We start from the raw sequence: 57,671 nt of genomic DNA, 5'->3' as shown, positions 1-57,671 counted from the left end.
ACGACCGCGCTGTCGGTCAATCTCGGCATGATCTCGCTGTCTGAGAACGAGACAACCAAGCGCTTGGGTTCATTTGCGGCGCTCTTCGCCGTGCCCACGATGATCGCGGGAATCTACGGCATGAACTTCGCCGATATCCCCGAACTGAAGTTCCAGTACGGCTACCCCCTGTGCATTGCCGTGATGATCGCCATCGATGCGCTGCTGTTCGTCAAGTTCCGCAAGGCCGGCTGGCTGTGACGACGGGGCCGCGAGCGGGCGCCGATATGAGCGTTTCCTGTACGTCCCCATGCACGGCGTCTATGTCAGACGCATGTTGCGATGTCCCCTTCGGCAGCCCTGTTGCCCGGTGGCAACGCGCCTCGTGGATGCCGCATTTTCTGCCGTGACCGGCGTGGAATATTTGCTCTAGAATGCGTGAACGCCGCGTCAGACGGTTGCCAAGGGTTGAGAACAACAAGAAACGCCAGGCAAATAGGGGTCAGATATTGAACGCACCACTCTCGGGGATCCGCGTCATCGAATTCAGTCGTGGCGCGGCCGCTGCTTACTGCGGCTTGTTGCTGGCCGACATGGGCGCAGACGTTATCTTGGTCGACGATCCGGTCGACGACAATGCCAACGACAACTCGAGTCCGCTCGGCGCATCGGCCCAGGTCGGCCTGCGGCGCAACAAGCGCTCCGTCGCACTCGATTTGCTCACGCTCGACGGCCGCAACCTTGCCCATTCCCTGGTGCGCGGCGCGGACGTTGTCGTCGAATGTTTGCCACCGGGAACGCTCGCGCGCGCCGGGCTCGGTTACGACGCGTTGTCGGCCGTACAGCCGCACCTGGTCTACGTGTCGATCTCCGCGTTTGGTCAGGATGGCCCGCGCGCGGCGCCGCAGCCCGGCGTGCCAGCGCTCGACGCGTTGCGAGGCATGCTGGGGGCGTCGCCGGGGGGGCTGGAGCCGCCCCGCGACTTGCCGGTCGCCGATCTGGCCGCGGGACTCTATGCCGCGTTCTCCGTGTCTTCGGCGCTGGTCGCTGCCAAACAGCAAGGCCGCGGTGTTCACATCGACGTGCCGATGCTCGGCACAACGCTTGCCATCGCGTCACTTCACGCGGGTGAGCAGGGCGCGCTAGCCGCGCAGCGCGCCGGGTTGGTGCCCGGGGAGGCGTCGGCCGCCGCCTCCGATGTTGCGCAGGGTACGGAGCGGCATCGATACGGCGGGACGGTGGCCGCCACACGAAGCAAGTTGTCGCCGCTGGCAATTGACGACGAGGAGGCCGCGCGCTTCGGTGGGCCGTCGGCACCGTGGCCCACGTTTCGGGCCAGAGATGGCTATTTCGGCATGGATCTCGATGGACAAGCGCATTGGCAGGCGATTTGCGCGCTGATGCATCGCGTCGATCTGCTCGACGATTCGCGTTTCGTCAACGCGCGCGAGCGAGCGCGCCATCAAGCTGCGCTGCGCGACGTGCTGGAAACCGTGTTTGTGCAGGAGGATCGCAGTGAGTGGCTCGCCCGGCTGGTTGCCGTGGGCGTGCCATGTACGGAGATCAGCACCTATTCGCGTGTTCTGGCCGATCCGCAGGTGGCCCATATGGGCTGGGTGCGGCCGGTGGTGTTGCCCAGCGGCGAGACGACTCACGCCATCGTTTCGCCCGTCCGGCTTAATGGCCAGCGCCCGGTCACGTATCAGGATCCGCCTGCGCCAGGGGCCCATACGTGCGATATCCTCGCCGAACTCGATGCCGCGGATGGGCCTTCGACCCGGCGCGATGAACCGCCACAAGGCGGGTAACCTTTCCATCGTTGTTTGCGGCTTGCCGCTTCCCGGTACGGCGACGTCTGAACGACGTTGCCTGCTTTGCCCTGCCTGCTTGACGCATCAGGCCTCGCGATTCCCCCACCGATTGGGACTTTTCCGTTGTTTCCGGACTCTATATAATCCACAGTCATAAGCATATGACTAATAGTGATTTGGGCCGCCAAGTCGCTTTCCGCTGGATTCCTTGCCATGTCCCTAGATTTTTTGAGTGCTTCCCCGATGGCTGCTTTGCTCGGGGCCGCGGTCGGCCTCGTGCTGGGTTTGACCGGTGCGGGAGGCGGCATTTTTGCTGTGCCGGCGCTGGTCTTCGGGCTGGGGTGGGGCGTGCCGCAGGCCGGCCCGGTGGCCCTGCTCGCCGTAGGCGCAAGTGCCGCAGTGGGGAGCGCCCATGGACTGCGTGTCGGCCTCGTGCGCTATCGCGCGGCAATGCTGATGGCCGGGATCGGGGTCGCCGTGGCGCCGCTTGGCACGTGGATGGCTCACCGACTGCCGGAACGTTGGCTCGTCGGACTCTTCGCCATCGCAATGATGGTCGTGGCGGTGCGCATGTATCGCGCGTCGCGCGCCGGGACAGCGGGCACCGATAAAGGCACCGATCTGGCGGCGTCGGCCGGTGCCGCGCCGCAACCGCCATGCCGAATGAATCCAGAGACGGGACGGTTGCACTGGACGCGGCGCGTCGCCGCCACGCTCGGCCTCATCGGCGCGGTGTCGGGCTTCGCGTCGGGACTGCTGGGCGTGGGGGGCGGATTCGTGATCGTCCCCGCGTTGCGGCGTTTCACCGACATCACGGTACACGGCGTCGTGGCGACGTCGCTTTTCGTCATCGCGTTGATTTCCGCGGGCACCGTGGCCAACGCCTGGTGGAACGGCATGCATCCGGGCCCCCAAGGGTGGATGTTCGTGGTTGGCGGCATCGTCGGCATGCTGCTCGGGCGCGCCCTGACACCGCACATCGCGGCGTCCAGACTGCAGCAAATCTTCTCGGCACTGATGGCCGCGGTCGCCCTGGGCATGTTCGCCAAAGCCTTCGGCGTCTGACATGCCGCAGCGGCGGTTGTGCCATCGCGCGGCACACGCAGATCCTTCAAAAATCGCTACGCCTTGCGAGTGACTCACGACGTCACTTGCATTCTCGTACCCGCTGCGTACCCATCGTGGTTGACATCCCGGGAATGCATGGAATGAATCTTTCCGTCGCCCGGTTGTCCACTGAGACGTGGTGCTTGCATGACGGGTACGTAATCCGAGTTGTTCCCGCATGGAGGCGCCGCATATTGCGTGCGCTGCGCGCCTCGCATTCGGTAATCCGCCTAATTTGGACTAGGATGTTTCCCATAAGGAGATCCAAAATGGCTGGATTTTGTAGATTTATCCTATATTTCTGCTGGTCGCAAATCAGCGCGTGACGTTGAAGTGTCACGCGGTATGTCGATTGGCTTTGCATCGATGACCACGACATACATTGACGCTTCGGCGTCCTCCTCGTTCCGCTGTTCGAGTGCCGAGCGAGTCATGGGCCACCTCACTTTTGCTACGCTGACACGCCTGAGCGGCGCCCTTCTGATGACGTGGCTCGCGGGATGCAGTGAATACCAGGCATCGACACCGGGTGTGTCGGCGGCGGGGCAGGCGTCGGAACGCGTCGGCACGCCGCCGTCGGTGGCAGCGCAACTGGCTGCGGCCCCGCGTGCGGTTGAAACGCGGATGCGGCCGGTCGCCGCCGCCGTGGCGATGAGTGCCACGCCGAAGGTCGGTCAGGTGGTGAGCGGGACGTATCGATGGATGGCCGATTGGCCTGAGACCCACAGCGTGCATCAATGGGAAGCGGCGTCGGGACCGACGCGTATTCGCGTTGTCGCACGAGCACGCGAGATGATGCCGTCGGCGGGTTTGCGCGGCGTGCGCCTTCGCTATTGCGTCAAGCCTGTCATGGGCACTGGCGCAGCGCGCTTGACGGGCCACAAGACGTGCTCTGGCTGGACGACGGTCGAGGGTGCGGGCGCCGCCGGCGTTGCCGGATAGCGATGACGTTTCCGGCGCACCGGGCCGGAGGTGGCGATGCGCCGCCGGGTCGCGGCCTGCCGGCGTCCACAGTAGTAACGCGGTTACGCCTTCGTGACCACCGAGTGTGTTGGCTCGACCCACATTCCTCTTTTGGGAAGCCATGACGCGTAGACACGGCGAAGGATCGCGCGCGCCCACGGCTGACTTCTTTTAAAAGGATTCTGCAAAATGATGGTAAAAATTCTGATCGCGGATGATCATCCGATCATCGCCTCGACACTGCGTGAAATGCTGTCCCCGGATCCGGGTTTCCACGTGCTGCCGCCCGTCACCAACTCGACCGAGCTCTTCAAGGCACTGGAGACGAATTCGGTCGACGTGCTGATTACCGACTACTGCATGCCCGGCGGCACCTTTGGCGACGGCCTGGTCATGATCAATCGTGTGCGTCGCAAGTATCCGGACGTCAAGATCATCGTGTTCACCTCGATCGAACAACCGGCCATCATCCACGCGCTCGACAGTTGCGGCGTGCTGGGCGTGATGACCAAGTCCGACGATCTGCGCGAAATCACGGTGTGTGTGGAGCGTTGCCGACGTGGCATGAGCTATCGGGGGGGGCGCGCCGAGCAGATTCTCGAAGAGCAGATGCGCCGCAAGCCGACCGCTCGCCGTCCGCTTTCCCCGAAGGAAATGGAAGTGCTGCGCATGTACCTGGACGGTCTGAACGTGTCGCAGATTGCCGATGCCCTCAAGCGTTCGGCCAAGACGATCAACAATCAGAAACGCATGGCGATGAGCAAGTTGGGCTGCCGTACCGATATGGAGCTGTTCAAGCTGCACGTCTCGAGCCCGGTTCAGTTTTCGCGTCACGGCGAAGTCGAAATGCCGAGCGCCGTCTGAGTTTGACTCGACATACGACATTGGCGTCCGCGTCCGCGTCCGCGTCCGATGCGACGATGACGCGTGACATCGCGATTGCAGGCCGCCTGCTTCGTATCGGTGGCTTGCTGGCTCTGCTTTTCGGTTTGTCGGTCTGGGTCGCTGTGGTGTCCTACGCGTTGTTCGGCATGGTCTGGCAAGGGGGGCAGAAGACGGCGACGTTCTTCGCGACCGTGGGCCACGAGATCCGCGACGTCGAAATTTTCAACGAGCAGGCCAGTACGATGGCGCAAGCCGCACTGGCGAGCAACGTTCGTCCGGGCGGTGTTACACAATCACTCACCGATCGGATTCTGGGCCCGCTGCTTACCATGCCGGTCGGCACGGCGAAGCGCGTTGCCGGCGTGGGGTTCGATGGCGACTTCCAGATTGTCAAGCTGGCGGAGATCCCGGCTGAGCGAGCGCAGCGATTGGCGCGCCTCACCCTTCGGTTGATGATTCTCGATGCCAACTTCTGGAGTGCGCTGGGTGGGCAGGACGAAACCTTCATCATCTCGGCGGACGGCGCGTTTGCCGCTCGCCGTACGTCGTTCGACCTGCAGCCCGTCAGCGCGACGGATCTCGCGCGTGACACCAACGCGACGCTCGCCGAGATCAACAAGGTCGAGCGTTATGCCGCGCGTCGTCCCACGAGCAACGACGGTCCGTTCTGGACCTACAACTACAAAAATGCACTTTCCGGTTTGACGGCGGTCTCGAGCTTCGTGCCAATTCGCGATCTCGACGGTCATCTGATGGCCTACGTCGGCACCACCATGGCGCCCGACAGCATTGTGCCGCCGCGGCTGCGAACGCTGGAGCACACGGGCGAAGCCCTCCAATTGGTGTCGGCGGACGGGTTCGTGGTGGCAAGCGCCGGCGCGTCGCTCTCGTCGTTGGGACATTTGCGTACGCTCGCCACGTTGCCGCTCTTTGGTGACGCGCAAATGGCGGTGCGTTACGACGGCGAGCGTCTGGTCTTCGAGCGTCATCCGGCGTCGTCGCCGTGGTTCGTCCGGTATACCGTTCGTCCGATAGATTTACTGCAGCAAAATGCCACGCTGTTGATCGGCGCCACGTTGCTGTTGTGTCTCTATGCGGCCGCCGTGTACGCCGGGATGCGCTACATGCGCCAACGCATGATCGAGCCGGCGCGTCGACGTACGACGGCCCTGCTCGAACGAGACGCCTTCACGCAAACCCTGATCGAGACGGCCCCCGTCGGCATGGCGATCATCGATCCCTTCGAGCCCAGTGTGGTGATGAGCAATCCTGCGTATGCGGGCACCGTCGATTTGCTACGAAATCTGGGCGATGGCGAGTTGACGCGCATGTACCGCCAACTGCACAGCGGTGTGGTGGCGCGTCCGGTGCGGCGTTTGCTGAGCGCGATCGACGACGCCGGCGAGCGTCACTACGCCGTGAGCTTCGTCGATACTGTCTTTCGTGAACAGTCGGTGCTCATCGCCACACTGTCCGACGTGACAGAGCAACGCCGCTTCGAACTGGAGCAACGCAAGGCGCGGCTTGCCGCCGAGAGCGCCAATCGCGCCAAGGATGTCTTCCTGACGACCGTTAGCCACGAAATGCGTACGCCGTTGTATGGCACGCTCGCGTCGCTTGAACTGTTGAGCGCGCAGCGTCTGGGCGAAGATCATCGGTATTACGTCGATGTGATGGAAAGCTCGACGCGCAATCTGCTCGATCTCATCAACGATCTGCTGGACTATTCTCGGATTCAGGTCGGTCGCTTCGAACTGAATGGCCGCGATGGCTTGTTGCTCAAGGAGCTCGAAGCCATCGGCTTGTCGTTCACGGGACGTGCGCGGTTGCAGGGACTCACGCTGGACTGGATGATCGACCCGCAGCTCTCGCGTGCCGTGCATACCGATGCGCTGCGACTCGGACAGGTCGTGACAAATCTTGTCGGCAATGCCATCAAGTTCACCGAGAAAGGGTACGTCGCCTTCAGCGCCATGGTGACGCGCACTGACCCTCAGGGCTGTGACGTGGCCTTCACGGTCAGCGACAGTGGCGTTGGCATTGCGCCTGCCGATCTGGCGGACTTGTTCCGGCCGTTCGGCAAGAGTACGTCGGAGCCGGGCATGCAGCACGGCACCGGCCTGGGGCTCGCGATCTCGCATCAGTTCGTGGGTATGCTCGGCGGCGTGCTGCAGGTCGACAGTCAGGAGGGCGAGGGCACGACAATGCGCTTCACGCTCCGTCTGCCCTGGGCGTCGGACAGCGAGATGTTGCCCGTCGTCGGGAGAGGCGAGACGTTTGCGTATGTGAGCGGACTCGCTCGCCGCCATGCGTATCTCGACGCATTGATTCGTCGGGCGGGTTACCTGCCGGTCAGATATGACGACGCGGTATCGTGGTCTTCGGGCAGTGGCCGCGTTCAGGACGCGGGCTTGCTCATGTTTGCCGACGAATGGCCGGTGCGCGGTATGGCGGGCTCGGAGGTGTATCTGCTGCGCTCGACGCCGGTCGATCGTCCGGCCGGCAGCGCCCCCGCGTGGCCGCGCGACATCGCGTTGTTCCAGCAGGCGGAGCTCTGGGATGCGCTCGGCCTCGTGTCGGCGCCCGGGCTTGCCGCGAGCGGTGACTTGCCGGGCGCCCCCGGCGCGCAGGCGCGTATCAAGCCGTTGGCCGGGTGGTACGTGCTTGTCGCGGACGATCATCCGATCAGCGGCATGTTGCTGTCCCGGCAGTTGGAAGGACTGGGCGCGATGGTCGATTGCTATCACGACCCGCGCGAGGCACTTGACGCGTTCGATGCGGAATCCCACATGCTGGTGATCACCGATGCCAACATGCCGCACCTCTCCGGGCATGCGTTGGCTACGCAGATCAAGGCGCGCGCGGCCCATGTGCCGGTGATCGTCGCGACGGCCGACGTCACAATGCGCACCGACCGCGACGAGACGTCCCCGTTCGACGCCATCGTCTACAAGCCGGTGGATGCGCGCTCGTTGTTGCGCGTGATTGAACGGATACGGGCGCGCTATCCCTCGCTGTGCGTGGACATCGCGCCGCTTCCAGCGTCATCGGACCTGATCGACAGCGGACCGACGCCGTCCTCCGACTCGACATCGGCGAAGGACTGGCGGCCACCGCTGTCCGACATGCTCGACACGTTCGTGAAGATTGCCGATCAGGACATCGCCAATTGCCGGGCAGCGTTGGTCGACCCATCGCGCGACACTCTCCGTCATTCCGCGCATCGTTTGCGGGGCGGTTTCATGGCATTCGGGCTGAGTTCGCTGGCATCGCTCGCGGCGCAGGTGGAGCATCTGGCGCCCCAGGCGTCCGTCGGACAGATGGAATCGGCGTTCGAAGTGCTCGACGCCGCGTGGAACGACTGGCTGCGTGCACAGGGACATGCCATTGCCAACGACGCCTGACGGCAGCGTCAGGCGCTCGTCGTCACGACTCGGCGAAGTGCTCCGAAATCAATTGGCGTAGCCACTGATTCCCGCCGTCCTGATGGTAGCGACGGTGCCAGAACACATTCGTTTGCAGCGCGGGCAGCCGGAGCGGCGGTTTGACGAAGCGCAGCCCGAACGGCGCGGCGGCACGCTCTGCAAACTTCTGCGGCACGGTGACCACGAGATCATTGACGCTCACGACGTACGGCACGGCGATGAAGTGGGGGACCCAGACATTCGCGTCGGCCCCGAAGCCGGCCTGCGCCAGGAGTTGATTCACGCGCGCATAAGGATTGTCGCCCGTGGCGACGAACAGATGGCGTGCGGCCTGGAATTCCGCCAGCCCTGCATGCGGCGTGTCGAGCGCGTGGCCGATGCGGAACAGGCTCACATACTGCTGACGGAACAACCGGCGCTGGAAAAATGGCCCGGTCAGATCGTCGAACGCGCCCACCGCGAGGTCGATGCGCCCCGACGCCATGGCGTCCTTCAGGTCGGGCAACGTCGTTCGGACGGTGCGCAGGTGTACCCGAGGCGCAAGCCGGGTGCATAGATCGACGAGCGTCGGCATGAAGTACACCTCCCCCACATCCGTCATTGCCAACGTAAACTCCCGCTGACTGCTCGCCGGATCGAACGCCTCCCGGTGATTGATGGCGCGCGAGATGCCGGCCAGGGCCACCGAGACAGGCTCGGCGAGCGCCTCGGCGAACGGCGTGGGTTGCATGCCCGCGCCGGTGCGTGTGAAGAGTTCATCGTCGAACGTCTGCCGCAGGCGGGCCAACCCGTTGCTGACTGCGGGTTGAGACAGCCCCAATTCGCGTGCGGCCTGAGAAATGCTCCGATGCGTGAGTACCGCCTGAAAGACGACCAACAGGTTCAAATCGACGTCGCGTAAGGAAATCATGAGGCGGCGATATTATTCGCGTTATGAATAGAGTGGATTCGTCTATTTATATCGCAAAATGTCATCGCTTGTCGGACAATATTTCCATTCGACATCAGGAGACGAGGCTACTTATGCGTCAAGCAGATCAAATACAGGGGGAGCTGGGCTACCTGTCCGGTTTTGGCAACGAGTTCGCGACCGAAGCATTGCCCGGTGCGCTGCCTGTCGGGCAGAACTCTCCGCAGCGTGCGCCGTACGGCCTGTATGCGGAACAGCTCTCGGGCACGGCGTTCACGGCACCGCGTGGTCATAACCGTCGCTCGTGGGTGTATCGCATTCGTCCTGCCGCGATGCACAAGCCGTTCACCGCCGTCGCGGCGTCGCGCTGGCTGAGCCGTTTCGACGACGTGCCGACGCCCCCGGACCAGTTGCGTTGGGACCCACTGCAGATGCCCGAGGCGCCGACCGATTTCGTCGACGGCATGGTGACGATGGCCGGCAACGGCAGCCCGGATGCCGGGCGCGGTTGCGGCATTCATCTGTACGCGGCGAACCGGTCGATGGACGGCCGCTTCTTCTACAACGCCGACGGCGAGTTGCTCGTCGTGCCGCAGGAAGGCCGTTTGCGGATTGCGACGGAATTCGGTGTGCTCGACGTGGCGCCCTACGAAATCGCCGTGCTGCCGCGTGGCGTGCGCTTCCGTGTGACGCTGCCCGATGGCCGCGCGCGCGGCTATGTATGCGAGAACTATGGCGCGTTGTTCCGTCTGCCGGATCTCGGTCCGATCGGCTCGAACGGCCTGGCGAATCCGCGCGACTTCCTCACGCCCGTGGCGGCCTATGAGGATGTCGAAGGCGACTTCGAGCTGGTGGCGAAGTTTGGCGGTGCGCTGTGGCGTGCCGACATCGGTCATTCGCCGCTTGACGTTGTGGCCTGGCATGGCAACTATGCGCCCTACAAGTACGATCTGCGTCACTTCAACACGATCGGATCGATCAGCTTCGACCACCCGGATCCGTCGATCTTCCTGGTGCTGCAATCGCAAAGCAATGCGCCGGGCGTTGACGACATCGACTTCGTGATCTTCCCGCCGCGCTGGCTGGCGATGGAAAACTCGTTCCGCCCGCCCTGGTTCCACCGCAATATCGCCAGTGAGTTCATGGGGCTGATCCAAGGCGTCTATGACGCCAAGGCCGAGGGATTCGTGCCGGGCGGCGCCAGTCTGCACAACTGCATGACGGGCCACGGCCCCGATGCGGACACGTTTGAAAAGGCTTCTGCCGCTGACACGAGCCAGCCGCACAAGGTCGACGCGACGATGGCGTTCATGTTCGAGACGCCGGCGATCATCCGCCCCACACGCTTCGCGCTGGAGACCAAGCAGCGGCAGGACAACTACTACACCTGCTGGCAAGGGTTGAAGAAGCACTTCAACCCGAACCAGAAGTAAGCGGCCTCGCGTCGCAACGTCGCCAACCCCTGACACGGCCGGCCGCACCCTTCGATGGTGCAGCGCCGGCCGATGCGCTGTCTCAAACAAGGAATTCCCTATGTCAGCACTCCCACAAAGCTGGGTCGCGTCCGCCAACACTGGCGTGACCGACTTCCCCCTGCAAAACCTGCCGTACGGCGTGTTCAGCACCGCGTCGCAACCGACGCCGCGTGTTGGCGTGGCCATTGGCGATCAGGTACTGGACCTGGCGGCGCTCGAAGCCGCCGGCGTGCTCAAGGTCGCCGAGGCCGGTGGCGCGACGGTCTTCTCGCAGCCCGCCATCAATGCGTTCGTGGCACTGGGCAGCGCGGCGTGGCGCGCCACGCGCGCGCGCCTGACGTCGCTGCTCGCCGTGGACGGCGATGCCGCCCTGCGTGAAAACGCCGCGTTGCGGGCTCAGGCACTTGTGCCGCTCGCACAGGTCACGTTGCATCTGCCGGTGCAAGTGCCCGGCTACACCGACTTCTATTCGTCGCGAGAGCACGCGACCAACGTGGGCAGCATGTTCCGCGATCCGGCCAACGCGCTGCTGCCGAACTGGTTGGAAATCCCCATCGGCTATAACGGTCGGGCCAGCTCCGTGGTCGTGAGCGGCACGCCGATTCATCGCCCGAACGGACAGATCAAGTTGCCCGATGCGCCGCGCCCGATTTTCGACGCGTGCCGCAAGCTCGACTTCGAACTCGAAACCGGCTTCATCGTCGGTCGTGACACGTCGCTGGGCGACAGCCTGAGCGTGGACGCGGCCGAAGCGGCCATCTTCGGGATGGTGTTGCTCAACGATTGGTCGGCGCGCGACCTGCAGCAGTGGGAATACGTGCCGCTCGGTCCGTTCAACTCGAAGTCGTTCGGCACGTCCATCTCGCCGTGGGTGGTGACGATGGAAGCGCTCGAACCGTTCCGCGTGGCCGGCCCCGAGCAGAATCCGCAGCCGGTCTCGTACCTGCAGCAGCAGGGCAAGCATGCCTTCGACATCGCGCTGGAAGTGCTGATGCAAGCCGACGGCGATGCGCAGGCGACGTCCATCTGCCGCACCAACTTCCGTCACATGTACTGGAGCATGGCGCAACAGTTCGCTCACCATACGGTCTCGGGCTGCAATGTGCGCGTTGGCGACCTGATGGGCTCTGGCACGATCAGTGGCCCGACGCCGGACTCGTTCGGCAGCCTGCTCGAACTGACGTGGAACGGCAAGAACCCGATCACGCTGGCCAGCGGCGCGAAGCGCACGTTTATCGAAGACGGCGATACCGTGATGATCGCCGGCTGGTGCCAGGGGAATGGTTACCGCGTGGGCTTCGGCGAGGTCTCGGGTCAGATCCTGCCCGCGAAGGCGAGATAAGCGCGATCGGCGTGAGGTGCGAACGTGTGCCCGGAGGTTTGCCGGGCGTATTGACGGATGCACCCGCGACGCGTCGTTCCGGTTCTCCGGGCGGCGCGTTTGTCGTTTATGGCCCTGGCGAAATCTCGCAGAGGTGAGTGTGATCGAGGTGCGCCTACGACAGTCGTTGCCACCACGGATTGATGCGGCCGACGATCAGGCTTGCACTCACGCGGCAACGCGTGGGCGTATAAGTCAGTTCGTTGCCGACCCGGCGTAACAGCGGCGGGTCGCCGAGGCGGGCTCGGCGCGGCACGCGCGGCGAGCGCTGTGCGCGCGCAACAGGTAGCGGGGAGGCGGTAGCGTGTGACATTTGATACTTCCCGTATTCATGTGAGGACGGGAAGTATTTAGCCACGTCGCGGCGAGCGGCGACAGGTGAAGCAATCCGAAAAATGCGTCCGTTGGGCGTGACAGCCCACCGTCGCAGACCGAGGCAATCATCGATGTTTGTCGTCCGGCACTGCCGGGGGCTTGGGCGCCACCGCGCCAGTCGGCGACGCCTCCGGCGCCGGCGCGGCGGACGTTGGCGCCGCCGGTGCGCCGCTCGGCGACATCGGCGGACGGGCCAGCCCCTCGTTGATCCACGCGTTCAGCAGCGTATAGGTCACAGCCAGAATCACCGGCCCGACGAACAGGCCTACGATCCCGAACGTCAACATGCCCCCCAGCACCCCCGCGAGAATCAACGTCATCGGCAGATCGGCCCCCCGGCGGATCAACATCGGTCGCATGACGTTGTCCAGCATGCCGATGAAGACCGAGAGCACCAGCAGCAGCGTGGCGAGCGTCGGACTGTCCTGCCAGTAGAGCCACGCCACGCTCGAGAGCAGCACGGGGAACGGACCGATCTGGGCGACACACAGCACCAGCATCAGCGCCGTCAGGAAGCCTGACAGCGGCACCCCCGTCAGCCACAGGCCGAGGCCGCCGAGCAGCGACTGCGTCACGGCCGTGACCACGATCCCGAGCGCCACCGCGCGAATCGACATTCCGGCAAGCCGGACCGATTCTTCTCCCCGATCACCGCCGAGGCGCCGCGCCATGCGAATCAGCGCGCGCGCCGCACGCTCTCCCTGCATGAAGAGAATGCCGGAGATGATCAGCGTGAGGCCAAGGTGAACCACGAGCAGGCCGATCGACCCCAGCTTGGAGAATCCCCACGTCGCCGCCTTGACGGCATAAGGCTGAATCCGCGCGACGAGACCGCCGGGGCCCGCCGCTGCAAGCGCCTGCCACTCTTCGCTGGCGCGTTGGCCGACCACGGGGATGCGGATCAGCCAGTCGGGCGGCATCGGCAGGCCCCGTTGCCCGATGGAGTGCACTTGCTCGCTGATGTCGGACGCGTGCCCGATCAGTGTGCCGATCGCGGCGGACAGCGGCGCGACGACGATCACGAGCATGCCGAAGATCATGACGGTGGTGGCGAGCCACCGTTTGCCCCACAGGCGGCGTTGCAGGCCAACGAGCAATGGCCAGGTGGACGCGACGATCGTCACCGCCCAGATGAATGCCGGCAGAAACGGGAGCAGAACCCATAACGTGCCGATCATCAGCAGGCTGAGCACGAGAATCACGAGCAGGTTACGGGCGAGTTCGCTCGGGGTGGTGGAAAGCATGGGCGCTCCGACAGGCAGGGGGGCGAACGCGCATCAACACGCGTCCGGACGTACTGGTTGCACGAAGTGTGCAGGTGAGAAGCACCATGCCACGGCTGCGCAGGCACGGCAAGTGCGCCGCGCAGGCGCCTCACAGGGGTGTTGTTTCGCGGGGCTCGTCAGCGTCGTCGGATGATGCGCTGGGCCACCTTGTACGGCGCAGCGGTGGGCTCAGCGCGCCGGGCGCCGTCGTCGTGCCGTGTCGGCGCGAACCCGGCGGGCGAAGGCTCGCGTGCCCGTCATCGACGTGGCGGTCGCCTGCGACGGGTGGCGAAGCGGTGTGCGATGCGAGCGGGGCGGGGAGGGCGCGGATGGCGCGTGGCGGCGTTGGGACCTTGTTGTTATTGACTTCCCCGGTCACGGCCCCGTGCGGGCTGTTGGGGCGCATCGACATGGCGCTTGCCGACGATACCCCCGAGTCGGCGATCGTGACCACCGTGATGGTGCTGATCTTCGGTCGCGGCGCACGACGTTCGTGCGCAGTGCGAATGTCCTCGCGCTGCGCGGCGCTGTGGCCGATCGAGAAGATGAGGCCGATGAGACCGTAGAGCACGTTGAGCACCGCAAAGACATGAGCGTCTTCCACCAGACTCGGAGAATCTTCGTCAGGCGCGAGCTGCGTGGCGTTCAGGGCATTGGCGCCGTCGTCCCATCGCGTCGCGTTGTCGCGGCCATGGCCGTGCGCCGAGCCGTCGCCCATCCATGCAAGGTAGTAGAACGTGGCCGTGAGCGCGAACCAGATGAGCCGGGGCGGGGCAGAGCGAAGCATGCCACGGACATCGCGGACGAACGCCTGCAGACTTGCGGGCGCTTCCCGGTCGTCGGGTTCACGTCGCGCGGCCTCGATCAGCAACTCGGCCAGATTGTCCTGCGTGAGGATTTGCAGGCTGGCGTTATGCCGACTCGTGCCCAACTGGTGGATGATCGGCAACAGCGTCAATCCTGGGACGGGCGCCAGTGGAATTTCCAGCGCCGCGTGGAGGGTGTCGCCGAATCGCCGGGTGAAAATCCCGGGAAACCAGCGCGACACGCCGCGTTCGATGCCGTATCGCGTCCCATTGCGCAGCACTCCGTAACAAAACACGAAGCCGAGCACTTGTGCAAAGGCCGCCCGATAAGGGGTCGAGAGGATCGCGCTCAGTCCTTCCAGGTCAGGCGCCGGCGTCGTGCGCGCGATCCGGTTGCGGTACTGCCGCTGGGTCACGTTGAAGCCCGCCGTGCCGAGCAGATTGATCAGCACGATCGCCAGTGCGGCCATCGGCGGCCAGAACGTGGCTTGGGAACGGGTGGGATCGGTCGTCTCCGTCAACAATGAGGCGAGCGTCGAGCCGACGGCGAACGGCAGCGCGTCGCGCAGGGTGCCGATGCAGAACGCGCGCCAGGAGAACACCGGTCGCTGCTCGCGCAAGAGCGCTTCCAGATGATCGCTCACGTCGTCAACGTCGAACCCATGGAGGGCAAGCGTTCGGGCCTGGCGATGCAGATGCGTGTGCAAGGTGTCGTGCCACGGCTGCGTCGCCATGTCGCCGGGCGCTGGCAGGCCCTCAGGCCAAGGCGGCGCCAGCGGCGTGCGTGGGGCGCGCCATCCGTTGGTGACGGCGGGCGGACCCAACGCATTCAGGGCCGGCAAGGCAACCTCCTGCCATAGCGCATCGAAGATGCGTAGCGCGCGGCTTGCACCCGGTCCCGCGTACATGTCGATCATGAAGGTGGGAGCGTCGACTGTCGACGGCCGCGTCGGGGTGGGGGGTGCCGAGAACGTCCGAAGTACGGGGCGTGGTGCGAACTCCGCAGACTCTCTGAGCGCGCCTGGGCTCGGGCACGCGTACGTCCGTGTCATGGGCGCGGTCGGCGACCCGGCCGCGAGGCTGGCCTGCGCGGCAGCTTGCTGGGCGCGCGCGAAATCCTCCTCCAGCGGGGTGACGGGCTCGCGTCGCCCGGCGTCGGTCACCTCGGTGGTGGCGAGCGGGGTATCGGACGCAAGAAGGATGGTTGGAAGGCACGAGAAGCAGTTGCGGAGCATGGCGTCGTGGGCAGGACTAGGCCGGCGGCAAGTTGCCGGGCCTCAGGCAGGAAGGGACGAAATGAAGCGGGCGATGCTACCCCCGTCTGTCCTTGACGGCCACGCCTGAACAGTCGTTTGAAGTCGTTCATTCGCGAAGTTGCGTAGTGGCTTCAGGCCAGTCCGCGATGCGCGATCAGGCATTGACCGTGCTTTGCGTCACACGTTACGCATCGGGCACGACCATGACCCCGGCACGCAGTCCGTTCGCGACATCGGGATTGGGGAACACGATGCGTTCCTCCGGATGCGAAACCGTATAGGTGGTCTCGCCGTCGCGCGCCAGCACGGTGCCGGCCACGTAGGGTGTGAAGTTCGGTGTGTCGGCCGGGACGTCGAGCACGAATGCGTCCGTGCGGCGCACGATCTCGGCGGCCACGCGAAAGCGTCGGGCGCGCGGCACCTTGCCGTCATCGCGCTTGCCCATCTGCGCGCCGGACAACCAACGGCGCAGGGCGGCGTCGATGCCGGCAAAATCGTCAAGACGGTTTTGCCCGAAAGGCGCGACTTTTCCCAGCTCGAGCGTGCAGCTCTCGGCGCCGAAGTTCGCACAGGTGTAATACGAGAACGTGACGGACGGCTGCTCGGTCAACATCACCGCTTCGATATCGGCCGCGGCAAGTGTCTCGATCCAGTCGTCGCTTGCTGGACGCTGCGGCGGACTCGGCACCACCGCGAAGCGGGGGAAGAGTGACGCGCGAATCGCCGTGTGCATGTCCACGTGCCGACGCAGGCGGCGTGCGTCGCGCGTCTCGGCGAAGAACTGCGCCACGATCACTTCGAGTTCACGCGCGCGCTGCACGGCGGGCGACTCCGCACGCTTGGCGTGAGCGCCCTGGAACAGCCGGTTCAGGTCGTATTCGAGATAACGCTTGCCGGCACGTACGGCGTCCGGGTTGCCAAGTACGACGAGCACACGCTCGCGCAACGTCAGGCGGCCGTCGGCAATGTCGCGCAGAATGCCGTCAACGATCTCGATCGGGGCGGTTTCATCGCCGTGAATCCCGCACGAGAGGATGGCGTCGAAGCGTTGACCGCCACGCGCGTCGAGCGTGCCGGTGACCTGATCCGCGTCGGCGGGTGTCAGTTCGAGCACCCCTTCAGCGTGGCGTTGCCAGCGTACGCCACAGGGCTCGATACCTTCGCTGGGGACACTGTCGTGCGATTCGCGCACGTCGCTTAGCCAGTGGCGCAGGGCCGAACGATTGGCGTCGGTCATCATGAAGGATCTCCAGAAATGCAGACTCGTATTTTATGCGCGTCGTTGGCCGGTTCGGTGTATCACGTCGCCCATGCAGGGCAACGCCCTGTACATGCGGTTTTGCCGGTCCGTCCGGCATGCGCACATTGTTCCGGCGGTCGAATCGGTGTCATCATGATCCGCATCGCACGCCGTTCCATCGAGCGTGGCCTTGGGGATTGCCGTTCATGACCGATCTGTACGTCGAAGGTGTCTGGCGCACTGCCAACGGGGCGGAATTCCGCGCGCTCGATCCCATGTCGGGCGATGTCGTGTGGCAGGGCCATGCGGCGGATGCGGCCGATGTCGACGCCGCCGTCCAGGCCGCGCGTCGTGTACAGCGCGATTGGGCGCGTCGAAGTGTCGACGAGCGACTGGCCGTGTTGCAGCGCTTCGCGGCGATCGTGACCGCGCAAATCGAAACGCTTGCCGACGCCATCGGTCGAGAGACCGGCAAGCCCCTGTGGGAAGCGCGCACCGAAGTGGCGACGATGGCCGCGAAGGTCACGCATTCGGCAAAAGCCTACCAGGAGCGCACGGGCGAGCGACGCAGTGCCGTGGCGGACGGGCAGAGCGTCGTGCGCCATCGGGCGCATGGCGTGATGGCCGTTTTCGGACCGTACAATTTTCCCGGGCATCTCCCTAACGGGCATATCGTGCCGGCGCTACTCGCGGGCAACAGCGTCGTCTTCAAGCCCAGCGAACTGGCGCCCGGCGTGGCCGAACGAACGATGCGGTGCTGGATCGAAGCGGGCCTGCCGCCAGGGGTATTGAACCTCGTGCAGGGCGGGCGCGAGACAGGGGCGGCGCTCGCCGCGCACGACGGTATCGACGGGCTGTGTTTCACCGGCAGTTCCGCCACGGGCCGCGCCCTGCATCGACACTTCGCAGGGCGTCCCGACAAGCTCCTCGCGCTCGAGATGGGCGGCAACAATCCGCTGATCGTCGATACGCCAGCCGATATCGACGCGGCCGTCCATGTGACGGTTCAGTCCGCTTTCCTCTCAGCCGGGCAACGTTGCACCTGTGCCCGACGCTTGCTCGTGCCGCGTGGGCCGCACGGCGACGCGTTCATCGAACGACTGGCGTGGGTGACGCAACGCATCGTCGTCGGACGCTACGATGCCGATCCGCAGCCATTCATGGGCGCGGTGGTGTCGCTTCAGGCGGCGCGTCGCATGACGGCGGCTCAGGCCGACCTGATGACGCTTGGCGCCCGCTCGATCCTTCCACTCGCCCAGCCGGACGGTCGCTCGGCATTGCTCACGCCGGGGCTGATCGACGTAACGTCGCTGGCCGCGCGCGATGCGCTACCCGACGAAGAGTATTTCGGCCCATTGCTTCAGGTGCTGCGCTACGACACGTTCGACGAGGCCATCGCGCTGGCGAATCGCACGCGCTATGGGCTGGCGGCCGGTCTGGTGTCCGACGATCCCGCGCGTTACGAACAGTTTCTCGCCGAGATCCGCGCGGGCATCGTCAATTGGAACCGGCCGACGACGGGCGCGGCCGGGGCGGCGCCGTTCGGGGGCATCGGCGAGTCCGGCAACCACCGTCCCAGTGCGTGGTACGCGGCCGATTATTGTGCCTACCCGATCGCGTCGATGGAGGCCCCGCGGGTGATCCTGCCCGAGCACCTCGGTCCGGGCCTGGACTTTGCCGCGTGCTGATCTTTCTATCTCGACTTTTTTTCCGCTTTCCCAGGAATGGATATGACGCGTTTTGCCCTCGAAGCCAACTTCGATGGACTGGTTGGCCCCACGCATAATTATGCGGGGTTGTCGTTCGGCAACGTTGCCTCTGCAAACAACGCCAATCGCGTATCGAATCCGCGCGAGGCGGCGCTGCAAGGGCTGGCCAAGATGAAGGCGTTGGCCGATCTGGGCTACGCCCAGGGCGTCTTGCCGCCGCAAGAGCGTCCGTCGGTTGCCTTGTTGCGCACGCTTGGCTTCTCAGGCGACGACCGGGCGGTCATACGCGAGGCGGCTCGCACGGCGCCCGAGGTGCTCGGTGCGGCAAGTTCGGCCGCGAGCATGTGGACGGCCAACGCCGCCACCGTCAGCCCCTCGGCGGACACGGCTGACGGCCGGGTGCATTTCACGGCGGCCAATTTGTGCAGCAAGTTGCATCGCGCGTTCGAGCACGACACGACGTCACGCGTGCTGCGTACTGCGTTCCCGGACGAAGCCCGCTTTGCGCATCACGACGCCCTGCCGGGCTGGCCGTCCCTGGGCGACGAGGGCGCGGCGAACCATACGCGGCTGTGCGGGGCCTACGGGGAGCGCGGGGTCGAGTTCTTCGTCTACGGACGAGACGATCTGGCGAACGCGCCGGCACCGCGTCGGTTCCCTGCACGCCAGACGCTGCAGGCGAGTCAGGCGATTGCCCGTCTGCACGGGCTGGCGGCAGACGACGTAGTGTTCGCACAGCAGCATCCCGACGCCATCGACGCTGGCGTCTTCCATAACGATGTGATCGCCGTGGGCAATGGCAACGTGCTGTTCTGCCATGCTCGCGCGTTCGTCGATCAGGCGGCGGTGCTGGCGATGCTTCGCGAGCGGCTGGCGGCCCGGGGCACCTCGCTGGAGGTGGTGGAGGTCGGCACGGACGACGTCTCGATCGAGGACACCGTCGGCAGCTATCTTTTCAACAGCCAGTTACTTGCGCGGGCACCCGCGGCGGGCGGCGGGATGTCGCTCGTGGTGCCGCAGGAGTGCCGTGAGCGCCCGGCCGTGTGGCGCTTTCTCGAATCGCTGGTGGCCAGTGGGGGTTCGATTCGCGAGTTGCACGTGTTCGACTTGCGCGAGAGCATGCGCAACGGCGGCGGGCCGGCATGCCTGCGTCTGCGTGTGGTGTTGACCGACGACGAGCGCAAGGCGACCCACGCGGGGCTCTGGATCGACGACGCACGGTACGCCACGCTCACCGAATGGGTGAAGCGCCACTATCGTGACCGGCTGGCCGTGGGCGATCTTGCCGACCCGGCCCTGCTCGACGAGAGCCGCAGCGCCCTCGACGACCTCACGCAATTGCTCGACCTGGGTAGTCTTTATTCATTTCAACGCGGCGCGTAAGCGCCATCGGGAGTCGACGCGATGACGACGATCATTGGTTTGTCCGGCAGCCTGCGCAAGGGCTCATACAACACGGCGTTGCTGGCGGCGGCGAAGGCGGTGGCGCCCGCCGGCGTCACGCTGGACATCCGCACATTGCATGGCATTCCGCTATATGACGGCGATGTGGAAGAAAGCGAGGGAATTCCAGCCGCCGTCGCCTCGCTGAAGGACGCCATCGCACAAGCCGACGGCTTGTTGCTCGCAACCCCGGAGTACAACAACGGCATGCCGGGCGTGTTCAAGAATGCGCTCGACTGGCTATCGCGGCCACCTGCCGATAGTGCGCGAGTGTTCCGTGACAAGCCCGTGGCGGTCATGGGGGCATCGCCCGGCGGCTTCGGCACGATTCTGAGCCAGAACGCATGGATGCCGGTGCTGCGCACGCTGCAGACCACGCCCTGGTGGCAGGGGCGCCTGATGGTGTCGCACGCGAACAAGGTCATCGATGCCGACGGGAAGCTCCAGGACGACGCCGTTCGTCAGCAACTGACCGTGTTCATCACCGGATTCGTCGAATTTCTCGAGCATAGAGAGGGTGTGAATGGGTAATTGTTTATACAAATCAATTGATTGCGTCAACTTTCTCGCGTGATGGATGCGATGATGGGCGCGCGGCACCTGGTCCAATCGCCAATGACGCACCGATAAGCGATGCGACTCACGGATTGTTCGGCGATGCACTATGCTGGATGCAACGTATCAGCCGATGCGTCGAACGCGTCCATTCGTCAGCCGGGGGTGCAGCCATGCAAATCGAGTTTCCGGATCACCGTCCCGTATTCAACTATGAAGATCTGACGATTGAATTCGCGGTTGTCGTCAATGGTCGGCCGATCGATTGCGCCGTGTCGGCCGAAGCCCTGGAGGATCATTTCGGCGCCTACTCGGCGCGCGCGGACGATTTGTTGCACGCCTTCGAACACGGGCGAACGGATATTCACGCACTCACGCGTGAATATCTGACGATGGGGCTTTCGGGCCCCGTATTGTTACGCAGCGGGCACTTTCGCTGGGTACGCGAAGCCAGGCGGCAAGCCGCCCGGCGCTGAGCGACGCACATCGTCGTTCACCTCCGACGTCCCGCCGAGGGAAGACTTTTCTTGGTCGACTTGATTCGCGTCAAACCCGCGAACGTTTCGTCATGCGACGCAATAGGCGAGCCGCACTGATCGGCGTAAGCTGACGTTGCTGCTTGAGAGGTTACGTCAGCGGCACCCTCGTCGATCACGATCAGGAGTCGCTATGGGTTCGGAATTTCGCGTCGTCATCGCCTCGATCGCGGCCTTCATGACGCTGGCCGGTGCGTTCGCCACCATCCACGGTCTGCTCTACGACCAAACGCACGTCATGAAGGGCGGCGTGGTGACGGTGCTGTTCGGTATTCTGTTTATCGTGGCGATGCTCACGCCCTGGCCGAGCGACGACGAGCGCGATTCCAAGGATACCCAGCGCAAGCCCTGAGTCGGGTTAACCGTTTGGTTCGCCGCGTTCTACACTGCTAAGTGAGGGACGCCGTCGAAGTCAGCCGAAAGTCGCGCAGCTCTGGCCGGGCACGCTCCGGGTCGGGCCGATTTCCCCGCATGAAACGCTTCGCAACGCGCGTGGTCTCGTTGCGAGGTGCCGTATGTGTTCCGATACCCGCGTCGTGATTGCCTCCATCGCCGCATTTGTGACGCTCGGAGGCATATTCGCCACGATTCATGGCCTGCTGTTCAACCTGCCGGAGGTGTCGCGCTACGGCGTGGCCGCGGTGTTGGTGGGGGCGACGTGCACGGCCACGATGCTTATTCCCTGGGGGGCGCGCGACGAGTCGTGACGTGACGCGTCGCCAGACGCATCGCCGCGGGCATTTCAGCCCGCCGGTTTGGTCAGGCGTGCGCGCAGGCAAAGGAAGGCGGGCGCTTGCGAGAGTTCGCGGTAAAGCCTTGGGTCGACGCTGGCCATCTCCGGCAACGGCAGCGGTTCGACCATGCGCTCGAGTTGCCAGCCGGCGTCTGCCGCGGCATTCAGAATGCCCGCGAGCGGTCGCCGGTATGACTCCACATAGGGCTTCGGCTCCCCGAAGCCGCTCCAGTACATGCCAAATCGCGTGACGTCGAAGTAGGGGCGGTTGCGCCGGGTGCGCTCGTCAAGCCAGTCGCGCATCGGATGCCCCATCGACCAGACGAGCGTCGCGCCGGGCTTGGCAACCCGCGCGAACTCGCGAAACGCCGGTCCGAGGTTTTCCACGTAATCGAGTGCGAGGGCGCTGACGATGGCGTCGAAGCGGTGGTCGGTCAACGAGGAGAACGGCGCGCCCAGGTCCTGAACGTCGAACGTTGCCGCGAGTCCTTCGCAGCGCTTTCTCGCCAGCGCGATCATCTCCGGTGTGACGTCGATGCCGTGTACCGTCGCGCCTTGCTCGGCGAGCCACGCACTGTTGATACCCGGGCCGCAGCCGGCATCGAGAACATGCAGGCCGCCGACGCTGCCGAGCAGGTGGCGCGTGGCAGGGCGCTCGTAAAGGGCGTTATGCGGTTTAGTCACGGCAATCTCGGCGTAGCGCTCGGCAAAACTTGCGTAAGCGGTGCGTCCGATCGACGTGGGATCGGCTGACGACATGCGCGACTCCAGGGGGAAGCATGAATGGGGGGCGATTGTAACGCCAAAGCACGGACGGTCTTGTCGGTGCTGTGGGACAATAGCGGCCTTCGCCGCCGCGCCTGCGAGTATCCTGCGCCCGCCCGGCATGGTGCGACAGCCGTGATTTCGCGACATCATTTCCAAGCATGCCCCCATCCAGCGCTTCTCTCTCGCCGTCTGACACTTCGACCCTTGCTCCCGCCGAGACGATCGACGTGGCCGTGATCGGGGCGGGCCCCGCGGGTCTCATGGTGGCCGAGGTGCTGTCGGCGGCGGGGTGGCGCGTCGATGTGTACGACGCCATGCCGTCGGTCGGGCGCAAGTTCCTCATGGCCGGCAAGGGCGGTATGAATCTCACGCACAGCGAGCCTGCGGAGCCGTTCGTGGCCCGGTACGGCAAACGTGCGGCCGCAGTGGCACAGTGGTTGCGCCGGTTCAGCGCGGACGATGTGCGCTCATGGGCCCATCGGCTGGGCATCGATACCTTTATCGGCAGTTCCGGTCGCGTTTTTCCCGTTGACATGAAAGCGGCACCGCTGTTGCGGGCATGGCTTACCCGTTTGCGCGCGGCGGGCGTGAGGCTGCATGTGCGGCATCGCTGGCTGGGCTGGGACGCCCGGGCGTCGGCCGGCCCGGACGATTTGCGGTTTGCAACGCCCGGGGGCGAGCGCCGCGTGCGGGCGAGGGCTGTGGTGCTGACGCTGGGCGGCGCGAGTTGGCCGCAACTGGGCTCGGACGCCGCCTGGGTGACGTGGCTACGCGATCATGGCGTGGCGGTCGCACCGCTGTTGCCGGCCAATGCGGGCTTCGAGTCGGACTGGACGCCGCACATGCGCGAGCGGTTCGCGGGCCATCCGGTGAAATCGGTCACGATGACTTTACGGGACGGCACGACGCGCAAAGGCGAGTTCGTGATCTCGGCGCAGGGCATCGAAGGCAGTCTGGTGTATGCGTTGTGCGCCCCTATTCGCGATGCGATTCGTGCCGAGGGCAGCACGCAGGTCTATCTGGATCTGTTGCCGGACTGGGGTCTCGAGCGTGTCGCCGAGGAAGTGGGCCGGCCGCGAGGCTCGCGCTCGATGGCGAGCCATCTGCAGAGTCGCCTGGGGCTCGCGGGCGTGAAGTCGGCGTTGCTGCGCGAGTGTTTGCCGCGTGAGGCGTTCGACGACCCGGCGGCGCTGGCCGCCGGCATCAAGCGTTTGCCATTGACGCTGTTGCGCACGCGGCCGATTGCCGAGGTCATCAGCAGTGCCGGGGGTGTCGCGCTGGAAGCGCTGGACGCGCGCTTGATGGTGAAGACTTTGCCCGGCGTGTTTTGCGCCGGGGAGATGCTCGATTGGGAAGCGCCCACCGGCGGCTATCTGCTCACGGCGTGCTTTGCGAGCGCGTGTGTAGCGGGCGACGGCGCCGCGGCCTATCTTCAGGCCCAGCGCTGATATCGCGCGAGCCCGGTGCCGGGGTGGCCGCCGGGCGTGGTCCACGTCAACCGAGCGTCAACCGAGATCGCCGACCCTCAAGCCGGACGAACGCCGAGACGCCACAGCGAGGTCACTTCGGCGGCGCGTGCCGCATGCAGCGGATCGTTCGCGTCGCTGGCCTTGGGATGGTGCGGGCGCACGTCGTGACGCGCGAGCACCACCAGGCCAGCGCCGTGAATCCACGAGAGCAAGGTCTCGCGCGTGCGCAAGCCCAGATGTTCCGCCAGGTCGGACAGTACCAGCCAGCCTTCGCCGCCGGGACTCAGGTGGGCGGCGAGGCCGTTCAGAAAGCCCTTGAGCATCTGGCTGTCCGGATCGTAGATTGCATGCTCGATGGGTGCGTTTGCCTTGGCCGGCACCCACGGCGGGTTGCAGACGATCAGCGGTGCCTTGCCCTCGGGAAACAGGTCGGCATCGACGATCTTCACGGCGCGATCGAAACCAAGCCGCGAAATGTTTTCGCGTGCACACGCCAGGGCACGGGCATCGCGCTCCGTACCGACGACCTGCTGCACGCCGCGACGGGCAAGCACCGCGGCAATCACGCCGGTGCCTGTGCCAATGTCGAACGCCAGGGTCTTGGCCGGCAGCGGCGCCTGATCGATCAGTTGAAGATACTCGCCACGTATGGGTGAATACACGCCGTACCAGGGGTGAATCGACGCGGCCAACGCCGCAATCGGCACACCCTTCTTGCGCCATTCATGGGCCCCGATCAAGCCGAGGATTTCGCGCAGCGATGCCACCGAGGGGGTGGTGTCCGGCGCGCCCCAAGCTTCGGCGCACGCCTCGCGAACGTCCGGCGCGCGGCGCAACGGAATGCCATAGTCAGCGTCCAGCGGTATCAGCACCATGCCAAGGATGCGGGCACGCTGCGCTTGCGCCATCCGATACTTGTGGAAGGCGTCGGCCGGGCTGGCGAGGGCTGCCTCGCCCTTGGCCGCGGGCTTGCGGCGCGGACGATGCGGCGGACGATCTACCCGCCGCGCCATCGCCTGCAGCAACTGACGCGCATTCTGGTAGTCGCCTCGGTACAGCAAGGCCGTTCCGCCACAGGCAAGATGATAGGCCTCGTCTGCCGTCACGGTGTCGTCAACGACTTCCACTCGGTGCGGCGGCGTTACGCCAGCTTCGGAACGCCAGCGTGCAGTCACGGGGCGACCGTCTTCGGTCCAGGCTAGCGTCGGGGTAGTGTTCATGCGATGTCTTCTGAATAGCGTGGCGGCGCACGGAAGCTTGGGCGGGACGCCCCCCCCCCTCTGACGGGGAGCCTGTCTCTGTCGGGAGATCAACCTCTGTCGGGAAGCCCGCCCCAGACGGACCGGAGCCCCTTTCCGCCTCTCAAACATAAACCCAACTCGCTGCAGAAAGGGGCTCCGGTCCGTCTTCTTCACTTCCCTCAGGATGCGCCGGAAGCCCGCATTATGCCTGCGTTGTCTCCCCTCCGACCGGAATCAGTGTCGCCCGGTCGCCGCCAACATGCCGTTCAGCCCGCCTTTTTCGCATCGCCAAACAACAAGCCAATGGCCGCGCGCAACGCCTCGTCCAACCCCGGATCTATTCCCGCTGCCAACGCCGACGGCATCGCCGGCCCCAACCCACCATGCCGAATCGCCGCCGCCATCCGCGTGAGCACCGCCGCCCCCGGATTGACCTGCGCGTCATGCGCCCCCGCTCGGGGAACGATGTCCGTAATGGCATTGGCCACACGCTCCAAGGCCACTAGCGCCGGCCACCAGCGCGCCGCCCGACGACTCACCATCGGCGGTTCGGACAACGCCCGCTGTAACGCAATACGCGCGTCGTCGAGCGCTTTGTAGGCCACCCGCCGAGCACCAAACGCTGCATCGACATCTTGCGTGTCGGCAAGCGCCGCATATCGACCCAGCGCATCGAGCGCATTGGCAACGCGCTCGTCGAGTTGATGCCGCTCCCACTTGGCCCACGGTAAATACCCCACGAGCAACACGATCGCGCACGCCGCCACGGCATCGATGAACCGCGCAAATGCAATGCCCTGACTGCCCGGCTGCAATGCGCCCATCACCAACATCAGTATCGGTAGCAACAAGGCGCTGAATAACCCGTAATTGCGCCGCAACGCCCACGGCAGACACGCCGCCAGCGGGACGAGCACGGCAAGACTGACCCACCCGTTCCGGTCGATGGCGACGACGGCCGCCGAGACGGCAACGCCAACGATACTGCCCACGCCGCTCTGCAACGCACGGGCGAACACGGAGCCATAGTTCGGCTTGAAGATGACCACGACGATGAGCGGCACCCAATACGACCGCGGCAGTGCCGTGAGCGCAATGAAGATCTGCGCGGCCAGCACGCACAAGCCAATTCGCAGCAAGTACCGCCATACGTCGGGCCACGGCCACTTCGGTATCCATTGCCGTCCGGGCGTGGCACGCGCCCGATGACGCGCCAAGGCAACCAGGGGCGCTTCGGCCGCATGCACGGTGCCAGTGAGTAACGGTTCGGCGCGATGCAACGCCGCCGCGAGCGCCGGCGCGTGGTTGTCTTTTGCCACCGCCACGGTGGCCGCCACGTCGAGCTGCCGATCGCGCGCAATGCGCCGGGCAATGCCGTACAACGCGCGTCCGAGTGGTGCGGGAAGCGGCCTGCCACCCTGCGCAAGGCCGATGACGGCCGAGGTGATGGGCTCGGCCGCCAGAATCTGGGCAGCCCGGCGCTCAAGCACTCCCCACCCGCCCGCTGTGCTCGCGCGCGCGCTCAACAGCGTGTCGTAGGCCGCGGCAATGGCGTTCTCGAGCGAGCGGCGCGCGAGCCTGACGCGCGGCGTACCGCTCGCGTCGAGTACGTTGGCCAGTTGCTGATAGATCGCGGCGACGGCGTCGCGCTCGGCGGCGCCCGGGTGCCGCAGCCAGTGAACGGCCATGAGCAGCACGCTGAACACCCCGCCCGCCGCAAGCAGCAGCGGCGCGCGCCATTCGGGCGGTGGAAGGGCCAGGCCCCAGCCGACGATCAGGTATACGGCGCCCTGCAAGGTCGCCGCCGACGCGACGTTGCCGAATGTGCCGATGAAGCTGAGCAGCAGGATCGCCGCTTGCAGCAGCCCATGCGCGGCCCACGGGTGCGACATGCCGAGGTCGTGGATGAGCATGCCGGTGTAGAAGCCCATGACGCCGGTGGCGACGGTCAGCAATATGGAGCGTGCCCGCGTGTGATAGGGGCCGGTTCGGTCGCCGACGATGGCGGGCAGCGCGCCGAGCGCGATGAGCGAGGCGTCTGCGCCATGACCGATGGCCGCGCCGATGGCGGTGGGCACGGCAACGGAGAGCGCGGCATGCACCGCGTCCCATCGGGAGAATGCTACGGGTTCGAGTCGCACCAGCCGCGACATCCAGGCAACGCGGCGGCGGGGCTCTGGCGTCGTGGGCATGTGCGGACGATCCGTCGTCGTCAGGGCGCCTGCCGCGATGCGTCGGCATCGGGCAGTGGCATGAGCTTGCCCTGACCACGGATCCAGGCGTAATCGGCGCGCTCGGCCATTTCTTTGTCGCCCCGGCTGTCGCCATAGACGAACAGCACGCGCGGCGGCGACGCCGCCCACCAGGCTTCGAGACGCCGCACTTTTTCCGGTCCCCAGCAATTCGGCTCGGCAAATTGGCCGGAGAAACGACCGAGTTCGTCATACGCCAGCTCAGTGCTGAGAACGGCGTCGAAACCGACCGAGGTGGCCCATAGGCGCAAGTACAAGCCGGGTGAGGCGCTGACCAGCACGATGCGGTGTCCCATCGCCCGGTGCTGTCGCAAACGCGCGAGCATCTCGGGACGAAGCAGGCGGGGCAAATGCTGCGTGATGAACCGCTTGGCATCGTACTCGAGCTGAGCCCGCGTGCGTGCACCCAGCGACGCGCGCAGGAACGCGGCCTTCGCGGTGCCCCGGTCGACCACACGCAGCGCTGCGCCGATCAGCCACGGCGAAGCGAGCAGGGCCCCAGCCACGAAGCGCGGTGTGCCGACCGTCTCGCGCACGAAGATGCGAAGACTGTCGGTGGTGGAAATGGTGCCGTCGAAATCGAAGGCGGCGACGATCGAGGTGTCGCGCATGCGAGGTCAGCGCGCGCTGGAGCGCGGCGCGACAGTCGTCGCCGCCGATGCGGCCGACAGCGTCGATGCAGCGCCGCGTGAGTCAGCGAAGGCGACCAGATGCGGCCAGCGTTCGCGCGCCTGCCGGTTGGCAACGATCGCTTGTTCGTCGCGATAGAACGGCAGCACATCGACGCCGACGACTTCGCGCAACCGATCGATATCCGACGGATAACGACGCTCGATCGTCGCGTCGGCGGTTTGCGGGTTGGGCGTGACAGTTGTCATGGGCAACGTGACCTTGGCGGATGAGGGTTCGGTCTGGCGCATTCAAGGCATTGTATAGGTGCCTCGAAAGCAGGGCAATTTCGCTGCCGGCCGGTCAGCCGGTGCACCGGGCCTTCAGTGACCGAAGCCCAAAGTTCGCTTGATTCCTCTCACTCAGGCAGGCTAGCATGGCGCATCTACCGCTGTCAGACACGCATGCTGTGCAGGTCCGCCGGACACCGGCAATCTTAGGATTGCCGGACAACGACGTGGTGAGACGTCGGGTCCTTTGGGCAAGCCTCATGTGAGAGCGGCAATAATGCAGCACAAGAACAGATGAGGCATCGCACATGCAGCTTCGAGCGTCTTGGTCGCGTTACAAAAAAATCTCCGCCATCTGTCTGCTAGCTGCCACTGCGATGGACCTTGCGGGCACTCGCCTGGCGATCGCGGCACCGGCGGCAAGCCGGGCAGCAAAGGCGCCGATGGCGCTGCCGACAGGCGGCGTCGCCGCGCTGGGCGCAGCGTCGGGCGCCGCGGCGTCGCCCGACCCGTCAGGGACCACCGTGGCGCTTGCCGCGGCATCGGCCGGTACCCGCCAGCGCACCGTCACGTTTGCCCAGATGGGCCAGACCGATGGCCTGCGATTGCGCGGCACCGAAGGATCGGGCGACGTCAACTTCGGAATCCGACTCGATCAGACGGTCGCCTCGGCGCTGTTGCGGCTGCGCTACACCTATTCGCCCGCGCTGATTCCCGATCTCTCGCAACTCAAGATATATCTGAACGAAGAACTGGTCGCCACGCTGCCGTTCAACAAGCAGGACGGCGGCAAGAACCTGGTGCGCGAGATTGCACTCGACCCCCGCTTGCTCTCGGGTTTCAACCGCGTGCGACTGGTGCTGATCGGGCATTACACAATGGAGTGTGAGGATCCGTTGCACTCCAGTCTATGGGCGGATATCAGTCCGCAGAGCGAGATCGTTACGAGCACGCAGGCGCTCACGCTGCGCAATGATCTGGCCTTGCTGCCCGCGCCGTTCTTCGACCGTCACGACAACCGGGACCAGACCGTTCCGTTCGTCTTCGGTGCGCCGCCGTCGCTCGCCGTGGTGCATGCCGCCGGTGTGGTGGCGACGTGGGCGGGCGCCATCGGCGACTATCGCCGTACGCGCTTCCCTGTCAGCGTGAAGACGTTGCCGTCGAAGCACGCCATCGTGTTCGTCACGAACGACACGATGCTCCCGGGACTCGATTTGCCGAAGGTCGATGCCCCGACCCTGCGCATGATGTCGAATCCGGACGATCCGTCGCTCAAATTGCTCGTCGTGCAGGGCCGCGACGCCAAGGATCTGGAGACGGCCGCGCTCGCGCTCGTCTCGGGACGCGCCGCATTGTCGGGCGACGCCATGCGCATCGACGCGCTCACGCCGATGCCACCGCGCGCGGCGTACGACGCGCCGCGGTGGGTGCGCACCGACCGCCCCGTGAAGTTCGGCGAACTGGTCGACAATCCGAGCGACCTGCAAGCGAGCGGCTACATGCCGTGGCCGATTCGTCTCCGCCTCAATCTTCCCGCCGATCTGCTCACGTGGCAGAACACGGGCGTGCCGATGGATCTGAAGTACCGCTACACGCCGCCGGCGAAGCCCGACGATTCGTCGATGAGCGTGTCGATCAACGATCAGTTCGTGCGCGCCTATCGTCTTCGCGCCTCGGGCGCCAGTATCGACAAGAGCCACATGCTCGTGGAGTTGCTCTCCGACGGCACCATGGCCGATCGCAAGGAAGTGCGCATCCCCGCGTTCCAGGTGGCGTCGCGCAATTCGCTGTCGTTTCAGTTCGCGATGGAGCCGCACAAGGACGGGATGTGCAGTCAGTCGATCACCCACGCGGCACGTTCGGCCATCGACGCCGATTCGACCATCGATTTCAGCGGCCTGCCGCACTACGCCGAGATGCCGAACCTGAGCTTCTTCGTCGGCAGCGGATTCCCCTTCACGAAGTACGCCGATCTAGCGCAGACGGCCATCGTGATGTCGAAGACGCCGGACACCGCGGCGCTCGAAGCCGTCTTTTCGACGCTCGGCCAGTTCGGCCGGTCGACTGGCGTCTATGCCGATCGCTTCGAAGTGCTCGACACGACGCAGACCGACCGCTTCAAGGATCGCGACCTCCTGATGGTCGGCGGCCAGGAGGTGGCTGACCTCTTGGTCAAGTGGGGCAAAAATCTGCCGCTGATCATCGACCAGACGCGCCGGGTCATGACGGCCCAGCCGCAGGCCTCGCGGGGCGACGGTGCGATAGGCTCGGCGCTTGCGGCAAGCCCTGTCGGGCCGGCGCACATGGACGCATTGTCCAAGGGGCCGCTCGCCGCGCTCATCGGATTCGAGTCGCCGGTGACCCGCTCGCGCTCGGTGGTCGCGATCAATGCGTCGAGCGACGACGCATTGCTCAGCGTGGTCGATGCCATCGGCGACAACGCCCGACGGGCGGAGATCCATGGCGATCTCGCGGTGTTCAGCGGCGATCGTGCCGATTCATTCCGCCTTGGCCAGATTTACTTCGTGGGCGATGTGAGCTGGTGGACCCGCATTCGCTATCACCTTTCAAGCCATCCAATTCTGGTGGGGCTCGTCGCACTGCTTGCGGCGTTCGCCATTGCGCTCAAGTGCTTCGGTTGGTTGCAGCGGCGTGCTGCGCGTCGTCTGGAGCAGTAAATGACACGCGCCGAAAGTGTGGGCCGGCGCCGTCGGGCCGTGCTGCGTGCGCTCGCCGCATGCAGTGCGTTGCCGGTGCTCGGCGGATTGACACACCCGGCGCACAGCGCGCCGGCGAAGGCCGCGCCCACGACCACGACGAAGTTGCGAACCTGTGCCACGGTCGACTGGCCTGACTGGACACGCTTCAAGGCGGGCTTTTTGAGCGACGACGGGCGCGTGATCGATCGCAGCATGGACGATCAGCGCACGGTGTCGGAAGGTCAGGCCTATGCGCTGACCTTCGCGCTGATGGCCAACGATCGCGTCACGTTCGACAAGGTGCTCGACTGGACCGTCAACAATCTGGCGCAGGGCGATTTGACCGCTCACCTGCCCGCATGGCTCTGGGGCAAGAAGGACGACGGGCAATGGGGCGTGCTCGACCGTAACCCGGCGAGCGACGCCGATATGTGGATCGCCTACGCGCTGGGCGAGGCAGGGCGATTGTGGAACGTGCGGCGGTATACCGCGCTGGGCGCCCTCGTTGCACGCCGCATTGTGTCGGAGGAGACGGATGTCGTGCCCGGTCTCGGGCGCACGCTGCTGCCGGCGCCGGTCGGCTTTCATCCCGCGAAGGATCTGTGGCGGCTCAATCCCAGCTATGTGCCGATGCAAGTGGTGCGCTATCTGGCGGGGCGCTTTCCCGAAAGCGGCTGGGCCCAACTGATCCCGTCATCGCTCAAGCAAATCACGCTGACGGCGCCACCGCTGGGATTCGCCCCGGAATGGGCGATGTATCGTGCGGGCCGCGGTTTCGAGATCGATCCGGACACGAAGGGCGAGGGCAGCTACAACGCGATTCGTGTCTACCTATGGGCTGGCATGCTCGCGCCCGGCAGCGATGACTTTCACGCATTGATGCACACCTTCGGCGGCATGCTGAAGTTTGTCGCGGCTCACGGTGCGCCGCCCGAACGGGTCGATACGCGCGACGGCACGGCCAGTCAATCCGGCGGGTCCGGTTTTTCGGCGGCCCTTGTGCCGCTGCTTCAGGCGGTGGGCGATACCGCGCAAGCGCAGGCGCAAGTGACGCGTGCGCGCGCGCTCGAGGCGCAAGCGGCACCCGGCTACTACAGCTCGGTGCTCTCGTTGTTCGGTCTCGGCTGGCGCGATGGGCGCTTCCGTTTCGCCGCCGACGGCATGTTGCAGGTGCCATGGGAGGCGACTTGCGCAACACGGTGATTCGCTCCGCGTGTCTGACCTGTGTGCTGATGGCCGCCGGTGTTGTCCCCGCGCGCGCCGCGCCGAGCCCGGGCGAGGGCGGCAAGCCGGATGTCGTGGCCGCCAATCGCGACGTGAGCCGTCTGCTTGCGAGCGCCACGCTCTGGCACGCCCGTCATCGCAACGATCTTGCTCGCGCAGCGTTGGAAAAGGCGCTGCTCGTGCAACCGGAGCAACCTGACGTGCTATCGCTGCTCGGCCAGATCGAGAGTGAAGAAAATCACCCAGAGCAAGCGAGCAAGGCCTTGCAGACGTTGCAGGCGCGCTATCCGAACGCGCCCGCCACTCAAGCGCTGGCCGACGTGATCCGCGTGAACACCGTCGACAAATCCCGCATGGCGCGCGCGCGACTGCTCCAGCGCAGCGGACAGGCCGACGCCGCCTTCGCGCAGTACCAGGCGCTGTTTCCCGACGGTCCGCCCAGTGGCGATCTTGGCGTCGAGTACTACCGGGCGCAAGCCAATGCCACCCACGGCTGGCCCGCGGCGCAACGGGGGCTGGCAGCGCTCGCGAAGGACGCGCCTGGCGATTCGCGCGCATCGCAATCGCTGGCCGAGTTGATGATCGACCGTCCGGCGAGTCGCTTGGCAGGCACGCGAATGGTCGCCGAACTCGCGGCGCGGCCCGACGCCGATCTGAACGCCTTGCTGCCGCTCTGGCAGAAAGGATTGTCGCGGGCGGACGGCAATCTGGCCTGGCTGCCCCTCTATCAGCGCTATCTCGCGCTCTCGCCGAACGATACCGAGATCCGCGCGGCGTACGACAAGCTCAACGCGCAACAGGCAGCCCGCACGCGGATGCTCAACGATCCCGCTTATCAGGCGAGGCAGGCTGGCATCAAGGCGCTCGATCAGGGGCGGCTGAGCGACGCGCAGACGTCGCTCGACGCGGCGCGCGCCAAGCGCCCCAACGACGGCGAACTGCTCGGCTCGCTGGGGCTCGTCAAGATGCGTCAAGGCGATCATCAGGCGGCGCAAGCGCTGTTTTCACAGGCGCTGCGCAAGGATCCGGGAAACGCGAACAAGTGGCGTGCGCTGCTCCAGACGTCGCGCTTCTGGGGCGCGATGACCGAGGCGCGCGCCGCGCGCGACGCCGGTCGTCTGGCCGAGGCCGACCGGCTCGTGCGTAGCGCCCTGGCCAGCGACCCGCGCAATCCCGACGGTCTGGCTTTGTTGGGCGAGATTGCGCTCGACGACAAGCGCAACGACGATGCCGAGCGGCTCTTCCAGCAGGCGCTGAGGATCGAGCCGGATAACGACACGGCATTGCGTGGCCTGATTACCTTGTATTCGCGCCAGGAGCGCCGCGCCGAACTGGCGACCCTGCTCGGCGATCTGCGACGACGCTTCCCACAGGACAAGGCGCGCTTCGACAAGGCCGAGGCCGCTGCCTTGTCCGACGACGCCGAGCGCGCGATCGCACAAGGTCATCACGGCCCGGCGCTCGCGGCCCTGGAGCGCGCCGTCGCGCTCGACCCGGGCAATGCCTGGACCCGCTACTCGCTGGCAACCCTCTACCGGAAGCTGCGCCTGCCGCAGATCGGTCGCGACGTGATGGCCGAGGGTCTGCATCAACCGCTCCCGCCCGACGACCGCGCGCAGATGCTGTACGCGCAGGCGCTTTATTTGAACGTCATCGACGACGAAGTCGGGGCTCGTGCCGCACTCGCGCAGATCCCGGTCACGAACGTCACGCCGTCGATCCGCCGCATGCAGACGACGCTCGCGATTCGCGACACGGCGCGTCTGGCTCGGGAGGCGCATGCCGCCGGCGACGACGCGCAGAGCGAGCGGCGCTATGCCGATGCCTTGGCAATGGCTGGCGACGACCCGGAACTGATCGCTGAAGTCGCGCGCGCCCGCGTGGCGGCGGGACAGCCCGAGCCGGGGCTGGCGCTCATGCGCGACTGGCTGGCGGCGCACGCCGACAAGCCGCAGCCAGACGCACAACTGCGCTACGCGGAATTGCTCGATACGGCGGAACGCGATGCGGAACTGGGCACGTTCCTGGCCGGCATCGATCCGGCCACGCTCGGGGCGGATCAGCGCGCCGAACGGCAGGACTTGCAGGATCGTCTCGCCCTGCGCGAGGCCGACCGTGCGCGGGCGCTGGGCGATTTCACGACCGCGCGCGCGAAGCTCGATCCATTGCTCTCGCGTCAACCGCCCGACAAACGCGCGCTGTCGATGCTCGGCGATCTGTACTTCGACGAGCGCCGTTTCGACGACGCGCGCAAGATCGCGCAAGCGCAGCTTCGCCAGGATCCGAACGATCAGGACGCGCGCCTGTCGCTCGTGCGCGTGCTCTACGAGATGCAGGACGACGCGGCGGCCAACCGCGAACTCGATCGCGCACTGGCCGAGGCGTCGCCCAGCGACGTCTGGACACAGCTGGGCGTTGTGCGACGGCTCACGGCGATGGATCGCTTCGACGAGGCCATCGCACTCAACGACACGTTGCGCACGCAATTCCCCGATACGCCCGCTGTGACCGTGCAGCGCGGGCGCATCGCGCAGTCGCAGCGTCATTATCGCGAGGCGAAGGGATGGTACGACCAGGCACGCAAGGAGGAAATCGTGCAAGGCGCGCTACCCGGCTACGACGGCATGACGTCGGCCGAGTCGGCTATCGACTCGCTGGAAGCGCGGCGTAACAGCTATGTCGCGGCGGGCTATGAAATCGACGAGAAGAAGGGCGACGGCGGCATCTCGATGTTCAATGCGCGCGCCGTGCCGGTGTACGGCCAATACGCGCTCGGTTACGACGGCCACGTGTTCGCCCAGACCGACTACGTAAGCGCGGACGCTGGCGACTTGCCGCTCAATGGCACGTCGGAGTTCGGCACGCTGCCGTTGCTTAACGTGCCCGCGTTCCGGGCCGCCAATCCCGGTGTGTTGGGCGACTACGGCACGAAGCGTCAGAAGGCACATGGACAGGCGCTGATGCTCGGCTATGAGAACGACTGGATCCGGGCAGACGTCGGCCATACGCCCGTGGGCTTTCCCATTTCCTATGTGACCGGCGGCGTGCGCCTGTTCGGCAACGTGGGACGCTACCACTACTGGGTCGACGCGTCGCGTCGGCCGATGGCGGGCAGCATGGTGTCGTACGCCGGGTCGTACCTGCCGTTGCCCGAGATCTTCGGCGACGGCAAATGGGGCGGGGTGCGGCGCGATGCCCTGACGTTCCACGCGTCGCGCGACTTCCTGAAGTGGGGCATTTTTGGCGAAGCGAGCGTGGCGCGACTGACCGGCGAGAATGTGCTCAACAACTCGGAGGTGTCGGCGCGCGCTGGTGTCGACCTGCCGCTCGTCTACCGGCGCGACATGCGCATGAACACCGGTGTCACGGTGTTTTTCGACAGCTTTGCGCAGAATGAGCGGTTCTATACCTATGGCCATGGCGGTTACTACAGCCCGCAAACCTATGTGTCGCTAACGCTGCCGCTGGAGTGGTACGGCCGCACACAGCGCTGGTCGTATTACCTGCGCGGGTCGGTGTCCGTCTCGCAAAGTCAGGAAAAATCGATGCCGTACTTCCCGACGGACGGTACGCTGCAATCGACCAGCGGCAACTTGACGTACGGCTCGGGCGGCGGCTTCGGCGTGGGGTTTTCGCTTCTCGGGCGTGCCGAATACTGGGTCAACCGCCATTGGGTGATCGGCGCTCAGGCGCAGTTCGAGCGTTCGGACTATTACGCGCCGAATCGCTTCCTCGTCTACCTGCGCTATCACTTCGACGCCCGCCGTGGTGATGTGCCGATGCCGCCGTCGCCGGTACGCCCAATCTGGAGTTACTGACCCATGCGAGCTCGCGTCGATTTTGCCTTTGCCGCCGTTGTGTCCCACATCTCCGATGCCTGGGCCGGGAAGGGGGCCACATGCTGACACTCATTGCCGTTGTTTCCAGCGCCGGTGGCGCGGGGCGCAGTACGGTGACGGCCCATCTGGCCGCAGAACTCGCGCAGGCATCGCATCCGGTCGCCGTGCTTGAACTCGACGCACAAAACAGCATCGGTGCGCTGCTCGGATTGCGCGAGACGTGCGCGGCAGGCGTGCTGTCACCGAGCGTTGCGCCGGACGGCTGGCGTAGTGTGCTGTGCGAGACGCCTGCGCGCGTGTCGCTGCTGCCTGCCGGTCGCAGCGAGGCGGCGAGTCTGAGCGCCATTGGCCAATGGCTGCGTCAGGACGCCGGCGGGCTGCGTCGTCATCTCGACGCGATGGGTTTGCCCGAGGGCACGCGCGTCCTCATGGACACGCAGCGCTTGCCCGATGTCATTGCCCAGGCCGCCGTGGCGGCCGCCGACCTCGTCCTTGGCGTGGTGCCCGTGACGACGACCGGCTACGTCACGCAGCTGGACCTGATCGCGGCGTGCGCGGGCCGCGCTCAGATGGTGCCGAACTTCGCTGCCGCCAATTCTGCGCTCAACAACGATCTCCTCCATCTGATCCAGTCCCGCGCGGGCGACGCCAGTGTGCCGTTGCGCATTCATCGTGACGACGCGATCGGCACGGTGGCGGCCAGCGGCCAGACCCTGGCCATGGGGGCGCAGGGATCGCAGGCTGCGCTCGATTTCGCCCATTTGGCCGCATGGTTGCTGCATGCCACGACGCCGATTGATGCGGTGACCGACACCGGGGGCCGCGCATGATCCGCGACGCATTGCGCACCCTTTACCGGCTCGGCAGCGAGATTCTGGTGGTGCGTCTCGCGGTGCCACCGCGCGCGGACGGGCGCCCGCCGAGTCTGCTGCAATGGACGCTTGCGGCGACCTTGCGTTCGCCGAGTCATCAACGCTGGGTCACGCAGGTTGGCGACCACGCGGTGACGCGCCTGGCGATGCGACTTGAGGTGAATCGGTTGGATCAATGGCGCGACTGGTGGTTGCGTCTCCTGTTTCCGCCGCCGCGCGCCGGACGCACTGATTATCCCGCGCGCGCACTGGCTTGGATCAACGCGCGAGTCACGCATCGGCTCGACGTTCCGATCGATGCGAGCGTCGGACAGATGGTGCAGGCACTGGTGTGGCGCCGGGCCGATCGGCGCCCGGCATTCCCACCGTACGTCGGCTGGCTGGCGCTCCGGGACAACAACGAACGCGCGCGCCTGTGGCTGGTGCAGACGCTCTTCGGCATTCCGCCCGACACCCCCGCGCAGCTCGCCCACCGCTTCGACGCGCAACTCGCGCGCGTGATGCAGTGGCGTGTCACATCGGCCGTTGTCGCGCTGCTCGGCTTGGTCGGCGTGTTCTGGATCGTCACGACACCGTTCGAGCCGTTCGAGCAGTTGCTGTTCTCGATCTGCACGCTCACGCTGGCGCTGGTATTCCGCCGGCTCGACAGTCAGTATTCGGTGCTCGTGCTGATCGGTTTGTCGTTGATTTCCACGATCCGCTATGTATGGTGGCGTCTCACGCAATCGCTGGCGTTCGACACCCTGCCGGAGGCGGCGGTCGGCTACACCCTCGTGGCCGCCGAGATGTACACGTGGATGATCCTGTTGTTTGGCTACATCCAGACGGTCTGGCCGTTGCAGCGCCGCATCACGCCGCTGCCGCCGGACACGCGCGAGTGGCCCAGCGTCGACATCTATATTCCCACGTACAACGAGGGCCTCGACGTGGTGCGCCCGACGGTGTATGCCGCCTGCGGGATCGACTGGCCGCCCGAGAAGCTCAATATCTACCTGCTCGACGACGGACGCCGCGACGAGATGCGCGAATTCGCTGCGCTCGCCGGGGTGCACTACGTGACGCGTCCCGACAATCGGCATGCCAAGGCGGGCAACATCAACCATGCGCTGGGCAAGACACAGGGCGAGTTCGTCGCCATCTTCGACTGCGATCACATTCCCGTGCGCTCGTTCCTGCAGACGACGATGGGTGCCTTCCTCAAGGACCCGCGCTGCTCGCTCGTGCAAACCCCGCACCACTTTTTCTCCGACGATCCGTTCGAGCGCAACCTCGCCACGCGCGGGGCGGTACCCAACGAAGGGCGACTGTTCTACGGAATCGTGCAGGACGGCAACGACTTCTGGAATGCCTCGTTTTTCTGCGGCTCGTGTGCTGTATTGCGGCGTACCGCACTCGACGAAGTCGGCGGTGTCGCCGTCGAGACGGTGACGGAAGACGCCCACACGGCGCTCAAGATGCACCGTCGCGGCTGGAATACCGTGTACCTGAAAGTGGTGCAGGCGGCGGGTCTTGCGACCGAGTCGCTCTCCAGTCACGTGGGCCAGCGCATTCGCTGGGCACGCGGCATGGCGCAGATCTTCCGCGTCGACAACCCGCTCTTCGGACGCGGATTGAAGTTCGGACAGCGGATCTGCTACGCGAACGGCATGCTGCATTTCTTCTATGGCATTCCGCGCATCATCTTCCTGCTCGCGCCGATCGCCTATCTGTTTTTCGGATTGCATATCGTGCAGGCGGCGGCCCTGAGCATCTGCGCCTATGTGTTACCGCATATCGCACACGCGAACATCGCCAACTCACGCATCCAGGGCAAGTATCGCCATTCGTTCTGGTCGGATGTCTATGAAGCCGTGCTGGCGTGGTACGTGGCGCTGCCCACGACGGTGGCGTTCATCAACCCGCGATACGGCAAGTTCAACGTGACGGCCAAGGGCGGTCTGATCGAGCAGAGCTTCTTCGACTGGAATATCTCGAAGCCTTACCTGGTGCTGCTTGGCTTCAATCTGCTGGGCTTTCTGGCGGGTGTGTTGCGCTACTTCTACGCACCGGCGCACGAGATGGGGGCGCTGGTCTTCAACCTGGCGTGGGTGACGTTCAATCTGGCTGTGTTGGGGGCGGCGGTGGCGGTGGCAACCGAGGTTCGGCAGGTGCGCCGCACGCATCGGGTGTCGATGCGCATGCCCGCCATGCTGTATTTGCCGGACGGCCGCACGATCGCGTGCCACACGCGCGACTTCTCCGGCGGCGGTTTGGCGCTGCTGCTGAGCGTGCCACTCGAACTGAGCGAGGGCACCGAAGCGCAGGTCGCGCTCTCGCGCGGCGCGACGGAATATGGCTTTCCGGTGCGCGTGGTCGGGGTGCGCGGGCAGGCGCTGTTTCTCTCGTTCATGCCACTCACGGTGGCGCAGGACAAACATCTCGTGCAATTCACGTTCGGCCGTGCCGACGCCTGGCGCGACTGGGACGTCGAGCGCACGCGCGACGAACCGATCAAGGCGCTCTTCGAGATGCTCGCGATGGGGCTGCGCGGTTATCAGGTGCTGGCGAATTACTTGCTGGGCAAACTCGTGACGCGCTGGCAGGATCGCCTGCGCAGCGCACGCCAGACGTAAGCCGGACAACACCGGAACTCAGGGACGCATACGATGGGCATCTGGAACCTCTATTTCATCCTGAAGCTGCTGCTCCTGTGGGCCGGCACCATCGGCTTTCACGTGCTGCCGAACTTCCTCTTCGCAGTGCTGCTCGCGATCCGGCTGCGCCCGCGCTGGGCGCGCATTGGGCGACAGGTGATCGCTCTGCCGGCCGGTGCGGCGCTGCTCTATTACGATTCGAACCTGCCGCCGTTCGCCCGTTTCGTCGAGCAGTTGCCGGCGCTGCTGCAATTCCGGTTCTCGTACCTGATCGAGCTGCTCGGACGCTTCGTGCCGACGCAATTCTGGCTTCTGCTCGCGATCCTGACGCTCGTCTACTGGATCGTGAACCGCTGGGTTCGCGTGACGACCTTCGTGATGCTCGCGCTCGTGATCGTGCCCCTCGTGCTGCGCTTCGGTGCGCTGGGCCCGGTCACGCCGGTGGTCGCGGCGACGGGCGATATCCCGGCCGCGCCGTCGGCGGGAGCGAGCGCCGCGACCGCCGGCGTGAACGAATTCGTGTCGGGTGATGGCGAGGTGCCGTTGGCCGCGAATCCAGACGCGGCACTCGATGGCTTCTACACTCGCGAACTGACGCGCGCCGTCGCGATGCCCGCGCAGGCGGGGGCCGGACCGGACTTCGATATCATCTTCCTGCACATCTGTTCGCTCGCGCAGGACGATCTCGACGCCGACAATCTCGCCAACCTGCCGCTGCTCTCGCGCTTTGATTTTGTCTTCAAGAACTTCAACTCCGCGGCGAGCTACAGCGGCCCGGCAGCCATTCGTGTGCTGCGCGCCGGCTGCGGCCAGCCGACGCACAAGGCACTGTACGATCCGGCCGGCCCGCAGTGCTACGTGATGAGTGACCTGAAGCAGCTCGGCTATACGCCGTCGCTCGCGATGAACCACGACGGGCATTTCGACAACTTCATGCAGGAGGTTCAGCAGAACTTCGGCGTGCAGGGCATCACGCCGTTCGACAACACGCGCACGCGTGTGACCATGCGCTCGTTCGACGAAACCCCGGTCCGCTCGGATGGCGACGTGCTGCAATCGTGGTGGCAGCAGCGTATGGCCATGCCCGACAAACGCGTCGCACTCTACTACAACACGATCTCGCTGCACGACGGCAACCGTCTTGAAGGCTCGCGACTGCCCAGCGCGCAGAGCTATCCGATACGCGTGAAGGCGATGTTCGACGATTTTGGTCAGTTCATCGACACCATTGCCCGGTCGGGCCGCAAGGCGGTGGTCGTGTTCGTGCCCGAGCACGGCGCCGCGCTGCGCGGCAGCAAGCTGCAGGTCTCGGGCATGCGCGAGGTGCCGCTGCCGGAGATCACGCATGTGCCGGTGGCGGTGAAGCTCGTGGGCTTCGGCAACGGGGCGGGGGCCAGCCACGGCACGCCCATCACGATTTCCACACCCACGAGCTATCTGGCGCTGATGACGCTGGTTTCGCATCTGATCGCGAACAACCCGTTCGCGGGAACGCCCGATCTGGCGTCATACGCGGCTGATTTACCGCAGACGGCCTTCGTGTCGGCGAACGAGCAGACCACCGTCATGAAGTACGGCGGCAAGCAGCTCATTCGAGGCACTGACGGCGTCTGGGTGGACCTCAAATCGATGGAGTGACGCGCCAACCCTGCGCGAGTCCTCGCCGGATCCGCACGCGAATGCGCGTTCGGGCTCGCGCACGCGTTTTCCCGGAATCGCGCATACTGTGCGCTCTTGCCAGCGGGCGTGGCCGGCGAGGCCCGCGATCGTTGCCTGGCATGGACGCATTCGAAACTTCCGGGAGTTACTGTGCAATACACCAAATTCGGCCGCACCGGCCTGAGCGTTTCCCGCTTGTGCCTGGGCACCATGACGTTCGGTCTGCAAACCGAGGAAGCCGCCAGCCATGCGATTCTCGACCGTACCGCCGACGCGGGCGTCAACTTCATCGATATTGCCGACGTCTATCCGCTCGGCGCCGACATCTCGTTGTCCGGACGTACCGAGGAGATCGTCGGACGTTGGCTCAAGGGGCGCCGTAGCCAGTTCATCGTCGCGACCAAAGCTTGCGGCCAGATGGGACCGTCACCGTGGGACAAGGGGGCGTCGCGCAAGCATCTGCTCGATGCCATCGATGCGTCGCTGCGCCGCCTGGGAACCGACTACGTCGACCTGTACCAACTGCATTCCGACGACACCGACACGCCCATCGACGAGACGCTCGAGGCGCTCGACACCATTGTGAAGTCGGGCAAGGCCCGCTACGTCGGCGTGTCGAATTACCTCGCCTATCGCCTCGCACGTGCCCTGGGCCGCGCCGACGTGCTGCGCGTGGCGCGCTTCGTGTCGGTGCAGCCGCGCTACAACCTGCTGTTCCGTCAGATCGAGCGCGAACTGCTGCCGCTGGCCAGTGAAGAAGGTCTGGCGGTCATCCCTTACAACCCGCTCGCCGGCGGATTGCTGACGGGCAAATACCGACACGATGCCGCCCCCAGCGAAGGTCGCTTCACCACGGCGACGGTCGGCAAGGCCGGCTCGATGTACCAGCAGCGCTACTGGCACGAGCGTGAGTTCGAGACGATCGAGTCGCTCAAAGGCATTGCGAAGGACGCGGGTGAGTCGCTGACGCGTCTGTCGCTCGCCTGGGTGCTGGCGAACCCGGCGGTCACGTCGGCGATTATCGGCGCGAGCCGCGTCGAACAATTGACCGAAACACTCGGCACCGTCGACTACGCGCTCGACGCCGGCCTCAAGGCGAAGCTCGACGACGCGTCGCATGCTTATCGCTGGGGCGACGCCGCGCGATAAGCGCGACGTTCCGCCCCCGGCTTTCTGCTGGACTCACGCCGTACACAGGCCCGATGCGTCGGGCCTGTGGCGTTTTTGCGTTGCATCAAGCAAGCGCGTCTTAAGGGGGATTCCCGAGCCAGCGAAGGTAGTCGTCGGCTACGATCGAGCGCTATAGTAGCTGCATCGTGTCACGGTTCGACAGTCGAAGCGACTCGCGCGGCGGCACGATGCCGGACACGCTGCCTGTGTGCGAGGCCTTCCTGTGATGCTCTTTGCGAGGCTGCTCATGACAAAACGCATTCTGCTGGCGACCGACGGTAGCGAATCGTCACGCCGTGCGCTGCGCGAGGCGGCCGCCTTTGCGCGCAACGGCGACGTGATCCGCGTCATTCACACGGTGGAAGACCCCGTCACGCCGGTGACCTCCGCCTTCGCCAAGCTCATCGACCTGGAGCAGGTGCGTCGCGACATGCAGCGCGAGGGCGAGGAACATCTGGCGCGCGCGGTGCTGTATCTGCGCGAGGAAGGGCTCGACCCACAGGCGCATTTGCTCGATCTGCGCACGACCGGCGAGACCGTTCCGGAGGCCATCACCCGCGAGGCCAACGAGTGGGGCGCCGAAATCATCATCGTCGGCACGCACGGCCGGGGCGGTGTGCGACGCGCCATGCTGGGCAGCGTTGCCGAACAGATTCTGCGCAGCGCGGAGGTGCCGGTGATGCTGGTGGCGGGCGAGGCGCGCCCGCATTCGCCGTTGCGTGCGGGCGGACACTACGAACGGATACTCGTCGCGCTCGACGACAGCGAGACGTCGCACCGCGCCTTCGAATACGCACTTTCGCTCGCTCGCGCGCATGCGGCGTCGTTGCGTGTCGTCCATGTGCTGGATATGCCGGGGCCATTTCCCGAAGGCTTCGACTCGGCCCCGCTGCTCGGCGCGGTGCGCGCCGTGGGCGAGCAGGCGCTGAAGTGGGCGACGCGACGCCTGCATGAGGCGGGCGTGCCCGGCGACGTCGAGTTGCGAGAGCTTCAGCCGGTCGGCGAGGGGGTTGCCGATCAGATTATCTGCGCAGGCAAAGAGACCGATGCCGATGTCATCGTGCTTGGCACGCATGGGCGGCGCGGGTTCCGGCGCTTCACGCTGGGCAGCGTCGCGGAGGACACGGCCCGTCACGCCGGTCGGCCGGTGTTGCTGTTGCCCGCGCACGCACCGGTGGAGTGACACGCGCGCGGTCAGGCGGCGCGTTGATCGCCGGGCGGAAGCGCCCGGCGTTTGGCACATCGGAAGAAGGCGTTCGGCCTCAGGCGACTGGGCCGAGTTCTGACAGAAGCGTTTTGAGGGGCGTGGCCGCGTCGGCCAGACGCACCGGGTCGACCACGGCGCGGCGACCGACGAGTTCGCGTGCGGCCAGAAACTCCTGTGCCCGATTGATGCTCACGGCCGCCACGACGGCACCTTCGCGCAGATAGAAGCGCATGAACACGGCGGCCCCTTGCGCATCCGGCAAGCGGCGCTCGATCATGGCGTCATGGCCGTCCGTCAGGCCGACCATTTGCAGCTTCGCGTTGAACTGATCCGACCAGAACCAGGGCGCGGTCGCGACGGCCTTGGGCGCATCGCCATGCACTACGCTCGCCGCCACCTTCGCCATTTCGCTCGCGCTCGGCACCGATTCCAGACGAATGCGGCGGCCCAGCGCCGGGTGTTCGTGATGCGCGCAGTCGCCCACCGCCAGGATCGCCGGATCGCTGGTACGGGCAAATTCGTCGACGACGATGCCGTTCTCGACCGCCAGCCCCGCGGCCTGTGCCAACTCGGCGTTCGGAACGACACCAATGCCAACGACCACTACATCAGCCGGCAGGCGCTTGTCACCGGCCACGACCGCGACGACCCGACCGGCCGCATCCTGCTCAAGCGCGGTCACGCCGACGCCCACCTGCACGTCGACGCCGTTCTCGCGGTGCAACGTCGCGAAAAAGTCCGCAAGATCGGCTTCCGCCACGCGGGCCAGCAGGCGCGGGGCCGCTTCGAGCACGGTCACCGCGGCGCCCGCCTTGACGGCGGTTGCCGCCACTTCCAGCCCGATGTAGCCGCCGCCGACCACGACGACGCGCTTGCCCGGGGCGAGCGCCTCGCGCAGACGCGTGGCATCTGCGATGTTGCGCAGGTAGTAGACGTTCGGGGCGTCGCCGCCCGGAATGGGCAGATGGCGCACGCGGCCGCCAAGCGCCAGCACCAGATGGTCGTAGCCGAGTGTCTGGCCGTCGTCGAATGTGACGGTGCGCGCCGCGCGGTCGATGGCAGTGGCCGTCACGCCCAGACGCACGTCGATCTCGGCCTTCTCCCAGGCGTCTGCCGGACGGATCAGCAGGCTGGCTTCATCGGCCTGACCGGACAGAAACGCTTTCGAGAGCGGCGGGCGGCGATACGGCAGGTGGCTTTCGTTGCCGGCGAGCACGATGCGCCCCGTGTAACCCAGTTGACGCAGGGCGAGGGCGGTTTCGCCGCCGGCTTGACCGGCGCCGAGAATGACGGTGGTGGAATTAGCGTCTGGCATGAGGATGAAAGCAAAAGAAGGCGGCCGCCAGTGTAATGCATCGGCGCGCCTGTCGCGTCCCGGATACCGTCAAGAGGCGTTCGTGACACCGCCGCGTCGCTTGTCGCTGACGGGGGTCAGTCTTTTGGGGCGTTGGGTTCGGCGAAGAACAGGCATTCGACCTGCTTGATCAGGGCCGGCCCGAAGGCGTCGCCGCCGACCTGCGGCGCAATCAATTGCATCAGCACCGGGGAGCCGGGCGGTGGGTGCAGGGCGTGGACAAGCACGCAAAAGTACATGGCCGGATGTTCGGCACGCACGACACCCGCCTGCATGCCCTGCACGATGAGGGGCTCCATGCAGTCGTAGACGGGCATCACCAGATGGCGGTGCAGGATGGCACCGCGCTCGCCGGTCTCCGATGCGTGCTGCGTGATGAACTGCTTGTGCTCCGGATGGTGGATGGCGTGGGCGGCGATGATCGCAATGGCTTCCTTGAGACGATCGGTCACCGGACGCGCAGTGTCGAGCGACAACGCGCGCAGCCGCTCGCTCGGACCCGCGAGCGCGCCTTCGAGCGTGTCCACGCATGCGCGCCACAGTTGCTCCTTCGAGCCGAAGTGCACGCGCACCAGGCTGGCGTCGACCTTCGCCGCCCGCGCGATGCCACGCAGGTTGGCACCGTCATAGCCCAGTTGCGAAAAGGCGTCGATGGCGGCGGCAAGCAACGCCGCACGGCCTTCGGGCAGGTGTTTGGGGCGACGGCCCCGCGGGGTCGATATGGCAGTCATTGTCGGACAACGTCGTGCGCGGGGCGTGTGGCCTCAGCGGCCTGGGCCGTATCGGCCACCGGCGCCGGCGGCACCCCCATTGCGTAAAAGAGGAGCGCAGTATCCGACAAACGTGCGCCGGTTGCACGCACTGTTGTGAGATAGGCGTTCCAGTACTGCTGTTCGCGCCCGCGCGCCGCCGACGCCGGCAGGGCGCCCAGGCGCACGCGGGCGGCCGTGTCGCGATAGATCTGCTCGGCCGCCGCGCTGGCAAGGTCCGCGTGCCGCAGCGATGTGTTGTCCGCTTCGAGCGACGCCAACGTATCGGCTACGTTCTTGAACGCGGCGAGCACCGTCTGCTTGTATCGGTCGAGCGCGGCCGCATAAGTGGCGCTCGCTGCCCGACGCTGCGCGAGCAATGCGCCACCGTGGAAGATCGGCTGCGAGATCGACGCGGCGACGCTCCAGAGCGCCCCGGCGCCGGAAAGCACCATCGGCCAATGGAAACCGCCTTTGCCCATCGACGCGCTGAGCGTCAGACTCGGGAACATCTGCGCCGTGGCCACGCCGACCTCGGCCGAGGCCGCCTTGAGGGCCATCTCGGCCGCCTGGATGTCGGGCCGCGATTGCAGCAACGTCGACGGCACGACGACCGGCACCCGTTCGGGGACCTTCAGCGCGCCCAGCGGCACATCGTCGGGGGCGCGATCGGGCGTGCGGCCCAGCAACACGGCCAACGCGTAGCGTGTGGACTGCCACTGCGCGCGCAGCCCGGGCAGCGACGCAGCGAGCGTCTCGGCGTTTTGCGCGGACGCCAGCGCGTCGGCGCGGGAGACGGCGCCGAGCACTTCTCGCCGGGCCATTTCTGTAGCGTCGGCCTGCGCCAGTTCGACGAGCCGCTCGGTCGCCTTGACCTGTGCACCGAGCACCGATGCCCCGATGGCGCCGGAGACGATATTCGCCGCGAGCGCCTGCCGCGCCGATTCGAGCTGGAACGCCTGCTGATCGACCTGGGCCGCCAGCGACGCGTCGGCGAAGCGAGCGGCGCCGAATAAGTCGAACGTGTAGCGTGCCTGTACCTGTCCCACGAACATGTTGTAGAGCGCCGTCGGCGGTCCAAGATTCGGGATGCCGAGATTGCGCTCGCGTGCCGCTTCGCCGCCAAGGTCGATCGACGGGAAGAGCGACGCGCCGATCTGCGCCTTCAGCTGCTCGCGCGCGGCCTGCAAGGCATGCTCCGCCGAGGACAGGGAGGGGCTGTTGCGCAGCCCTTCGTCGACGAGGGCATTGAGGGTGTCCGAGCGATAGGCATGCCACCACGCGCTCACGGGGGCCGCGCCCACGTCGAACTGCTGTGCCGTGCCCTGCGCCACGTCGGTATGCGCGGGCGGCGCGCTGGCGCCATAGTGCGCGGGTGAGGGCATGACCGGCGGCGTGTCGCCCGGAGTGAACGCGCAGGCGCTCAGCCACAGTGGGAGGATCGGAACGAGCGGGGCGCACCAGCGCCGGGCGAGGCGCGGCATCATGCGCGGTCTCCTTGCGGGTTGGCCGCGTGTGCGGGGTCGGCGGGCGAGGCACGTTCGTCGTGACGCACGCGGAATGCCGTGGCGTACAGCGCCGGCAGGAAAAACACGGTCAGGATCGTGGCGCTGGTAATGCCGCCCATCAACGCCGTGGCCATCGGGCCGAAGAAGTTGCTGCGCAGCAAAGGGATCAGCGCGAGCACGGCGGCGGCGGCCGTGAGCGTGATTGGCCGGAAGCGCCGCACCGTGGCGCTCACGATGGCGTCGAAGCGCGGGTGTCCCGCGGCGATGTCCTGTTCGATCTGGTCGACCAGGATCACCGAGTTTCGCATGATGATGCCGAACATCGCGATCACGCCGAGCATTGCCACGAAACCGAACGGCTTGCCGAACAGCAGCAACGTGGCGACCACGCCGATCATGCCGAGCGGGGCCGTGAGCACCACGAGCAAGGTGCGCGCGAAGCTCTGGAGCTGGATCATCAGGAGTGTGAGCACCGCGATGATCATGATCGGCATCTGCGCCATGATTGAGGACTGTCCCTTGGCGGACTCCTCGACCGATCCGCCGATCTCGATGCGATAACCCACCGGGAGGGCCTTGCGGATATCGCCGAGCGATCGGTCGACGGCGTCGGTCACGTCGATCCCCTGCTTGCCCGCGCGTACATCCGAGCGCACGGTGAGCGTCGGCTGCCGGTCGCGCTCCCAGATCACGCCATATTCCAGGTCGTTCACCACATGCCCCAGCGTGGCCAACGGCACCGGGCCGTTCGGCGTGGGCATGGCGAGCGTGGCGAGCTTCGCCGGATCCACCCGCTCGGCCTTGGGCGCGCGCAGTGTGATCGAGATCAGCTTGTCGCGTTCGCGGTATTGGCTGATGTCGTAGCCCGTAAGCGTCATGGCGATGAAGTTCGAGATATCCGTCGAACTCACGCCCAGTGCGCGTGCTTTCTGCTGGTCGACTTCAAAGTGCACCGAGCGTTGTGAGGGCTCGTCCCAGTCGAACTGGACGTCGGCGGTGTCACCGTTCTTACGCATGACGGCCGCCACCTGCTCGGCGATCTTGCGCACCGTGCCAATGTCGTCGCCGCTCACGCGAAACTGTACGGGAAAGCCGACGGGCGGTCCGTTTTCCAGTCGCGACAACCGGGTGCGCACACCGGGCATGGCCTCGCGCAGCGTCGGCTCGAGCCATTGGGCGAGCGCCTCGCGATCGTCCACGGACTTGGCGGTAACCACCAGTTGCGCGAAGTTCGGCGTGGGCAGTTGCTGATCGAGCGGCAGATAGAAGCGGGGCGCGCCGGTGCCGACAAAGCTCACCGTGTGATCGATCTCTTTCCGACCCTTGAGCAATTTTTCCAGACGTTGCGTTTCGCGCAGTGTCGCTTGATACGACGCCCCTTCCGGCAGACGGAGATCGACCATCAGTTCGGGCCGATCGGAACTCGGGAAAAACTGCTGGGGTACGAGCGAAAAGCCGGCCATCGAAATCAGGAACAGCACGACGGTGATGGCAAGCACGATCAAGCGGCGCTCGATGCACCATGTCAGCCAGCCGCGCAGGCGATTGTAGAAGCGGGTGTCGTAGACCTCGTGCTCATGATCGTCGCCGTGATGGGCCTCGCGGGCTCGCTCGGGCAACAGCTTGTAGCCGAGCAGCGGAATGAGCACGACCGCGGCCAGCCACGAGGCGAGCAGCGCAATGGCCGAGACCTCGAAGATCGAGCGTGTGTATTCACCCGTGCTCGACTTCGCCAGGGCAATGGGCAGAAAGCCGGACACGGTCACGAGCGTGCCGGTCAGCATGGGGAACGCCGTGCTCGTGTAGGCGAAGGCGGCCGCACGCTTGCGATTCCAGCCTTGGGAGAGCTTCACGGCCATCATTTCGACAGCGATGATGGCGTCGTCCACCAACAGCCCGAGCGCCAGGATCAACGTGCCGAGTGACACCTTGTGCAGCCCGATGTCGAAGAGGTACATGAACAGCGACGTCACGGCGAGGACAACCGGAATCGAAATGGCCACCACCATGCCGGTGCGCAAGCCAAGCGAGACGAGGCTCACGATGAGCACGATGGCGACGGCTTCGGCCACCGCTTCGAGGAAGTCGTCGACGGACTGTGACACGGACTTCGACATGCTCGCGACTTCAGTGAGCGTGAGGCCTGCGGGCAATTGAGCACGCAGCTCGCCCATCTTGCCGGCCAGCGCCTTGCCAAGGTGAACGACGTCCTGCCCCTTTTGCATGGTGATGCCGATGCCGAGCACGGGCTTGCCACCGAAGCGCATCTCCGAGACGGGCGGGTCGACATAGCCGCGCTTGATCGTGGCGATGTCGCCCAGCCGGAAAGATCGGTTGTTCACGCGGATGAGCGTGTCGGCAAGGTCAGCCACGCTGCGGAACTGGCCGCTCGGGCGCACGACCAGCCGGTCGTTGGGCGTGTCGATCGTGCCCGCGGGCGAGACCGCGTTCTGCGCGCCCACGGCCTGCGCGATCTGGTTCGGGGAAATGCCGAGTCGCGTCAGTTGCGTGTTGTTGATCTCGACATAGATGCGCTGCTCCTGGTCGCCGAAGTAGTCGACCTTCGCCACGCCAGGCACGCGCAGCAGCACGGTGCGTAGCGAGTCGGCGTAATCGCGCAACTGGGCGGGACCGAAGCCGTCGCCCTGGAGCGTGAAGATGTGCGTGTAGACGTCGCCGAATTCATCGTTGAAGAACGGTCCTTGCACGCCCTGCGGCAAGGTGTACGCGATGTCGCCGACCTTCTTGCGCACCTGGTACCACTCTTCCGGCACGTCGCTCGCGGGCGCCGAATCCTTCATCGAAAAAAACAGCAGCGACTCGCCAGGGCGTGAATAGCTGCGTTGGAAGTCGATCGCCGGCATCTCCTGGAGCTTGCGCGCGATCCGGTCGGTGACCTGCTCCTGCACCTGTTTGGCGGTCGCGCCCGGCCAGTACGTGCGGATGACCATCACGCGGAACGTGAAGGGCGGATCTTCTGATTGCGCGAGGCGCGAGTAGGCCAGAATGCCGAAGATCGTGGCCATCGCGATCAGGAAGATCACGAGCGCGCGATGCCGCAGGGCCCATGCGGAGAGATTGAACCGGCCCTCCTCGTGACGATAGTCCTTGGGTGCGGCGGGCGGCGCGGCGGGGGATGCCGCGGGCACAGGCGGCTTGCCGTCCTGCGGGCTCATGACGCGAAGTCCTCGGGGTGCAGCGGCGCAATCACGCGAACCTTCTCGCCGGCGGTGACGGTGTGCGCGCCTTGCCAGACGACGCGCTCACCGGGTTGAATGCCGCCCGCGATGGTGACGGTGCGCTCGCCGTAGCGAGCAATCTTCACGCGTCGCAGCACCAGCGTGTCGTCGGATTTGACGACCCACACCGCGGGTTGATCGCCCTCGTGAAAGAGCGCGGTCGACGGTAGCGTGATGGGCGGACCGTCGGCGAGTGGGGTGGCGGCGGGCCCGCCGGACACCATTGCGGCGGGCGTGGCCGATGTCGTCGACGGTGCCACAGGTGGGGCGACCGGCGGCGCGAAGGGTTGTGCGAACGCGACGTTGGCCGTCATGCCGAGTTTGACGTCGGGACTGGGTGAGAGCAGCGAGAGCTTGGCTCGGTAAGTGCGGCTCGTGGGATCGGCCGCCGGCGCGATTTCACGCACCCGCGCTTGCCACGTCTTGCCCGGCACCGCGGGCAGCGAGACGGTCGTCATCTGCCCGACGCGCAGGGCGCCGAGCACGACTTCGGGCACGTCGGTAATCACATCGACGTCGCCCGTCCATGCCAGCTGGTAAACCGGCTGACCCGCGCTGACGTTCTGTCCCGTATCGGCTTGCTCGGCGGTGATCACGCCGTCGCGATCCGCCTTGAGGCTGCCGTAGTTCAACTGGTCGCCGGCCAGTGCGGCCTGCTGCGTCGCCTGATTGCGCTGGGCGAGCGCGCTCGCGTAGGCATTCTCCGATTGTTCCAGCTGCGCCGGGGCGATGAGGTTTTCGCGGGCTTGCGCGCGGTCACGGGTGACGGTTTGTGTCGCGTAATCAAGTTGGTGCTGCGCCGCGTCGAGCTGAGCGCGCGCACTGGCAGCCTGCTTCGAGAGATCGCCCGGATCCAGCCGGGCGACGATCTGGCCCGCCTTGACGGCGTCGCCGAGTCGCACGCTGCGCTCGATGATCTGGCCTGCAACACGGAACGAGAGCGGCGTGACGTAGCGCGCCTCGATTTGCGCCGGTAGCGACACAACGGGCGCGTGCTCGGCGACCTTGGCCGCCACCGCCACGACCGGGCGCGGGGGCACCTCTGGCGGGGCTTTGCGCGAACACGCGCTCAATAGGGCGGCAATGGCCGTGATGGCGACGGCCAGGGCAAGGCGGCGTGGTGCGATGTCGGGCAGAAGGGGCATCGTGCGCTCGTAACTGACAAAGGGAGACATCAAGATTAAATCTACGGGCGATGATATATGGATTGACCGCGTGGTGCAACGGCGCTGCGCACGACTTTTCACCGCCCTGTGACTATCGACGGGGGGCGTGTCATTGGATTGTTGTCGGCAAGCCGGGAAAGGCCAACCGCCGAATTAATTTGGAGTACGATGCCTAGCGAGTACCCGACGCAACCACTGCGGACATGAGTGAGTCTTCGCGCGCACGACGCCACGTGGGCTTGAGACTTTGACCGAAGTCAAGCGAAGGGCATGCTGGGGGATCGCGCACGGCGGAAAGCTGGGGGTTCGCGGCTATGCTGGAGGTATCTGACGTTTCGCGATCATTCACCGGAGACGGATAGCCATGACAACACGCATCGCTTTGGTCACAGGCGGTATGGGCGGTTTGGGTGAGGCCATCAGCCTGCGCCTGGCCGATGCCGGGTATCGGGTTGCAGTCACCTGTTCGCCACAGAATCACGATTGCGAAGGGTGGGTCGAGCGCATGCGCGCCACGGGCCGCGAGTTCGCCGCGTACCGTGTGGACGTCGCTGATTTTGCCTCATGCGAGGCTTGCGCGAAAGCCGTCGAATCCGATACCGGTCCGGTGGACATCCTGATCAATAACGCGGGAATCACGCGCGACGCGACAATGCGCAAGATGACGTCCGAAGACTGGCAATCGGTATTGCGCACGAATCTGGATAGCGTATTCAACATGACCCGGCCGATCTTCGGCGGCATGGTCGCGCGCGGCTGGGGCCGCATCGTCAACATTTCGTCGGTCAATGGCAGCCGTGGGGCGTTTGGACAAGCGAACTACGCGGCGGCGAAGGCCGGCATGCATGGGTTCACCAAGTCGCTGGCGCTGGAGGTCGCCAAGGCCGGGGTGACCGTCAACACGATCTCGCCGGGATATCTCGCCACGAAGATGGTCACGGCGGTCCCGGCCGATGTGCTCGAATCGCGCATCCTTCCGCAAATTCCGGTCGGCCGGTTGGGGCGCCCGGATGAAGTGGCCGCCCTGGTGGCCTTCCTTGCCTCGGAAGACGCGGGTTTCATCACCGGCAGCAACCTTGCCATCAACGGTGGCATGCATATGGAGTGACTTGCAGCGACGCTGCCTACTACTTATTCAGGAGAGTCACGATGTCAAAGGAAACGAATCCGGCACTGACGATGGTCAAGCTCGGCACAGCGAGTGCGCTGGGCGCCTACGGCATTTTGCTGGAAGCTGCGCAACACATGCACCAATTGCAGGCAGAGCGCGATACCGAATTGCTCAAGGCCCATGCGGACGCCGCCAAGTCGCTCGGCGGCGCCAAGGACTTCAATGGGTTGTTGACCGCGCACTTGCAAATGCTCAACGGTCAGCTCGCGCAACAGAACGAATTCTGGCGCGAGTGGCTGGCGGTGTGCGCGAACAATCAACTGCTCTGGACCGAGCATTTGCGCAAGACGGGCGAAGAGCTGCAGCACGGCATGGCCGGTGCGATGACGCTGCCCGATCTGATGGGGGCGGGCACAATGCCAGGAGACGCCGCCAAGGCCGCCGAAGCGCCGTTGCAGAAGTGGTTCCAGGCATTCAACGACGCGACATTGGGCACGATGGACGCGTGGCGACGCTTGTCGACGCAAGCGGCACAGGCCACCGAGGCGGCCGTTTCTCAGCAGTCGCCTCTCAACGGGCGCGTACCGCCCAAGCGCGGCGGCGCTCCGGCTCAACGCTCGAGCACGTAAGCGCCGGGCGCATCGCATAGCGAGTGCGCAGGTGGCCAGGCGGTGGCGACGGATTTGCCGCTGCCTTGGGCGAGCAGCCACGCCTGCCATGCCGGCCACCAGGAGCTTGGCTTGGCGGGCGTGGTGACGAACCATTCGTCGGGATCGCGATACGCCGCGCCTGCCACGCGCGTCGCGACGCGATGGTGACTAGTCGGATGTCCTGGCTCACAGACGACCCCCACGTTGTGCCCGCCCGAGACGAGCGCAAACGTCAGATCGCCGTTGTAGAGCAGATGCATCTTGTAGACGGAGCGCCACGGGGAGATGTGGTCGCGTTCCGTCGCCACCACGAACATCGGCACGCGAATGTCCGATAGCGCGACCGGTAGCCCACCCACCTTCAGTGTTCCCGTCGCCAACGCATTGTTCAGATACAGCTCGCGCAGGCACTGACTGTGCAGCCGCGCGGGTATACGTGTGGTGTCGGCATTCCACACCGTAAAGTCGGTCGTTTGCGCCGGTTTGCCGAGCAGGTAGTCGTGCATGAGCCGCGACCAGATCAGATCGCGCGAATTGAGCAATTGGAACGTCCCCGCGAGTTGCTCACCGCTGATGAATCCCTGGCGCCACATCATCGCTTCGAGATACGCCACCTGGCTGGCGTCGATAAACAATCCCAATTCGCCAGGCTCGCTGAAATCGGATTGCGCGGCCAGCAGCGTCACGCTGGCGAGCAGGTGGTTTCCTGCCTCGCGGCCTTTCGAACGTCCGTCCCCGCCTCGGTGATCGCGACTGATCTCGCTTCCCTCTTCACCGCCGATCGGGTTTCCGCGCGCAAGCGTCGCTGCCGCGATGGCGAGCAGCGTGCCGCCCAGGCAGTAGCCGCAGGCATGAACGGGCACGTTGTCCGTCAGGCGATGCACCTCGCGCAGGGCGGTCAGCAGTCCGGCGTTCAGGTAGTCGTTCAGTCCACGGCCACGAGCCTTCGGCCCGGCGTTATGCCACGACATCATGAAGACGTTATGCCCCTGCGCGACCAAATAACGCACGAGTGAATGCTGCGCTTCCAGATCGAGGATGTAGTACTTCAGCAGCCATGACGGCACGATGAGAATCGGTTCGCGCCACGTCTGCGCCTGCGCCGGAGCGTAGTGCAGCAACTCGAAATACGCGTTGCGATAGACGACCTTGCCGGGCGTCGCGGCAATGTCGTGGCCAACGCAGAACGCTTTGCACGCTTCGGGCCCCGCCCCCGGCGCATGGCCCGCCGCCATGTCGCGCAGGTCGGACCACCAGCGTTGCGCGCCACTGACGAGGTTTTGCCCGTGCGTGTCGCGTACCGCGTTGATGACTTCCGGATTCAGGAACCAGACGTTGCTTGGCGAGAACACATCGAGCCATTGCCTTGCCATGAAGCGCACCACGTCGCGGTGGTGCCGATCGACGCCCGGGATTTCGCCCGTCATCGTGTCCACGAAATCCTGCGTTCGCAGGAAACGTTCACGCCACCAGGCGAACGGGAGTTGATCCCAAAGCGGGTCGCGGAAGCGCCGGTCGGCGACGGAGGGGCCGCCGACCTTCGCCCGATCACTGGCCGTGGGCTTGTCGATGGCGGCGAAAGCCTTGAAGACGTTGAGCTGATGCCCGGGCGCCGTCGCGGCGTGCATGGCCCAGTCGGCCCAGGCGAGCGCGACCGCTGCGGGCGAGACATTGCCGGTAAACCGCGCGGTCGCGGCCATCGCGGCACGGTCCAGGCTGTCGGTAAATGAGGTGGCCAACGACGGAAATGCGATCTCGGGCGTCTCCACTGGCGCAGGTGTGCCTCCCGTCGTGGTAGAGACAGGGCTTGCTACGGCGGCCGGCACCGGGCCCGGGGGCGTCGCACGGCGCGTCGGCGGATTCGCCGCTTTGGGCGTGCCGCGCGAGCGCGATGCGGAGGAAGATTGGGACGATGGGGACGACGGCGATTCGGAGGTCTTGGCAGTGCGAGCGGGCATGGCGGACTCCGTTCTACCTCGCTACGATCATGCGAACGCGCGCGGCGGACGACGAAGCGAGGAGGATGCATTGGGCAACCCCGGTGTCGCGACGTCAATACGTCACGGGGCGTTTCGACAAATATATCGCAGACGCTATGCACGTATCGTGATCTGCGACAAATTGCGCAGGGACGACGACGTCATTCCGTGAGGTGGTTCATCGTGCCGCGGCTGGCGTCGGGGCATCGGGCGAGGCGGCGGGTTTCGCCGGCGCGGGGCGCGAGGGCCGCAGGGTCGACGAGGGCATGGGCTTTCGTGCGCGCCAACTGATGCGACGGAACGGGTGCTCGCGTCCGGACAGCGTGAGCGCGACGTGGGTGATCCAGCGCTGCGTCGGCACGCGCTCGCCGTGCAGCCACATCACAAGCGCGAACAGGCTGGCCGCCATCGGCAGGGTTTTGAGATTGGGGGTGGCGTCGCGACGCGTATGCCAGGCAAAGGCAGCACAGATGGCGAAGCCCACGATACAGCCGGCCACCGTCTCCGAAATCGAGTGCGCAGACAGGGCGACGCGCGACGCCCCGACCGCCACGCTACCCGCCGTGGCGGTGGCCATGCCGAGCACGCGCCACGGCCACGCGAGGTGGCGCACAAGCATCCATGCAACGACGGGGTACACGGTGGCGGCGAGCATCGTATGGCCGCTCACGCCGGTGAAATCGAGTTCGCGCCACCCGAGGCCCCAGCCGAGGAACATGACCTTGGAAGCCGCCACAACAAGCGCACCCGCCGCAAACAGGGCGACCCAGGTGAATGCCATGCGCCACGCACGGGCCGAGAGCAACCAGAGGGTGAGGGCGGCGGCGGCGGGCACCGTCACGGCGGCACCACCGAAATTGGTAATCGTGATCCAGAAGCTAGACATGACTGGCAAATGACGGCCCGAGGGCGGAGGGCTTCGGGCGAAAGCGCTATCTTACGCGCGCGACGCTAGGGAGAACAAATGCCGGTCCGGCATCGCACGGCGGCAAGGCACGGAACGGGGTCTCGCGCCGGGTTAATTCCCAAATGACGGCATTTTGCTGGGACTTGATGGATGGTTTGCGCATTTTCCCGTCAATTGTTGTCGTGATGCCCCGTAGACTGCGTCGTTTTCGAACAGGTTTCTCGAACGATGTCTTTCTCTTCTCCTTCCTCCAAGCGCAGGTGCGCCGCGTTGGACGGCGGCGCGCAAGGCCTGCGGGGGCAAGGCGAAGGCCGCCGTGCCCGCTGGCGCGCGGCGTGCGTCTGGCTGTGCATGGCGGTGCCGGCGGCTGCGATGGCCGAAACTGGCGGCATGGCCGACGCATTACGCCTGCACCCGCGCCTGACCCCGTCGTTTTCCTTCTCGCCGGCGGCACCGACCGCGTCGGCCGACGCATCGTCGCCGCACGCGAACGTGGCATTGCCGCAATCCGTCTGCGGCAAGGTATCGCCGCTGTATGCCACGACCATGACGGTACGGGCGTCGAAGCCTCTCGTCATGCCGGTGACCTATTCGCGCGTTTCGTCGGATTTCGGCACGCGCTCCCACCCGGTGCGGCGCGTGAAGCATCGGCACACCGGCATCGATCTCGTGGCGCCGTCGGGCACGCCGGTGCGCGCGGTGGCGCACGGTGTGGTGAAGTCCATCGGCTTCGAGCGCCGGGGGTTCGGGCGTTACATCGTGATCGCGCATCGGCACGATAGCGAGACGATCTACGCCCACTTGTCCGCCACGGCGCGCGGGCTGCGTGTCGGTGAGACGGTGGCGGCGGGCCACCTCATCGGGGCGGTCGGCAAGACGGGAATGGTCACGGGCCCGCACCTGCATTTCGAACTGCGCCGCCAAGGTGTGCCAGCCGATCCACGCCCGTTGCTGCGCCGCACGGCCAAGATGAGCGAATCGCCGGCGGGCACGGGCAACCCTTGCCTGAGCGTGCTCAATGGCGTGCCGTCGTGGCTTCTCCATGGGGGGGCCGGGGTGGCCACTCGATGGCAGTACTCGCCGCTCTGAGGGGCGCGTCGAGATCGACTTTCCGGGAATAAAGCGGTACGTGCACCGGTATTACGGATATGGGCGCTCTTGCGACTCGTCACGGTGACGGGCGGGGCAGCGCACGTAACGAAGGGAGGTGCGCGATGAGCCA

44 protein-coding genes (2 of these 44 only partly in view) are annotated in these 57,671 nt (G+C 65.7%); 27 read left to right on the top strand and 17 right to left on the bottom strand.

Annotation, left to right across the window (positions count from 1 at the left end):
* The 6 genes from corA to OYT13_RS12750 form a co-directional block, all read left to right on the top strand.
* Positions 1 to 240, top strand: partial view of a magnesium/cobalt transporter CorA gene (gene corA, locus OYT13_RS12775; RefSeq protein ID WP_017232243.1) — the 3' portion only. The gene continues 738 nt to the left of window position 1, outside the view; the window shows 240 of its 978 coding nt (coding positions 739-978); the start codon falls outside the window, past its left edge; it ends in the stop codon at positions 238 to 240.
* A 248-nt stretch (positions 241 to 488) separates the two neighbouring features.
* On the top strand, positions 489 to 1,787 hold the full coding sequence (locus tag OYT13_RS12770; protein ID WP_268566343.1) for a CaiB/BaiF CoA transferase family protein: 1,299 nt from the start codon (positions 489 to 491) through the stop codon (positions 1,785 to 1,787).
* 216 nt (positions 1,788 to 2,003) lie between these two features.
* Positions 2,004 to 2,855 (top strand): sulfite exporter TauE/SafE family protein, encoded by an 852-nt coding sequence (locus tag OYT13_RS12765; protein ID WP_232424518.1) that lies wholly within the window; start codon positions 2,004 to 2,006, stop codon positions 2,853 to 2,855.
* A gap of 474 nt (positions 2,856 to 3,329) precedes the next feature.
* The gene (locus OYT13_RS12760) at positions 3,330 to 3,839 is read left to right on the top strand and encodes a hypothetical protein (RefSeq protein ID WP_150562965.1); all 510 of its coding nucleotides are present in this window, start codon (positions 3,330 to 3,332) and stop codon (positions 3,837 to 3,839) included.
* Positions 3,840 to 4,049: 210 nt separating this feature from the next.
* Positions 4,050 to 4,724 (top strand): response regulator transcription factor, encoded by a 675-nt coding sequence (locus tag OYT13_RS12755; RefSeq protein ID WP_017232239.1) that lies wholly within the window; start codon positions 4,050 to 4,052, stop codon positions 4,722 to 4,724.
* 56 nt (positions 4,725 to 4,780) lie between these two features.
* The gene (locus tag OYT13_RS12750; protein WP_268566342.1) at positions 4,781 to 8,149 is read left to right on the top strand and encodes a hybrid sensor histidine kinase/response regulator; all 3,369 of its coding nucleotides are present in this window, start codon (positions 4,781 to 4,783) and stop codon (positions 8,147 to 8,149) included.
* 22 nt (positions 8,150 to 8,171) lie between these two features.
* Here the strand turns inward: OYT13_RS12750 and OYT13_RS12745 are convergent, their stop codons facing one another.
* A complete protein-coding gene (locus tag OYT13_RS12745) occupies positions 8,172 to 9,080 on the bottom strand; it encodes a LysR family transcriptional regulator (protein ID WP_268566341.1) in 909 nt (302 codons plus the stop codon).
* Between the two features lie 113 nt (positions 9,081 to 9,193).
* Between OYT13_RS12745 and hmgA the strand changes: the two genes are divergently transcribed.
* Positions 9,194 to 10,513: a homogentisate 1,2-dioxygenase gene (gene hmgA / locus OYT13_RS12740; protein ID WP_017232236.1), complete on the top strand. Its 1,320-nt coding sequence runs from the start codon at positions 9,194 to 9,196 to the stop codon at positions 10,511 to 10,513.
* Positions 10,514 to 10,613: 100 nt separating this feature from the next.
* Positions 10,614 to 11,897 (top strand): fumarylacetoacetase, encoded by a 1,284-nt coding sequence (gene fahA, locus OYT13_RS12735; RefSeq protein WP_268566340.1) that lies wholly within the window; start codon positions 10,614 to 10,616, stop codon positions 11,895 to 11,897.
* A gap of 154 nt (positions 11,898 to 12,051) precedes the next feature.
* Here the strand turns inward: fahA and OYT13_RS12730 are convergent, their stop codons facing one another.
* From OYT13_RS12730 to astE, 4 genes are all read right to left on the bottom strand, one after another.
* Positions 12,052 to 12,249, bottom strand: coding sequence for a hypothetical protein (locus tag OYT13_RS12730; RefSeq protein WP_157211350.1), 198 nt, complete (start codon positions 12,247 to 12,249; stop codon positions 12,052 to 12,054).
* Positions 12,250 to 12,376: 127 nt separating this feature from the next.
* Complete coding sequence (gene ydiK, locus OYT13_RS12725) at positions 12,377 to 13,555, bottom strand: AI-2E family transporter YdiK (RefSeq protein WP_261938506.1); 1,179 nt, start codon at positions 13,553 to 13,555, stop codon at positions 12,377 to 12,379.
* A gap of 130 nt (positions 13,556 to 13,685) precedes the next feature.
* On the bottom strand, positions 13,686 to 15,299 hold the full coding sequence (locus OYT13_RS12720) for a hypothetical protein (protein WP_268566339.1): 1,614 nt from the start codon (positions 15,297 to 15,299) through the stop codon (positions 13,686 to 13,688).
* Positions 15,300 to 15,822: 523 nt separating this feature from the next.
* On the bottom strand, positions 15,823 to 16,878 hold the full coding sequence (gene astE, locus OYT13_RS12715) for a succinylglutamate desuccinylase (protein ID WP_017232231.1): 1,056 nt from the start codon (positions 16,876 to 16,878) through the stop codon (positions 15,823 to 15,825).
* 206 nt (positions 16,879 to 17,084) lie between these two features.
* Between astE and astD the strand changes: the two genes are divergently transcribed.
* The 6 genes from astD (at position 17,085) to OYT13_RS12685 (ending at position 21,828) form a co-directional block, all read left to right on the top strand.
* Positions 17,085 to 18,566 carry a succinylglutamate-semialdehyde dehydrogenase gene (gene astD, locus OYT13_RS12710; protein WP_268566338.1) on the top strand — a complete coding sequence of 494 codons (1,482 nt, stop codon included), beginning with the start codon at positions 17,085 to 17,087 and terminating at the stop codon, positions 18,564 to 18,566.
* A 42-nt stretch (positions 18,567 to 18,608) separates the two neighbouring features.
* Positions 18,609 to 19,970, top strand: a complete 1,362-nt coding sequence (gene astB / locus OYT13_RS12705; protein ID WP_268566337.1) for an N-succinylarginine dihydrolase — start codon at positions 18,609 to 18,611, stop codon at positions 19,968 to 19,970.
* A gap of 21 nt (positions 19,971 to 19,991) precedes the next feature.
* A complete protein-coding gene (locus OYT13_RS12700; RefSeq protein WP_017232228.1) occupies positions 19,992 to 20,561 on the top strand; it encodes an NADPH-dependent FMN reductase in 570 nt (189 codons plus the stop codon).
* A gap of 140 nt (positions 20,562 to 20,701) precedes the next feature.
* Positions 20,702 to 21,061 (top strand): DUF1488 domain-containing protein, encoded by a 360-nt coding sequence (locus OYT13_RS12695; protein WP_327198093.1) that lies wholly within the window; start codon positions 20,702 to 20,704, stop codon positions 21,059 to 21,061.
* 193 nt (positions 21,062 to 21,254) lie between these two features.
* Entirely contained in the window at positions 21,255 to 21,473 is a 219-nt protein-coding gene (locus OYT13_RS12690) for a DUF2964 family protein (protein ID WP_017232226.1), read from the top strand.
* 163 nt (positions 21,474 to 21,636) lie between these two features.
* Positions 21,637 to 21,828 (top strand): DUF2964 family protein, encoded by a 192-nt coding sequence (locus OYT13_RS12685; protein WP_017232225.1) that lies wholly within the window; start codon positions 21,637 to 21,639, stop codon positions 21,826 to 21,828.
* 35 nt (positions 21,829 to 21,863) lie between these two features.
* On the opposite strand, the gene OYT13_RS12680 is transcribed toward OYT13_RS12685, so the two are convergent.
* On the bottom strand, positions 21,864 to 22,613 hold the full coding sequence (locus OYT13_RS12680) for a class I SAM-dependent methyltransferase (protein WP_261938509.1): 750 nt from the start codon (positions 22,611 to 22,613) through the stop codon (positions 21,864 to 21,866).
* Between the two features lie 236 nt (positions 22,614 to 22,849).
* On the opposite strand from OYT13_RS12680, the gene OYT13_RS12675 reads away from it, so the two are divergent.
* Positions 22,850 to 24,070 (top strand): TIGR03862 family flavoprotein, encoded by a 1,221-nt coding sequence (locus OYT13_RS12675; protein WP_017232223.1) that lies wholly within the window; start codon positions 22,850 to 22,852, stop codon positions 24,068 to 24,070.
* A 77-nt stretch (positions 24,071 to 24,147) separates the two neighbouring features.
* Here the strand turns inward: OYT13_RS12675 and OYT13_RS12670 are convergent, their stop codons facing one another.
* From OYT13_RS12670 to OYT13_RS12655, 4 genes are all read right to left on the bottom strand, one after another.
* A complete protein-coding gene (locus OYT13_RS12670) occupies positions 24,148 to 25,311 on the bottom strand; it encodes a methyltransferase (protein ID WP_026131653.1) in 1,164 nt (387 codons plus the stop codon).
* 287 nt (positions 25,312 to 25,598) lie between these two features.
* A complete protein-coding gene (locus OYT13_RS12665; protein WP_268566336.1) occupies positions 25,599 to 27,524 on the bottom strand; it encodes an FUSC family protein in 1,926 nt (641 codons plus the stop codon).
* 20 nt (positions 27,525 to 27,544) lie between these two features.
* Positions 27,545 to 28,195 carry an HAD-IB family hydrolase gene (locus OYT13_RS12660; RefSeq protein WP_017232220.1) on the bottom strand — a complete coding sequence of 217 codons (651 nt, stop codon included), beginning with the start codon at positions 28,193 to 28,195 and terminating at the stop codon, positions 27,545 to 27,547.
* Positions 28,196 to 28,201: 6 nt separating this feature from the next.
* Positions 28,202 to 28,462 (bottom strand): hypothetical protein, encoded by a 261-nt coding sequence (locus tag OYT13_RS12655; RefSeq protein ID WP_157211349.1) that lies wholly within the window; start codon positions 28,460 to 28,462, stop codon positions 28,202 to 28,204.
* 464 nt (positions 28,463 to 28,926) lie between these two features.
* Here OYT13_RS12655 and bcsB point away from each other — a divergent pair, with 464 nt between their 5' ends.
* The 8 genes from bcsB to OYT13_RS12615 all read left to right on the top strand — a co-directional run bounded on the left by bcsB (position 28,927) and on the right by OYT13_RS12615 (position 43,762).
* Positions 28,927 to 31,161 (top strand): cellulose biosynthesis cyclic di-GMP-binding regulatory protein BcsB, encoded by a 2,235-nt coding sequence (gene bcsB, locus OYT13_RS12650; RefSeq protein ID WP_268566335.1) that lies wholly within the window; start codon positions 28,927 to 28,929, stop codon positions 31,159 to 31,161.
* On the top strand, positions 31,162 to 32,385 hold the full coding sequence (gene bcsZ / locus OYT13_RS12645; protein ID WP_017232217.1) for a cellulose synthase complex periplasmic endoglucanase BcsZ: 1,224 nt from the start codon (positions 31,162 to 31,164) through the stop codon (positions 32,383 to 32,385).
* Positions 32,358 to 36,224: a cellulose synthase subunit BcsC-related outer membrane protein gene (locus tag OYT13_RS12640; protein WP_268566334.1), complete on the top strand. Its 3,867-nt coding sequence runs from the start codon at positions 32,358 to 32,360 to the stop codon at positions 36,222 to 36,224. Before bcsZ ends, OYT13_RS12640 begins: the two co-directional genes overlap by 28 nt.
* Positions 36,225 to 36,304: 80 nt before the next feature.
* On the top strand, positions 36,305 to 37,075 hold the full coding sequence (locus OYT13_RS12635) for a cellulose synthase operon protein YhjQ/BcsQ (protein ID WP_261938513.1): 771 nt from the start codon (positions 36,305 to 36,307) through the stop codon (positions 37,073 to 37,075).
* A complete protein-coding gene (bcsA, locus tag OYT13_RS12630; RefSeq protein ID WP_017232215.1) occupies positions 37,072 to 39,729 on the top strand; it encodes a UDP-forming cellulose synthase catalytic subunit in 2,658 nt (885 codons plus the stop codon). Before OYT13_RS12635 ends, bcsA begins: the two co-directional genes overlap by 4 nt.
* A 33-nt stretch (positions 39,730 to 39,762) precedes the next feature.
* On the top strand, positions 39,763 to 41,388 hold the full coding sequence (gene bcsG, locus OYT13_RS12625; protein WP_268566333.1) for a cellulose biosynthesis protein BcsG: 1,626 nt from the start codon (positions 39,763 to 39,765) through the stop codon (positions 41,386 to 41,388).
* 171 nt (positions 41,389 to 41,559) lie between these two features.
* Complete coding sequence (locus OYT13_RS12620; RefSeq protein WP_017232213.1) at positions 41,560 to 42,558, top strand: aldo/keto reductase; 999 nt, start codon at positions 41,560 to 41,562, stop codon at positions 42,556 to 42,558.
* A gap of 268 nt (positions 42,559 to 42,826) precedes the next feature.
* Positions 42,827 to 43,762, top strand: coding sequence for a universal stress protein (locus OYT13_RS12615; RefSeq protein ID WP_198288652.1), 936 nt, complete (start codon positions 42,827 to 42,829; stop codon positions 43,760 to 43,762).
* Between the two features lie 79 nt (positions 43,763 to 43,841).
* Here the strand turns inward: OYT13_RS12615 and OYT13_RS12610 are convergent, their stop codons facing one another.
* The 5 genes from OYT13_RS12610 to OYT13_RS12590 form a co-directional block, all read right to left on the bottom strand.
* Positions 43,842 to 45,101, bottom strand: a complete 1,260-nt coding sequence (locus OYT13_RS12610) for an NAD(P)/FAD-dependent oxidoreductase (protein WP_268566332.1) — start codon at positions 45,099 to 45,101, stop codon at positions 43,842 to 43,844.
* A 116-nt stretch (positions 45,102 to 45,217) separates the two neighbouring features.
* The gene (locus tag OYT13_RS12605) at positions 45,218 to 45,871 is read right to left on the bottom strand and encodes a TetR/AcrR family transcriptional regulator (RefSeq protein WP_261938517.1); all 654 of its coding nucleotides are present in this window, start codon (positions 45,869 to 45,871) and stop codon (positions 45,218 to 45,220) included.
* On the bottom strand, positions 45,868 to 47,376 hold the full coding sequence (locus OYT13_RS12600) for an efflux transporter outer membrane subunit (protein WP_268566331.1): 1,509 nt from the start codon (positions 47,374 to 47,376) through the stop codon (positions 45,868 to 45,870). The genes OYT13_RS12605 and OYT13_RS12600 overlap by 4 nt, the downstream gene beginning before the upstream one ends.
* On the bottom strand, positions 47,373 to 50,573 hold the full coding sequence (locus OYT13_RS12595) for an efflux RND transporter permease subunit (RefSeq protein WP_268566330.1): 3,201 nt from the start codon (positions 50,571 to 50,573) through the stop codon (positions 47,373 to 47,375). The genes OYT13_RS12600 and OYT13_RS12595 overlap by 4 nt, the downstream gene beginning before the upstream one ends.
* The gene (locus tag OYT13_RS12590) at positions 50,570 to 51,781 is read right to left on the bottom strand and encodes an efflux RND transporter periplasmic adaptor subunit (RefSeq protein ID WP_017232209.1); all 1,212 of its coding nucleotides are present in this window, start codon (positions 51,779 to 51,781) and stop codon (positions 50,570 to 50,572) included. Before OYT13_RS12590 ends, OYT13_RS12595 begins: the two co-directional genes overlap by 4 nt.
* Positions 51,782 to 52,166: 385 nt before the next feature.
* Here OYT13_RS12590 and phbB point away from each other — a divergent pair, with 385 nt between their 5' ends.
* Together phbB and OYT13_RS12580 are read left to right on the top strand one after the other, a co-directional pair.
* Complete coding sequence (gene phbB, locus OYT13_RS12585; protein ID WP_017232208.1) at positions 52,167 to 52,910, top strand: acetoacetyl-CoA reductase; 744 nt, start codon at positions 52,167 to 52,169, stop codon at positions 52,908 to 52,910.
* A gap of 41 nt (positions 52,911 to 52,951) precedes the next feature.
* Complete coding sequence (locus tag OYT13_RS12580; protein ID WP_017232207.1) at positions 52,952 to 53,542, top strand: hypothetical protein; 591 nt, start codon at positions 52,952 to 52,954, stop codon at positions 53,540 to 53,542.
* Here the strand turns inward: OYT13_RS12580 and OYT13_RS12575 are convergent.
* Positions 53,524 to 55,521, bottom strand: coding sequence for a PHA/PHB synthase family protein (locus OYT13_RS12575; RefSeq protein ID WP_268566329.1), 1,998 nt, complete (start codon positions 55,519 to 55,521; stop codon positions 53,524 to 53,526). The two genes, OYT13_RS12580 and OYT13_RS12575, sit on opposite strands and share 19 nt — an antisense overlap.
* Positions 55,522 to 55,720: 199 nt before the next feature.
* Complete coding sequence (locus OYT13_RS12570; RefSeq protein WP_261938520.1) at positions 55,721 to 56,428, bottom strand: phosphatase PAP2 family protein; 708 nt, start codon at positions 56,426 to 56,428, stop codon at positions 55,721 to 55,723.
* 249 nt (positions 56,429 to 56,677) lie between these two features.
* On the opposite strand from OYT13_RS12570, the gene OYT13_RS12565 reads away from it, so the two are divergent.
* Complete coding sequence (locus OYT13_RS12565) at positions 56,678 to 57,538, top strand: M23 family metallopeptidase (protein ID WP_268566328.1); 861 nt, start codon at positions 56,678 to 56,680, stop codon at positions 57,536 to 57,538.
* Between the two features lie 125 nt (positions 57,539 to 57,663).
* Positions 57,664 to 57,671 carry the 5' portion of a metallophosphoesterase family protein gene (locus OYT13_RS12560; protein ID WP_268566327.1) on the top strand. The gene runs 988 nt beyond the window's last position, so only the first 8 of its 996 coding nucleotides appear in the window; the start codon lies at positions 57,664 to 57,666; the stop codon falls past the right edge of the window.

Source organism: Pandoraea sp. XJJ-1 (assembly GCF_026802345.1).
Lineage (GTDB): Bacteria > Pseudomonadota > Gammaproteobacteria > Burkholderiales > Burkholderiaceae > Pandoraea > Pandoraea cepalis.
This window is presented reverse-complemented; position numbering and strand designations above follow the sequence as displayed.

Bases quoted from the DNA above. Each gene is read 5' to 3' on its own strand.
- astD (WP_268566338.1), top strand. From the start codon at position 17,085: ATGACCGATCTGTACGTCGAAGGTGTCTGGCGCACTGCCAACGGGGCG.
- OYT13_RS12590 (WP_017232209.1), bottom strand. From the start codon at position 51,781: ATGCCCCTTCTGCCCGACATCGCACCACGCCGCCTTGCCCTGGCCGTC.
- astB (WP_268566337.1), top strand. From the start codon at position 18,609: ATGACGCGTTTTGCCCTCGAAGCCAACTTCGATGGACTGGTTGGCCCC.
- OYT13_RS12685 (WP_017232225.1), top strand. From the start codon at position 21,637: ATGTGTTCCGATACCCGCGTCGTGATTGCCTCCATCGCCGCATTTGTG.
- OYT13_RS12565 (WP_268566328.1), top strand. From the start codon at position 56,678: ATGTCTTTCTCTTCTCCTTCCTCCAAGCGCAGGTGCGCCGCGTTGGAC.
- bcsA (WP_017232215.1), top strand. From the start codon at position 37,072: ATGATCCGCGACGCATTGCGCACCCTTTACCGGCTCGGCAGCGAGATT.
- OYT13_RS12755 (WP_017232239.1), top strand. From the start codon at position 4,050: ATGATGGTAAAAATTCTGATCGCGGATGATCATCCGATCATCGCCTCG.
- OYT13_RS12760 (WP_150562965.1), top strand. From the start codon at position 3,330: ATGGGCCACCTCACTTTTGCTACGCTGACACGCCTGAGCGGCGCCCTT.
- OYT13_RS12750 (WP_268566342.1), top strand. From the start codon at position 4,781: ATGACGCGTGACATCGCGATTGCAGGCCGCCTGCTTCGTATCGGTGGC.
- OYT13_RS12580 (WP_017232207.1), top strand. From the start codon at position 52,952: ATGTCAAAGGAAACGAATCCGGCACTGACGATGGTCAAGCTCGGCACA.
- OYT13_RS12660 (WP_017232220.1), bottom strand. From the start codon at position 28,195: ATGCGCGACACCTCGATCGTCGCCGCCTTCGATTTCGACGGCACCATT.
- OYT13_RS12655 (WP_157211349.1), bottom strand. From the start codon at position 28,462: ATGACAACTGTCACGCCCAACCCGCAAACCGCCGACGCGACGATCGAG.
- OYT13_RS12730 (WP_157211350.1), bottom strand. From the start codon at position 12,249: ATGTCACACGCTACCGCCTCCCCGCTACCTGTTGCGCGCGCACAGCGC.
- OYT13_RS12605 (WP_261938517.1), bottom strand. From the start codon at position 45,871: ATGACTGCCATATCGACCCCGCGGGGCCGTCGCCCCAAACACCTGCCC.
- bcsZ (WP_017232217.1), top strand. From the start codon at position 31,162: ATGACACGCGCCGAAAGTGTGGGCCGGCGCCGTCGGGCCGTGCTGCGT.
- OYT13_RS12670 (WP_026131653.1), bottom strand. From the start codon at position 25,311: ATGAACACTACCCCGACGCTAGCCTGGACCGAAGACGGTCGCCCCGTG.
- OYT13_RS12720 (WP_268566339.1), bottom strand. From the start codon at position 15,299: ATGATCGACATGTACGCGGGACCGGGTGCAAGCCGCGCGCTACGCATC.
- bcsG (WP_268566333.1), top strand. From the start codon at position 39,763: ATGGGCATCTGGAACCTCTATTTCATCCTGAAGCTGCTGCTCCTGTGG.
- OYT13_RS12745 (WP_268566341.1), bottom strand. From the start codon at position 9,080: ATGATTTCCTTACGCGACGTCGATTTGAACCTGTTGGTCGTCTTTCAG.
- OYT13_RS12680 (WP_261938509.1), bottom strand. From the start codon at position 22,613: ATGTCGTCAGCCGATCCCACGTCGATCGGACGCACCGCTTACGCAAGT.
- OYT13_RS12700 (WP_017232228.1), top strand. From the start codon at position 19,992: ATGACGACGATCATTGGTTTGTCCGGCAGCCTGCGCAAGGGCTCATAC.
- OYT13_RS12575 (WP_268566329.1), bottom strand. From the start codon at position 55,521: ATGCCCGCTCGCACTGCCAAGACCTCCGAATCGCCGTCGTCCCCATCG.
- OYT13_RS12570 (WP_261938520.1), bottom strand. From the start codon at position 56,428: ATGTCTAGCTTCTGGATCACGATTACCAATTTCGGTGGTGCCGCCGTG.
- ydiK (WP_261938506.1), bottom strand. From the start codon at position 13,555: ATGCTTTCCACCACCCCGAGCGAACTCGCCCGTAACCTGCTCGTGATT.
- OYT13_RS12600 (WP_268566331.1), bottom strand. From the start codon at position 47,376: ATGATGCCGCGCCTCGCCCGGCGCTGGTGCGCCCCGCTCGTTCCGATC.
- phbB (WP_017232208.1), top strand. From the start codon at position 52,167: ATGACAACACGCATCGCTTTGGTCACAGGCGGTATGGGCGGTTTGGGT.
- OYT13_RS12615 (WP_198288652.1), top strand. From the start codon at position 42,827: ATGACAAAACGCATTCTGCTGGCGACCGACGGTAGCGAATCGTCACGC.
- fahA (WP_268566340.1), top strand. From the start codon at position 10,614: ATGTCAGCACTCCCACAAAGCTGGGTCGCGTCCGCCAACACTGGCGTG.
- bcsB (WP_268566335.1), top strand. From the start codon at position 28,927: ATGGCGCTGCCGACAGGCGGCGTCGCCGCGCTGGGCGCAGCGTCGGGC.
- OYT13_RS12695 (WP_327198093.1), top strand. From the start codon at position 20,702: ATGCAACGTATCAGCCGATGCGTCGAACGCGTCCATTCGTCAGCCGGG.
- OYT13_RS12765 (WP_232424518.1), top strand. From the start codon at position 2,004: ATGTCCCTAGATTTTTTGAGTGCTTCCCCGATGGCTGCTTTGCTCGGG.
- OYT13_RS12610 (WP_268566332.1), bottom strand. From the start codon at position 45,101: ATGCCAGACGCTAATTCCACCACCGTCATTCTCGGCGCCGGTCAAGCC.
- hmgA (WP_017232236.1), top strand. From the start codon at position 9,194: ATGCGTCAAGCAGATCAAATACAGGGGGAGCTGGGCTACCTGTCCGGT.
- OYT13_RS12635 (WP_261938513.1), top strand. From the start codon at position 36,305: ATGCTGACACTCATTGCCGTTGTTTCCAGCGCCGGTGGCGCGGGGCGC.
- OYT13_RS12595 (WP_268566330.1), bottom strand. From the start codon at position 50,573: ATGAGCCCGCAGGACGGCAAGCCGCCTGTGCCCGCGGCATCCCCCGCC.
- OYT13_RS12665 (WP_268566336.1), bottom strand. From the start codon at position 27,524: ATGCCCACGACGCCAGAGCCCCGCCGCCGCGTTGCCTGGATGTCGCGG.
- OYT13_RS12640 (WP_268566334.1), top strand. From the start codon at position 32,358: ATGGGAGGCGACTTGCGCAACACGGTGATTCGCTCCGCGTGTCTGACC.
- astE (WP_017232231.1), bottom strand. From the start codon at position 16,878: ATGATGACCGACGCCAATCGTTCGGCCCTGCGCCACTGGCTAAGCGAC.
- OYT13_RS12690 (WP_017232226.1), top strand. From the start codon at position 21,255: ATGGGTTCGGAATTTCGCGTCGTCATCGCCTCGATCGCGGCCTTCATG.